This is a genomic window from Cohnella algarum (genome assembly GCF_016937515.1).
Lineage (GTDB): Bacteria > Bacillota > Bacilli > Paenibacillales > Paenibacillaceae > Cohnella > Cohnella algarum.
Window position 1 is genome coordinate 1,788,771 of record NZ_JAFHKM010000002.1, and the last position, 57,671, is coordinate 1,846,441.

Consider the following 57,671-nt stretch of genomic DNA (forward strand, 5'->3'; position numbering starts at 1 on the left):
TCGTCGGCATACTGAAACCTGAAGTTTATTCGAGCTAATGATGCGCTGATGACCGCCTTGACGAGCAGGCCCGAATTTGTTGTGATGCTCAGACAGGCTATGGTAAAATGATGTAAGCGTGTCGAGAGGAGGTCAGGGATGAATCGGATCATCCGGAACACAGGCTTTTATCTGCTTATTTTTTTGGTGACCGTCGGGATCGTTCAGTTTTTCATCAGCCGGAACGAGACGACGGAAGGACTTACGTATAACGAAATTTTGGCCGTTGTGCAGCAGGGGAACGTCAAGGACCTGCAGCTGCAAGTGGATAACGGCACTTATTTGGTAACGGGCCATTACAAAGAAAAACCGGCCGACCGGAGAAGCGACGCCTTCGCCGGGCGGGTGATGTATACCGAGGATGCCGCGCAAAATTTTGCGTCCCTGGCCGTGGAGAAAGGCGCGATCGTCGAATTCAAGGAAATGCGGGGTCAAAGCTTCTGGCTTACGTTCCTGACATCCATCATTCCGTTCGTGATCATGTTCATCCTGTTCTTCTTCCTGATCAATCAGGCGCAGGGCGGCGGCGGCAAGGTCATGAATTTCGGCAAAAGCAAGGCGCGTCTATATAATGAAGAGAAAAAACGCGTCACCTTCGAGGACGTGGCGGGCGCCGACGAAGAAAAGCAGGAGCTTGTGGAAGTCGTCGAATTCCTCAAGGACCCCCGCAAATTCGCGGCTCTCGGAGCGCGAATCCCGAAGGGCGTTCTGCTCAACGGGCCTCCGGGCACCGGTAAAACGCTTCTCGCCCGCGCGGTGGCGGGCGAAGCGGGCGTACCGTTCTTCAGCATTTCCGGTTCCGACTTCGTGGAAATGTTCGTCGGCGTCGGCGCGTCGCGGGTTCGCGACCTGTTCGAAAACGCCAAGAAGAACGCGCCCTGCATTATCTTCATCGACGAAATCGACGCCGTCGGCCGTCAGCGGGGCGCGGGCCTCGGAGGCGGACACGACGAGCGCGAACAGACGCTTAACCAATTGCTCGTCGAGATGGACGGTTTCGGCGCCAACGAAGGCATCATCATTATCGCGGCGACGAACCGTCCGGATATTTTGGACCCGGCCTTGCTGCGTCCCGGCCGTTTCGACCGCCAAATCACGGTCGACCGTCCCGACGTCAAAGGCCGCGAGGCCGTACTCAAGGTTCATGCCCGCAACAAGCCTTTGAACAAGGACGTGCGGCTGGACACGATCGCCAAGCGGACGACCGGCTTCACCGGCGCCGACCTGGAGAACCTGCTGAACGAAGCGGCGCTTCTGGCCGCGCGCAAAAACAAAAAAGACATCAATATGATCGACGTGGACGAAGCGATCGACCGCGTCATCGTCGGCACCGAGAAGAAGAGCCGCGTCATCAGCGAGCGCGAGAAACGGATCGTGGCCTACCACGAATCCGGCCATACGGTCGTCGGTTACTTCCTCGAGCACGCCGATATGGTTCACAAGGTGACGATCATCCCTCGCGGACGCGCGGGCGGCTACGTCATCATGCTGCCGAAGGAAGACCGGATGCTCGTCACGAAGCAGGAATTGCTGGATAAAGTGACCGGATTGCTTGCCGGACGCGTCGCCGAAGAAATTTTCATCGGCGAGATCGGCACCGGCGCCTACAGCGACTTCAAGCAGGCGACCAGCATCGTTCGCAGCATGATCATGGAATACGGCATGAGCGAAAAGCTCGGGCCGATGCAATTCGGCCAAAGCCAGGGCCAAGTGTTCCTCGGCCGCGATCTCGGACACGAGCCGAACTATTCGGACAAGATCGCGTACGAGATCGATCAGGAAATGCAAACGATCATTCAAAGCTGTTACGACCGGGCGAAGAAGCTTCTCACGGAGAAAAGCGAGGAAGTCCATTTGCTCGCGAAGACGCTGCTTGAGGAAGAGACCCTTGAGCTCGAACAAATCAAGAGCTTGATCGAGAAGGGCGATCTGAGCGGCGCGAACAGCGGCGGGAGCACTCCCGACGATTCCAAGGGCGAGCCGACCGTCGACGCGCTCGGAGCGAACGTCCGCGTCCGCATCCAGACGCGCGAGGGCGAAGCGACGCCTCCCGCGCCGGATCAACCCCGCGACGACGACGGTTCCGAAGAACCGAAATAACGGGAAATCGCATCCAGATTATAAAACCTCCGGCCCCCGCAATGCGCGGGTCGGAGGTTTTTTGATGCCGGTCGATCAGGCAATCGGCGTCCCGTTCGGAACGGGCTGGTCGGGCCGGAGCAAAATGACGTCCCCCTTTTCCGGCACGCCGCCAAGCACGAGCACTTCCGATTCGAAGCCGGCAATCCGGCGCGGAGGAAAGTTGACGACGGCGACGACCTGCTTGCCGATCATCGCTTCCGGCGTATAGCGCGCCGTAATTTGGGCGCTGGAGCGCTTGACGCCGATGTCCGCCCCGAAGTCGATTCGCAGCTTGATCGCCGGGACCCGGGCTTCGGGGAAAGCTTCCGCCGCGACGACGGTGCCGATGCGCATATCCAACGTCAAAAAGTCATCGATTGTAGCCAAATGAACGAAGCCTCCTTTTATAGAATCATCCTATCATACCCGTGCAGATCGCGGATTTGAAATCGGCCGCCGTCTTTTTCCGAACTTTCATTGACAGCCCTATTTCCCGAGTGTAAATTAATTGTTGAACAGTTTGTGAGGCGACCCATGAAAATGTCGCGAATTGTTCAAACTAATGAAAGATCGACAACAACTTTGTGCTTATATTCACAAATTCAAGCGAGGAGAATCCGCCATGGAAGCCTTGGCCCTGGAACACAAAGCGGAGCAAAACCGCGAGCTGCGCGAACGGCTGCTGCAACTGAAAAAAGAGCGCAACGCCATTATTCTCGCGCACTATTATCAGCGGGATGAAATACAGGAAGTCGCGGATTTTCGCGGGGATTCGTTCCTGCTCGCCCAGAAGGCGGCGGAGACGGATGCCGACGTCATCGTGTTTTGCGGCGTGCATTTTATGGGGGAGAGCGCCAAAATTCTCGCCCCGAACAAAACGGTGCTCGTGCCCGACGAACGCGCCGGCTGCCCGATGGCCGACATGGTCAACCCGATCGGCCTGCGGGAGCTGAAAGCGAAGCATCCGAACGCAAAAGTCGTCACGTACATCAATTCGTCCGCCGACGTCAAGGCCGAAACGGACATTTGCTGTACGTCCTCGAACGCGGTCAAGGTCGTCAACTCGATCGACGCCGAAGAAATCATCTGGTGTCCGGACAAAAACCTCGGCCACTGGGTGCAGCAGCAAACCGGCAAAAACATGATTATCTGGGAAGGTTACTGCAACACGCACGACATGCTCACGATCAAGGACGTCGTGGAGATGAAGGCGAAGTACCCGAACGCGCAGTTCGTCGTTCACCCCGAGTGCCGCCCGGAAGTCGTCGAGATGGCCGACTACGTCGGAAGCACGACCGGCATCCTCAAGTATTGCCGGGAATCGGACTGCAAGGAGTTCATCGTCGGCACGGAGGACGGCACAGGGTACCAGCTGCGGCTGGACAGTCCGGACAAAACGTTCCATTTCGCTTCGAAATTCCTCGTCTGTCCGAACATGAAGGTCAACAACCTCAAAAAAGTCGTCCGCTGTCTGGAGACGATGCAACCGCAAATTTACGTGCCTGAAGATGTAGCCGAAAAAGCCAGAACGTCGCTCATGCGCATGCTGCAAGTGAAGTAGCATGCGCTACTTTCTTCATGAGGAGATCTCCGATCATGATTCCACGTTATATAGTCGATTTCGATCCGCGCGAGCTGCCCGAGCATAAAACCGACGTTATCGTGATCGGCGCCGGCATTGCGGGCCTGTTCGCCGCCCTTCAGGCGAGCCGCAGCGGCAAGCGGGTGCTGATGATCACGAAAAAATCGCTGTTTGACAGCAACACGAGGTATGCCCAAGGCGGCATCGCCGCCGTCATTTCCGAGGACGATTCGCCCGAATTTCATCGGCAGGATACGCTGATCGCCGGGGTCGGCCTTTGCGATCCGGAAGCGGTCGACGTGCTTGTCCATGAAGGGCCCCGCGGGGTGGAGGACCTCATTCGCTACGGAACGCATTTCGACGAGGAGAACGGCCTGCTGGCATTGACCAAGGAAGGCGCTCACAGCCAGCGGCGCATTTTGCACGCCAACGGGGATGCAACCGGTTTCGAAATCGTGCGGGCGCTGGCGGAAAAAGTCGGGGCCGATTCCCGGATCGAAGTATGGGAAAATCATTTTGCGCTCGATCTGCTCACCGAGGACGGGGAGTGCCGGGGGCGCTCGTCCAGAAGCCGAACGGCGCGCGCGTCGTCGTGCTCGGGCTCGCGACGGTGCTGTGCACCGGAGGCACGGGGCAGCTGTATCGCTACACGACGAACCCGGAGGTGGCGACCGGCGACGGCATCGCCATGGCCTACCGGGCCGGGGCCGTCATTCGCGACATGGAATTCATCCAATTTCATCCGACTTCGTTATGCTACCCGGGAGCGCCGCGCTTCCTGATTTCCGAGGCGGTGCGGGGCGAAGGCGCCGTGCTTCGGAATATTCGGGGCGACCGCTTCATGGAAAAATATCACCCGCAGCTGGAGCTCGCGCCGCGCGACGTCGTGGCCAGGGCGATCGTCAGCGAAATGGAAGCGACGAAATCGACCTATGTCTATATCGATATTACCCATGAAACGCCGGAGCTGATCAAGCACCGGTTTCCGACCATTTTCGAATACTGCCTTAATTACGGGCTCGATATGACGACCGACTGGATACCGGTCGCGCCGGCCGCCCACTATATGATGGGCGGGGTTCGGACCGACCTGAACGGGGAAACGAGCATTCCGCGCTTGTTCGCCTGCGGCGAGGTATCGTCGACCGGCGTGCACGGCGCGAATCGGCTGGCGAGCAATTCGCTTTCGGAAGCGATCGTGTTCGGCCGCCGGATCGTGGAAAGGATCGGCACGTTGCGGCCGCTCGCCGCGGGCGTGCGGTCCGGAAGCGGCGAAAGCCGGAAAGCCGGCCCGACGGGCGCGATCGTCGAACGGAGATTGAAGCTGCAAAAAGTGATGGTCCGTTCGGTGGGGCTCAGGCGCAATCGGTCCGGTCTGCAAAAAGGAATGGACGAGCTGAACCGCCAGCTTCCCGTGTTTCAGACGGCGCTGGCCAAACCGGAGGAGCTCGAGTTCGCCAATCTGCTGACGTGCGCGCTGCTCACGACGAAAGCGGCGCTCGCCCGCGAGGAAAGCCGGGGCGCGCATTATCGCGAAGATTTCCCGGAACGGAACGACGAGGCATGGCAAAAGCACACGGTGCTGCACCGAGAAAACGGAATCGGCGAGGAGGTTGTCGGACATGTTTGAGCGGGAGAGCGATTTTCGGATCGGGGGACCGGCGGTCGACGCCATCCGCGCGCAAATTCGCGCCTGGCTTGCGGAGGATATCGGCAGCGGCGACATCACGACGATGGCGACGGTGCCGCAAGGCCATCGCTCGAGCGGCATTATCCATGCGAAAGCAAGCGGCGTAGCAGCGGGCATGCCGCTCGCCCGGATCGTCTTCGAAACGGTCGATCCGTCGTTGGCGTTCGAAGCGAAAATCGCCGACGGGACCTTTCTTGAAAAAGGGACGGTGCTGGCGGTCGTCGAAGGCTCGACGCACAGCATTTTGACAGGGGAGCGCCTTGCGTTGAATTTGCTGCAGCGGCTTTCCGGCATCGCTACCCAGACGAAAGTTTATGCCGATGCGGCGGCCGGATACTCCGTCAAAATCGCCGACACCCGGAAAACGACGCCCGGCCACCGCACGCTGGAGAAATACGCGGTGCGGATCGGCGGGGGCTACAACCATCGCTACGGCCTTTACGATGCCGTCATGATCAAGGATAACCACATTAAGGCGGCGGGCGGCATAACGGAAGCCGTGCGGGCCGCCAAGTCAAGGGCGCCGCACACGATGAAAATCGAGGTGGAGGCCGAGTCGCTCGCCCAGGCGGAGGAAGCGGCCAAGGCCGGGGCGGACATCGTCATGCTCGACAACATGCCGACCGACCGGCTGCGCGAAGCGGTCGCGCGCGTGCGCGAGCTGGATCCGCACGTGCTGCTGGAAGCGTCGGGCGGCGTTCGGCCGGAACGGGTGAAGGAGTTGGCGGCCGCCGGCGTGGACATCATTTCGGTCGGGAGCCTGACGCATTCGTTTCAAGCGCTGGACATCAGCCTTGACCTTAACGCGATCAAAGAGGGGGCAAGTTCGTGATTTTGGTCGTCGATGTCGGCAATACGAATATCGTGCTCGGTCTCTACGATAACGGTACGCTCAAGCAGCATTGGCGGCTGAGCACGAACCGTTCCGCTACCGTAGACGAGTACGGCATTCAGCTTGTCACGTTATTTCAATTCGCCGGAGTGAAGACGGAACATATCGAAGGCGTCATGCTGGCCTCCGTCGTTCCTCCCCTTATGCCGATGCTCGAACAATTGTTCCGGAAATACGTCGGGCGCGAGGCGCTCGTCGTCGGACCGGGGATCAAGACCGGCCTGAACATCCGGTACGAAAATCCGAAGGAGGTCGGCGCGGACCGGATCGTCAACGCCGTGGCCGGTATCGAGCATTACGGCGCGCCGCTCGTCGTCGTCGACTTCGGGACGGCCACGACGTTCGATTATATCGACGCCTCGGGCGCTTATTTGGGCGGGGTCATCCTGCCGGGGATCGGCATTTCCGCGGAGGCTCTGTACCAGCGCGCTTCCAAGCTGCCCCGCGTCGAGCTGATCAAGCCGAAACGCGTCGTCGGCCGCAATACGGTATCCGCGATACAGTCCGGGCTCATATACGGCTATGCGGGACAGGTGGACGGAATCGTCAACCGGATTCGCAAGGAGCAGGGGGAAAACCCGAAGGTGATCGCCACCGGCGGGCTGGCGGAACTGATCGCCGGGGAGTCGGAGACGATCGAGCACGTGGACCCGCTGTTGACGTTGGAAGGGTTAAGAATGATTTACGAACGGAACCGATAAAAACAAACGAAAAAAGGAGCGAGAGGGATGAAGGACCAACTGGTACGCGGAACGGCGTGGAATGACGGAATTCGCGTGTTCGCCGCCAGAACGACCAATCTCGTCGGCGAGCTGCAGCGCCGCCACGATACGTACCCGGTCGCCACGGCGGCGCTCGGCAGAACCGCGACGGCCGCGGCCATGATGGGCGTCATGCTGAAGGGGCAGGAGAAATTGACGGTTCAGGTGAAGGGCGACGGCCCGATCGGCCAGGTGGTGGTCGACGCCAATGCCTCGGCCGAGGTGCGGGGGTATGTCGATTTTCCGCATGTCCATTTGGCCAGCAACGCGCAAGGAAAGCTGGATGTCGCCGGGGCGGTCGGCCGCAACGGCTATTTATATGTCATTAAAGACCTGGGGCTGAGAGAGCCATACAAAGGAAGCGTCCCGATCATATCGGGAGAGCTCGGGGAAGATTTTACTTATTATTTCGCGCTGTCGGAGCAGACGCCTTCCGCGGTCGGCCTCGGCGTGCTCGTGGATACGGATCATTCGGTCCTCCATGCCGGCGGATTCATCGTGCAGGTCATGCCCGGCTTGGACGACGCGGGACTGTCCCGGCTGGAAAACGCCGTCGCGGCGATGCCGCCGGTCACGGCGCTGCTGCAGCAGGGAGAAACGCCGGAAAGCATCCTGAAATTTTTGGTCGGCGACGACCTTACGCTGCATGACGAAATGGAGCCCCGGTTCCAATGCCATTGTTCGGCCGAACGCGTCGAACGGACGCTCATCAGCATGGGCGCGAACGAGCTGCGGCAGTTGATCGACGAAGACGGGCAGGCGGAGGTACACTGTCATTTTTGCAACGAAACATATGCGTTCGACGCTTCTCAATTAGAAGCGCTGCTCCGGCGGGCAGAATCATGAGGGGTTGAACGCGATGAGACGAACGAAACGGCAGCCGTATCCGCCGGTCGTTTTGCTCGCCATCGTCTTCTTTATCCTCATCGGAGAAACGGGCTGCATGGCCGGGAATTCGGATTCCGACACGGTTGCCACCGTCGGCGGCATCGACATCACGCGGCAGGAGCTGCTTGACGAGCTGCAGGAAGACGCCGGTGCCCAAACATTAAGGACGATGATGTTGCGAATCGCCGTCGACAAGGAAGCGGAGGAAGCGGGAATCGAAGTTTCGGAAGCCGATCTGGACCGGGAGCTTCGGCGGCTGGCCGAAGGCTACGGCGGACTCGATCTCTATTACGAGGGCATGAGCAGCCAGCTCGGCATGGATCCGGAGGAAGTGCGGGAAGATGCGTTGTACCGGTTGAAGTTAGAAGAGATCGCGATTCGGCCGATCGAGGTGTCCGACGAGGAGATTCGGGCTTATATAGCCGATCATGCCGACGAATTCGGCCCCCAGGTCGAGCTGCAGCTCTCCCGGATCGTCACCGGGGAGGCCGAGGAGGCCGAGCTTGTGATGCGGAAGCTGGAAGAGGGGGAGAACTTCGCGGATCTCGCGAGGCAATTTTCCTCAGACGAATGGACGGCCTCCGAAGGCGGAAGCCTGGGCTGGGTTTCCGGCACGGATCCGTTCGTCGGCGCCGATGTGCTGAGCGAAGCCTTGCGGTTGGATGTAGGCCAAATCGTGGGACCGATCGCCACGGAAGAGGGCTATCAAATCGTGATGGTCACGGGCCGCAAGGACAAGCCGGCGGCGGAGGCCTCTTTGGCGGAAGAGACGGCCAGACGTCATTTGGCGCTCGAGCGCGCGGGGCCGCTTCCTGACCTGGAGCAGGCGCTTTTGGACAAGTACGGGGCGGTCGTGCGGGATGAGGAGTTGAAGTCGTAGCCCGGTTCGAGACGGGATCGGCTTCGTGCGAATCGGCGGCATGGAAACGGTAACAGCTATTGACATTGCGGACATTCATTGATAAGATGAATCTAACGAAATGCCTACTGAAATAGTCGGATTAAAGGGCGGGCGACATCGGTCGTCCCCATATTCGGGAGGGAATTTGTCCATGGCCAAAATTGTACAAAATGTCACCGAGCTGATCGGCGATACGCCGCTTGTGCGCCTCAACCGCATCGTGCCGGAAGGCAGCGCGGAAATTTACGTAAAGCTGGAATATCAAAACCCGGGCTCCAGCGTCAAAGACCGGATCGCCATCAGCATGATCGAAGAAGCCGAGAAGGAAGGCCGGATCAAGCCGGGCGACACGATCGTCGAGCCGACGAGCGGCAACACCGGGATCGGCCTGGCGCTCGTCGCCGCGGCGAAAGGCTACCGCGCCGTCATCGTCATGCCGGAAACGATGAGCTTGGAGCGCCGCAACCTGCTCCGCGCTTACGGAGCCGAGCTCGTGCTGACGCCGGGATCCGAAGGCATGAACGGCGCCGTCAAAAAAGCCGAGGAAATCGTAGCCGAAAATCCGAGCTATTTCCTGCCGCAGCAATTCAAGAACAAAGCAAACGTGAAAATTCACCGCGAAACGACCGGCCCGGAAATCGTCGAAGCGATCAACTCCCTGGACGGAAAGCTGGATGCGTTCGTGGCCGGCATCGGCACGGGCGGCACGATTTCCGGCGCGGGCGAGGTGCTGAAGGCCAACTTCCCGAACATCAAGATCGTCGCCGTGGAGCCGTCCGCTTCCCCGCTGCTGTCCGGCGGCAAGCCCGGCCCGCACAAAATCCAAGGCATCGGCGCGAACTTCATTCCGGAAATTTTGAATCGCGAAATTTACGACGAAGTGATCACCGTGGAAAACGAAGAAGCCTTCGAAACGGCTCGAACCGTCGCAAAGAAGGAAGGCCTGCTTGTCGGCATTTCCTCCGGCGCCGCGATCCATGCCGCGCTCAAAGTGGCGAAGGAGCTCGGCGAAGGCAAGCGCGTCATCGCAGTCGTTCCGTCCAACGGCGAACGCTACCTGAGCACGCCGCTCTTCAACTTCGAAAATTAATCTTCAGTTCGGCCATAGGAGCTCCCGCTATCGCGGGGGCTTTTTTAAAATTATAGAATTTATAAAATTCCGGGGTGAGGGAAGGCTACCACCTCGTCTTAGTTTTTGGTAAGGTTAAGAGTATGGAGACGAACGTGCTAAAACGAATTTTCTTTGATGAACATGGGCATTGGGATCGGTTTGTCGCGAAGCATAAGGGCAGGATTCGTCCCAATGTGATCAAAGAAGTGGAGAAGTTTCGCAAATGTGGAGACCCGCGAAACGGATTCAAGCTGCTAGTCTGCGAAGGTTGCCACGACTTGCGGCTTGTACCGTATCGTTGCAAAGGGAGATTCTGTACGACCTGTTCATGCGGAGAGACGGAAGAATGGGCGCGGCTCCTGGAACAAGACGTATTCCAGGTGAACCACCGCCATGTCGTCTTTACGATTGATGAACGGTTGCGGGAAGTGTTTCTGCTCCATCGGGAAAAATTGTTGAAAGAATTTATGGATGAAGCGGTTCGAATCGTCAAAGAGTATTTCGAAAAAAAGCATAAGGTGACCCCGGGGATCATCGCGGGGTTACATACGTTTGGGGCACGGCTTCAGTTTAATCCGCACGTCCATATGCTGGTGAGCATGGGGGGAATGAAGAAGAACGGGGAATGGAAAACGTATGACTTCGTTCCGTTCGAGATGTTGCGCAAACAATGGCAGACGGTGGTACTGAAGCTGATCCGCCGCAAGTTAAGTGCCGAAGAGAAGAGACAAGTGCAAAGCCGTTTACAAAAAGCCTACTCTGAAAATGGAGAAGGGTTCTATGTGCATGCACCGAAACAAAAAGGTGATGTGAAGCGGCAATTGGGATATATCGGGCGATACATGAGAAGACCGGCAATCGCGGTGAGCCGAATTGTTGCGTATGATGGGGAAACGGTGACCTTCCGTTACCGGGATAAGCATGACGGGGAAGAGAAAACGGAGACGATTACGGTAGAAGAATTGATTGGGCGACTGATTCGGCATATTCCGGATGAGAACTTTAAGACGATCCGTTACTACGGAGTGTACTCGAGGCGGATCAAGGGTCTGTGCAAGAAGATGGTCAGTGAGTGGCAAAAAGCAGCAAGGAGATGGATCGTCAAAGTCAGGAGGCTCTTGAAGAGGAGAACGTGGAGCGAACGGATCAAGGAGCAGACGGGGAAGCCGCCATGTTGTCCGAAATGCGAAAGTTATTATGAATACAAGGGAGAAGCCTGTCTTGAAGAAGGGAAGTTGAAGGTGAAGTACGCGGTGTGCTCCACCTCAAAAGCATGTCTGGAAAGGATGATACGAGATGTCACTGGTGTCCAGGAAACGAAAGGCAGCCAAGCGAAAGAAAAAGCAGCAAAGCGGATTGCATAACAAAGCGAAGGTCAAGTACATCTGTTTACAATGTGACATAACCGAAGAGATTCCATTGAGTGTTGTACGGGATTTTGATGCGATGGATGACGGAGATCCGACTGTCCCTCCGAAATTTCGATGTGAAGAATGCGGCGGAGCGATGTACCCGGAATATTACAAAGGACTTCATGGCTACGAGTATCGGATAGGTGACGTAAGAGATTAAGCTGAGTGCTGCTACACACCCAGCTTCATATCCTCCATATGAACTCGATGCTCGAACCAGAAGGACGCCGTAAGGCGTTTTTCTTAATAAGGAATGTTTAAAATCTTCAATGAGCCGTGCGCAAGCGGCCGCACAAACTTGAGGGCACAGGCGCGTTGACCAGATCGGAGACGCTTCTCCAACGAATCTCCCCATTCGATTCGGAATACGGCTCGCCCTCCGCGGTTCCTGTTGGGCTGTGGCGGCTCATTCCTGGAAATTGAGTAAAAATGACTCATCTTGCCGCTCCTAAAGGCGCACTAACGAACCATTTGAGTCGTGGCGACTCATTTCCAGCCTCCAAACGCGAGTTGCCGGAAGAAATTGTGTAAAAATGACTCATCTTACCGCTCCCGAAGGCGCACTAACGAACCATTTGAGTCGTGGCGACTCATTTCCAGTCTCCAAACGCGAGTTGCGGGAAGAAGTTGTGTAAAAATGACTCCTCTTACCGCTCCCACCCGCGCACAAACGAACCAGTCGTGACCCGACTCTCCCAACCTTCCAACTTGCAGCGCTGCAGGCGTTTTGTTTTTCGGGTTCGAAGCGCGGTACTGGTGTCGGACAAGAGAAACGCTAAATCGGATATGAAATTCCGATATGAAATTTCGTCTAATGCCGCAGCCGGTTACGCTTTGTTCCGGCGTTCGAATCCTGTATAATAATGGGCACTAACGAGCGATGGGCGGGGGATCGGGCTTGATTTTGACAACTTGGGAGACGTGGTCGGGGTGGATTGCCGAAAAGGCGTACAACCGGCTGCCTTTCATGGCGGAATACCCGCTTGAGGCGGGCGAAGACCGCCCTTCCCGATGGCGGCGGGCTTGGGAAGAAGCGGATGCGGGCGCCTTCGTGCTGGAAAGCGGCAAAACGGGGCGCTATACGTTTCTGGGCTTGCGGCCGACCGAGACGATCCGGGGCAAGGACAGGCGCGCCGAGGTCGCGACGCCCGGGAACGGGGGATCGACGACGGCCATGACGGGGCTTCCGCTGGACGTTTTGCGCTCCTGGATGGGCAGGCACCGCGCGCCCAGGCTAAAAGGGTGGCCGAAATTCGCCGGCGGATGCGTCGGGTTTTTGAGCTACGATGTCGCCCGCTCTCTGGAACGGCTGCCCGATTCGGCCGCGGACGATCTCGCGCTGCCCGATTACGCGTTTATGCTGGTGGACGAGCTGTGGATCGTCGACCATGAGCGTTCCGCGCTGATCTGCGCGGTGCATTCTCCGCTGCCGAACGGCTGCGGACCGGAGACCGGGCGCGAAGCGTACGAGCGGGCGGCCGCCCGGACGGAAGCGATGAAGCGGCTGTGGGACGATCTGTCCGCCGCGGGACGGGAGGCTTCCGCAAGGCGGGAAGCCGCCGACCGTCAAGCCGCGATCGCCTCGGACCGCCTGCAGATCGACGTGGAGGAGATCCCGGGGCTTACGACGTCTTTCGACAAAGAAGCGTTCAAAAGCGCGGTCCGGCGCATCCAGGACTATATCGCGCAAGGCGACGTTTTTCAGGTCAATCTGTCGCTCCGCCAAAGCCTGCCGATCCGCTCGCGCCCGGAAGAGCTGTACGAGTGGCTGCGGTCGTTCAATCCGTCTCCGTACATGGGTTTTTTGCGTTTTCCCGATTTTTCCCTCGTTTCGGCTTCGCCGGAGCTGCTCGTCAAGCTGGAGGACGGGCGGATGAGCGCGCGACCGATTGCCGGCACCCGCCGGAGGGGGCGGACGGACGAGGAGGATGCGCGGTTCGAACGAGAGCTGCTGGCGAGCGAAAAGGAGCGGGCCGAGCATATTATGCTCGTCGATCTGATTCGCAACGATCTCGGCCGGGCGGCCGCCTACGGTACGGTCAAGGTGCCGGAGCTGCTTACGATCGAGCGCTACTCGCATGTCATGCACCTCGTATCCCAGGTGGAGGGACAAGCGGCCGAGGGCAGGGATGCCTATGACGTGCTGGCCGCCGTTTTTCCCGGAGGCACGATTACCGGGGCGCCGAAAGTGCGCACGATGGAAATCATCGAGGAGCTGGAGCCGGTCCGCCGCGGGCCGTATACCGGGTCGATCGGATGGATTGACTATGCGGGCAATATGGAATTTAATATTATTATCCGCACGATGGTCGTGAAGGACGGGATTTGCCATATCCAGGCGGGCGCCGGCGTCGTTATCGATTCCGAGCCCGAACGGGAATTTTACGAATGCTTGAACAAGGCCAAGGCGCTTTGGAAAGCGGTGCAGTACGGGGAAGAAGCCGGCGCGGGGACGAACCGCGAACCGCCGCAAGCTCTTGAGCCCGTCTGACTCGAAGGAGGAAGCCTTCATGATTTTGGTGATCGACAACTACGATTCGTTTACGTATAATCTCGTTCAATATCTGGGCGAGCTCGGGGAAGAAATCGTCGTTCGCCGCAACGACGAGATCGACCTCGCCGGCATCGCCGCGCTTAAGCCGGATCATATTCTCATTTCCCCGGGGCCGTGCACGCCGAACGAAGCGGGGATCAGCCTCGCGCTGATCGATCGTTTCAAAGGGGAAATTCCGATTTTCGGCGTATGCCTCGGCCATCAGTCGATCGGCCAGGCGTTCGGCGGCGACGTGGTGCGGGCGGACAAGCTGATGCACGGCAAAACGTCGCCCATCCGCCACGACGGCCGAACGGTTTTCGAAGGCATCCCATCGCCGTTTACGGCGACGCGTTATCACTCTCTGATCGTGAAGAGGGAAACGCTGCCGGACTGCCTGGAAATCAGCGCGGAGACCGAAGACGGCGAGATTATGGGGCTGCGGCACAAAGAGTACGCCATCGAAGGCGTGCAATTCCATCCCGAGTCCATTATGACGGACAACGGGCTGACGATGCTGCGGAATTTCCTTGCCCTCCGCTCCGGCACGCGCGCATGAAGCTTCTGCTTAACGGACAACTGGCAAGCAGCGAAGAGGCCGTGATCTCCGTCTACGATCACGGCTTTCTGTATGGGATGGGATTGTTCGAGACGTTCCGGACGTACGGCGGAAGGCCGTGGCTGCTGGAGCGCCACGCCGGTCGCCTCGCCGAAGGCTGCCGCTTGTTGGGCATCGAATACGAAGCCGATCCGGCGCGGATGAAGCGGGAGACGGCGCGGCTTCTGGAAGCGAACGGCCTTCGGGACGCCTATGTCCGCTGGTCGGTATCGGCGGGCGCCGGTCCGGTCGGCTTGCCTTCGGAAGACTACTCTCGGCCCAACGAGATCGTCTACATGAAGCCGCTGGCCGCGGACGAGCCGTCCGCCCGCGCGGCCAAGACGCTGCGGCTTTTGCGTCTTGCGCGCAGCGGGCCGGAAAGCGACATCCGGTTAAAATCGTTCCATTATATGAATAATATAGCGGCAAAGCGCGAGCTGTCCGCCGGGGAGCGGCTCCGGGCACGGAAGGATTGTTTCTGAACGAGGCCGGGCACGTCTCCGAAGGCATCGTCAGCAACGTCTTTTGGGTGCGGGACGGCGTCCTGCATACGCCGGAGCTTGCGGCGGGACCGCTGGCCGGCGTAACCCGCGGCTACGTGCTCGAGCTGGCGCGGCATCACGGGTTGAAGGTCTCGGAGGGACTGTACGCCTGGGACCGGTTGAAGGCGGCCGAGGAGATTTTCGTGACGAATTCCATCCAGGAGATCGTTCCGGTCGACAGGCTGGAGGAAACGGACGGGAGTTCGGCCTGGGAGGCAGCACAGGCAGGGGTCCCCGGACGGTGGACTTCATTTCTTATGAACGCGTATCGGCATGCCGCGGAGACGGGGGAACAACGATGAAACGACCGCTTGTTTTTTATAAGCGTACCTATACGTTCAAGGACGGTTTGACGCTTGAATTCGGCAATCGCACGCTCATTATGGGCATCTTGAATATTACGCCCGATTCCTTCTCGGACGGCGGGCGCTATTTGGACGTCGACGCGGCGGTCGCCAGAGCGCGCGAAATGGTCGAGGAGGGCGCCGATCTAATCGATATCGGGGGCGAGTCGACGCGTCCGGGCCACGATCCGGTGTCGGCCGAGGAAGAGATCGCCCGCATCGTGCCGGTCATCCGCGCTTTGCGGGGGAGCGTCCGCGTTCCGATCAGCGTGGATACGTACAAGGCGAAGACGGCGAGGGCCGCGCTCGCGGCGGGAGCGCACATTTTGAACGACGTTTGGGGGCTGAAAGCCGACCCGGAAATGGCGGCCGTCGTCGCGGAGCACGGCTGTCCCGTTATTTTGATGCACAACCGCAAGAAAATGGATTATGCCGATTTCGTGCCGGACGTGCTGGCGGATCTGCAGGAAAGCGTTCGGCTCGCGCGCGCGGCAGGGGTCGCGGACGATCATATCTGGCTCGATCCCGGCATCGGCTTCGCCAAGGACGACGAACGAAATCTGGAGCTGCTGGGCCGTCTCGGGGAACTCGCGGCGCTCGGCTATCCCGTGCTTCTCGCCGCCTCCCGCAAAACGGTCATCCGCAATACGCTCGGATTGCCCGCGGACGACGTGGTGGAAGGAACGGCGGCGACGACGGCGCTCGGGATCGCCCAAGGCTGCCAGCTGGTGCGCGTTCACGACGTGAAGGCGAACAAGCGGGTCGCCCGCATGGCCGACGCCATCGTCTACCGCCAGGCCGGGGAAAAGAAGGGGGACTGAGCGCATATGGATCGAATGGTTATGAAGCGGATGGTTTTTTTCGGTTATCATGGGGTCTACCCGGAGGAAAATAAGCTCGGACAGCAGTTTATCGTCGATCTCGACATGAAGCTCGATCTGAGCCGGGCTGCTTTGAGCGACGATGTGAACGACACCGTCAATTACGCGGACCTGCATTCTTTTATAAAAGGAATCGTCGAAGGCCCGCCCGTGAAGCTGATCGAGGCGCTGGCCGGCAGGATTGCCATCGGCGTTCTCGAAACGTATACTAGTATCCATGAAGTTACCGTCGGGGTGACCAAACCGAATCCTCCGTTCGACATCCGTTTCGACGGGGTGACGGTGGAGCTTCGCAGGCGCCGGAACGGCGACGGGCAAATCGTTCCCGCGGAGGACTGAATGTTGCGTGTTTGAAGCTTATGCGGCGCTTGGCGCCAATCTCGGAGACCGGGAACGGTCGCTGCGGGAGGCGGTCAGACGCCTGGCGGCGACGGAAGGAATCGAGGTGCGGAGATGCTCCGCGCTGTACGAGACCGATCCGGTCGGATATACGGAGCAGCCCGCTTTTTTGAACATGGCGGCGGCTCTCGGTACGAATCTCTCCCCGCTGGAATTGCTGCGCGTCATGCTCGGCATCGAGCGGGAGATGGGCAGGGTGCGGGACATCCGCTTCGGCCCGAGGACGATCGATCTGGATTTGCTGCTTTACGAAGGAATAGAGCTGGATACGGAAGAGCTTGCGCTCCCGCATCCCCGCATGGGGGAGCGGGCGTTCGTGCTGGTGCCGCTGCGCGACGTTTGGGCGGACGGGCCGGAGGCGTTTCCGTGGAACGGCTTGCTGACGGAACCCGTTTTAAAGGAAGCGGGCATCAAGGTATGGGCGCCGTGGGGAGGCGTCCCGAAGGAGCGATGAACGATGCTTAAAATCGGCAACATCGAAATGAACAACAATGTCGTGCTGGCTCCGATGGCCGGCGTTTGTAACCCGGCGTTCCGGCTGATCGCCAAGGAATTCGGCTGCGGGCTCGTGTGCGCGGAAATGGTGAGCGACAAGGCGATTTTGCACGGGAACAAGCGGACGCTGGAAATGCTGTTCGTGGACGAGCGCGAGAAGCCGCTCAGCTTGCAGATTTTCGGCGGCGACCGGGAATCGCTCGTGGAGGCGGCCAAATTCGTCGACAAAAACACGAACGCCGACATTATCGACATCAACATGGGCTGCCCGGTGCCGAAGGTCACCAAATGCGACGCGGGGGCCCGTTGGCTGCTGGATCCGAATAAAATCTACGAAATGGTGTCGTCCGTCGTCGACGCCGTCGAAAAGCCGGTCACCGTCAAAATGCGGATCGGCTGGGACGACGAGCACGTGTACGCGGTGGAGAACGCCCAAGCGGTGGAGCGCGCGGGGGGATCCGCGGTCAGCGTTCACGGCCGGACCCGGGAACAATTGTATACCGGGAAAGCGAACTGGGACATTATCAAGGACGTCAAACAGGCGGTTTCCATTCCCGTCATCGGCAACGGCGACGTCTTCAGCCCCGAGGACGCGGAGCGGATGTTGAAGCATACGGGCGTCGACGGGGTCATGATCGGCCGCGGCGCTCTCGGCAACCCGTGGATGCTGTACCGGACCGTTCACTATTTGACGCGCGGCGAATTGCTGCCGGATCCGACCCCGGGCGAGAAAATCCGCATCGCAATGCTTCATCTCGACCGGCTGGTCAACTTGAAGGGCGAAGCCCAGGCCGTTCGGGAAATGCGCAAGCATTTGGCCTGGTATCTGAAAGGGCTGCCGGATGCGGCTCGCGTCAAAAACGAAATCATGGAGATGACGACCCGTTCTGCCGTCGCGGCCAGACTCGATCTGTACGTCCGGACGGTAGAGGAGGAAATGGCCCGCGCGGCCGAATCCGAGCCGGCGGACGGCGAGGCGCTCGTCCATTGAATATGCGGTTTTCCGCTAATTGACATTTCGATGGGGTTGAAATATAATCGTAACCAATATTCTCACGATCGGCTTTGGCAAGGGCTGTCTGAGTTTACGGCTGGCTTGCGGCAAGTGTCATGTCAGCGATAATCAGCCATATATTTGATTAGAAACGGACTGTGCCGAGCCGTCTCGCAAGAGTGGCAGCAGACCGTTCATGCGGACGCATGAAAATTATATCCAGATGACAGGAGATCGATGAGATGGCCGAGAAAGAAGTCCTTCTAACCCCGGACGGGTTGAAGAAACTCGAAGAAGAGCTTGAAAACCTCAAATCGGTCAAGCGCCGTGAAGTCGCGGAGCGGATCAAGGTCGCGATCGGTTATGGAGATATTAGCGAAAACTCCGAGTACGAAGACGCGAAGAACGAGCAGGCCTTCATTGAAGGACGGATTATCACGCTGGAGAAGATGCTGCGCAACGCCCGCATCATCAACAACGACGAAATTGACGTCGACACGGTGGGCATCGGATCGACCGTCGTCGTCGAGGATCTGGAGTTCGGCGATACGCTGGAATACACCATCGTAGGGACGGCAGAATCGGACCCGCTGCAAAATAAAATTTCGAACGAAAGCCCGGTTGGAAAGAGCATACTCGGCAAGAAAAAGGGAGCGACCGTCGAAGTCAACGTTCCAGCGGGTATCATTTCATACAAAATCGTCGAAATCAAGAAGTAACCATCGTAGCGCAAACGCACTTTGGGAATGGCGGTCGGCGCGGGCGGCATCGTGCGGCCGGGGCCGACCGCCATTTGTCGGAAATCCATATTCGATCGCGCGCGGCAACTTTTCTTTCCTTAATGATGAAGGAACATTGGATAAACGTCTCGTCCTCCCAAGGGCGAAGACGTTTAATTGCGTACGGAGGGTTGCAAGGCGTAGGCTGGAGGGAAATTGGTCATGAGTGAAGAAAATCAAATCGAAACTGCCGAACTGAGCGAAATGCTGCAAATTCGGCGCAACAAGCTGGACGAGCTGCGGGAGCTTGGCATCGACCCGTTCGGCGTCAAATTCGAGCGCACGCACCAGGCGGGAGAAGTGGTCCGCCGCTATGACGCGCTGCCCAACGAAGAGTTGGAGGCGCAGAACGTTCAAGTACGCATCGCCGGCCGCATCATGACGAAGCGGGCGATGGGCAAGGCTTCTTTTGCCCACATTCAGGATTTGAGCGGCAAAATTCAGATCTACGTTCGGGCGGACTCCGTTCCGGAGCACAAGTACAAAGCGTTTGGCCTGCTGGATATCGGCGACATCATCGGCGTCACGGGCATCGTCTTCAAAACGAAAACCGGCGAGACCAGCATTAAAGTGAGCGATTTGGAAGTGCTCACGAAGTCGCTCCTTCCGCTGCCGGACAAGTTCCACGGATTGAAGGATGTAGAGACCCGTTACCGCCAGCGCTACGTCGATCTGATCGTCAACCCCGACGTCCAGAAAACGTTCATCTCCCGTTCCCGCATCATCCAGTCGATGCGGCGTTATTTAGACGGGCTCGGCTATTTGGAAGTGGAAACGCCGACGCTTCATTCGATCGCGGGCGGCGCGGCCGCGCGTCCATTCATTACGCATCATAATGCGCTGGATATGCAGCTTTACATGCGGATCGCGATCGAGCTTCATTTAAAGCGGCTCATTGTCGGCGGCCTGGAAAAGGTGTACGAGATCGGACGCGTATACCGCAACGAAGGGATTTCGACGCGCCACAATCCGGAATTCACGATGATCGAGCTGTACGAGGCTTATGCCGACTACGAGGACATCATGAATTTGACGGAGAACCTGATCGCCCACATCGCGCAAGAAGTGCTCGGGACGACCAAAATCACGTACCAAGGCCAGGAGGTCGATCTGGCCCCGCCGTGGCGCCGGGTTACGATGGCTTCGCTCGTCAAGGAAGCGGTCGGGATCGATTTTACGCAGCAAATCGGCAACGAAGAAGCGCATCGCCTGGCCAAGGAACACAAAGTCCAGGTGGAGCCGCACATGACGACCGGGCATATTCTCAATGCTTTCTTCGAGACTTTCGTCGAGCATACGCTGATTCAGCCTACGTTCGTCATGGGCCACCCGGTGGAGATTTCTCCGCTTGCCAAGAAAAACGAAGCCGATCCCCGGTTCACCGACCGGTTCGAGCTGTTCATCGTCGCGCGCGAGCATGCCAACGCGTTCAGCGAACTGAACGATCCGATCGACCAGCGCCAGCGCTTCGAGGCGCAGTTGGCCGAGAAGGAAGCAGGCAACGACGAAGCGCATGAAATGGACGACGATTTCATTCGTTCGCTGGAATACGGAATGCCGCCGACCGGGGGACTGGGCATCGGTATCGACCGTTTGGTCATGCTGCTTACGGACGCCCCTTCGATTCGCGACGTGCTGCTGTTCCCGCATATGCGCGGAGAATAAGCTTATGCTTCAGCGCAGCCCGTTTCCGGCGACCGGAGCGGGCTGCTTCTTATTAGAAGGGTAACCGCGCGAATCGAAAATTACGCTTGATTTTTCTGTCAGATAATACCACGCATAAAATGTTTAAAAAACACTTGCAAATGGTTTGTAGGCTATGATATATTAATCAAGTCGCCGTTACGACAGCGACGCGAAAGCGAAGGCCTTCGGGCTAACGCGATTGCTCCTTGAAAACTGAACATCGAGCGTAATTGGAAACAAGTCGAATGCAGGCTTTGAGCCTGTGCGAGACAAACCAGCAATAACTTTTTGAGCCTAAGGGCTCTTCAATAAAGTAGTTGGACATTTGACTCTCAGGATTTCCTTTGGAAACCCTGCCGTCAAAAGTCCCTTTATGGAGAGTTTGATCCTGGCTCAGGACGAACGCTGGCGGCGTGCCTAATACATGCAAGTCGAGCGGATCTTTTTAGGTAGCTTGCTACTTAAGAAGGTTAGCGGCGGACGGGTGAGTAACACGTAGGCAACCTGCCCTTTAGCCTGGGATAACATTCGGAAACGAATGCTAAGACCGGATACGCAGCTTGGTCGCATGAGCGAGCTGGGAAAGACGGAGCAATCTGTCGCTAAGGGATGGGCCTGCGGCGCATTAGCTAGTTGGTGGGGTAACGGCTCACCAAGGCGACGATGCGTAGCCGACCTGAGAGGGTGAACGGCCACACTGGGACTGAGACACGGCCCAGACTCCTACGGGAGGCAGCAGTAGGGAATCTTCCACAATGGGCGAAAGCCTGATGGAGCAACGCCGCGTGAGTGAGGAAGGCCTTCGGGTCGTAAAGCTCTGTTGCCAGGGAAGAATAAGGGCTAGTTAACTGCTAGCTCGATGACGGTACCTGAGAAGAAAGCCCCGGCTAACTACGTGCCAGCAGCCGCGGTAATACGTAGGGGGCAAGCGTTGTCCGGAATTATTGGGCGTAAAGCGCGCGCAGGCGGTTCTTTAAGTCTGGTGTTTAAGTGCGGGGCTCAACCCCGTGACGCACTGGAAACTGGGGGCTTGAGTGCAGAAGAGGAGAGCGGAATTCCACGTGTAGCGGTGAAATGCGTAGAGATGTGGAGGAACACCAGTGGCGAAGGCGGCTCTCTGGACTGTAACTGACGCTGAGGCGCGAAAGCGTGGGGAGCAAACAGGATTAGATACCCTGGTAGTCCACGCCGTAAACGATGAGTGCTAGGTGTTGGGGGGTCCACCCCTCGGTGCCGAAGTTAACACATTAAGCACTCCGCCTGGGGAGTACGGTCGCAAGACTGAAACTCAAAGGAATTGACGGGGACCCGCACAAGCAGTGGAGTATGTGGTTTAATTCGAAGCAACGCGAAGAACCTTACCAGGTCTTGACATCCCTTTGACCGGTCTAGAGATAGGCCTTTCCTTCGGGACAGAGGAGACAGGTGGTGCATGGTTGTCGTCAGCTCGTGTCGTGAGATGTTGGGTTAAGTCCCGCAACGAGCGCAACCCTTGATCTTAGTTGCCAGCACTTCGGGTGGGCACTCTAAGGTGACTGCCGGTGACAAACCGGAGGAAGGCGGGGATGACGTCAAATCATCATGCCCCTTATGACCTGGGCTACACACGTACTACAATGGCCGGTACAACGGGAAGCGAAAGGGCGACCTGGAGCCAATCCTAAAAAGCCGGTCTCAGTTCGGATTGCAGGCTGCAACTCGCCTGCATGAAGTCGGAATTGCTAGTAATCGCGGATCAGCATGCCGCGGTGAATACGTTCCCGGGTCTTGTACACACCGCCCGTCACACCACGAGAGTTTACAACACCCGAAGCCGGTGGGGTAACCGCAAGGAGCCAGCCGTCGAAGGTGGGGTAGATGATTGGGGTGAAGTCGTAACAAGGTAGCCGTATCGGAAGGTGCGGCTGGATCACCTCCTTTCTAAGGAACCCTTCGGGGGATAACGTCCGATTACGCTCGAGTTCAGTTTTGAAGGAGCAAGACGCTCGCGAAGCCGGAAGCTGAAAAGCGGAGGGCTTTTACGAGAGCTTACAACTTCAAATGCAACACCTGTCTGGTGGCAATGGCGGAGGGGTTCCACGCGTACCCATCTCGAACACGACCGTTAAGCCCTCCAGCGCCGATGGTACTTGGACCGCAGGGTCCTGGGAGAGTAGGACGTTGCCAGGCAGGCTCATGAATCCGTTCATGAAGCCGCTCCATCAGCTGGTAAAGGCTGATAGCTGCTGCGGGCCTTTAGCTCAGCTGGTTAGAGCGCACCCCTGATAAGGGTGAGGTCGGTGGTTCGAGTCCACTAAGGCCCACCATACAACAATTGTATACCTTATCCCGTGGGGACATAGCTCAGCTGGGAGAGCACCTGCCTTGCACGCAGGGGGTCAGGAGTTCGATCCTCCTTGTCTCCACCATCTTTACCTTGAGACGATGGCCACGTTCGCGTTGCGAACGCGGTAGGCTGCGGAAGTTTCTTTGCTGAAGCGGCTCGAGAAGCGTCTCCACGCAAAAAACTTGCACCTTGACAACTGGATACGAAACGAAAGCGCAAATTAGATCATCTAATGACCTTATGTGTTGTTGAGCGGAGAGTACGAAGGTACTTGAAGTGAAAATGGCAAGCTAACCGAGAGGTTAAGCTAATAAGGGCGTACGGAGGATGCCTAGGCGCCAGGAGCTGACGAAGGACGCGGCGAACAGCGAAATTTCCTCGGGGAGCCGTAAGCAGGCTTTGATCCGGGGGTGTCCGAATGGGGAAACCCGGCTGTGGTAATGCACAGTCACCCATGAGTGAATTCATAGCTCATGAGGGAGCATACCAGGGGAACTGAAACATCTAAGTACCCTGAGGAGAAGAAAACAAAACAGTGATTCCGTCAGTAGCGGCGAGCGAACGCGGATTAGCCCAAACCAGGGAGCTTGCTCCCTGGGGTTGTGGGACGTCTTACACGGAGTTACAAAAGAGCAGGTTAGGCGAAGAGGTCTGGAAAGGCCCGGCAAAGAAGGTAAAAGCCCTGTAGCCGAAAGTCTGCTCTCTCCAAGACGGATCCCGAGTACCGCGGGACACGAGAAACCCCGTGGGAATCCGGCAGGACCATCTGCCAAGGCTAAATACTCCCTGGCGACCGATAGCGAAGCAGTACCGTGAGGGAAAGGTGAAAAGCACCGCGGGAGCGGAGTGAAAAAGAACCTGAAACCGTACGCTTACAAGAAGTCAGAGCCCGATTCTTAAGGGTGATGGCGTGCCTTTTGTAGAATGAACCGGCGAGTTACGTTTACGTGCGAGGTTAAGCTGGAGAAGCGGAGCCGAAGCGAAAGCGAGTCTGAATAGGGCGATTGAGTACGTAGGCGTAGACCCGAAACCGTGTGATCTACCCCTGTGCAGGGTGAAGGTGAGGTAACACTTACTGGAGGCCCGAACTCATGAACGTTGAAAAGTTCTGGGATGACGTGGGGGTAGGGGAGAAATTCCAATCGAACTCGGAGATAGCTGGTTCTCCCCGAAATAGCTTTAGGGCTAGCCTCGAGGTTGAGCATCGTGGAGGTAGAGCACTGATTGGGTGCGGGGCCCGCCAAGGGTTACCAAGTTCAGTCAAACTCCGAATGCCACAGATGTATACTCGGGAGTCAGACGGCGAGTGCTAAGATCCGTCGTCAAGAGGGAAAGAGCCCAGATCATCAGCTAAGGTCCCCAAGTGTGTGTTAAGTGGGAAAGGATGTGGAGTTGCGAAGACAACCAGGATGTTGGCTTAGAAGCAGCCACCATTTAAAGAGTGCGTAATAGCTCACTGGTCGAGTGACTCTGCGCCGAAAATGTAACGGGGCTAAACACACCACCGAAGCTATGGCAGGTCGTCGTCTTCACTTTGTTCTGGTAGAACCGGGACATTTGGTCAGAATCAACCGTAAAGGTTGTTCAAAGATTCTGACCCAAATGCCCCAGCTAAACACACCAGGGTGAAGTGAAGACGACGAACTGGGTAGGGGAGCGTTGAATGCGGGTTGAAGTCGGACCGGAAGGACCGGTGGACTGCATTCAAGTGAGAATGCCGGTATGAGTAACGAAAAGACAGGTGAGAATCCTGTCCGCCGAAAGCCTAAGGGTTCCTGAGGAAGGTTCGTCCGCTCAGGGTAAGTCGGGACCTAAGGCGAGGCCGAAAGGCGTAGTCGAAGGACAACAGGTTGAAATTCCTGTACCACCGTAAGCCGTTACGAGCGATGGGGGGACGCAGGAGGGCAAGAACGCGAGCTGATGGATATGCTCGTCCAAGCAGCGAGGCTGATGCGCAGGCAAATCCGCGCATCGAAAAGGCTGAGCTGTGATGGGGAGGGAAAATCACAGTACCGAAGGTTCCGTGCTCACGCTGCCGAGAAAAGCCTCTAGCCAGGCGAAGGTGCCCGTACCGCAAACCGACACAGGTAGGCAAGATGAGTATTCTAAGGCGCGCGGAAGAACTCTCGTTAAGGAACTCGGCAAAATGACCCCGTAACTTCGGGAGAAGGGGTGCCTCGGTAGGGTGAATAGCCCGAGGGGGCCGCAGTGAAGAGGCCCAAGCGACTGTTTAGCAAAAACACAGGTCTGTGCGAAGCCGCAAGGCGAAGTATACGGGCTGACGCCTGCCCGGTGCTGGAAGGTTAAGGGGAGCGGTTAGGAGCAATCCGAAGCTGTGAACCGAAGCCCCAGTAAACGGCGGCCGTAACTATAACGGTCCTAAGGTAGCGAAATTCCTTGTCAGGTAAATTCTGACCCGCACGAATGGCGTAACGACTTGGGCGCTGTCTCAACGAGAGATCCGGTGAAATTTTAGTACCTGTGAAGATGCAGGTTACCCGCGACGTGACGGAAAGACCCCATGGAGCTTTACTGTAGCTTGATATTGGACTTTGGTACGGTCTGTACAGGATAGGTGGGAGCCTGAGAAGTCGGTGCGCAAGCATCGATGGAGGCGCCGTTGGGATACCACCCTGATCGTATCGGAGTTCTAACCTGTCACCGTGAATCCGGTGAAGGGACCGTGTCAGGCGGACAGTTTGACTGGGGCGGTCGCCTCCCAAAATGTAACGGAGGCGCCCCAAGGTTCCCTCAGAATGGTTGGAAATCATTCGAAGAGTGCAAAGGCATAAGGGAGCTTGACTGCGAGACCTACAAGTCGAGCAGGGACGAAAGTCGGGCTTAGTGATCCGGTGGTACCGAATGGAAGGGCCATCGCTCAACGGATAAAAGCTACCCTGGGGATAACAGGCTTATCTCCCCCAAGAGTCCACATCGACGGGGAGGTTTGGCACCTCGATGTCGGCTCATCGCATCCTGGGGCTGAAGTAGGTCCCAAGGGTTGGGCTGTTCGCCCATTAAAGCGGTACGCGAGCTGGGTTCAGAACGTCGTGAGACAGTTCGGTCCCTATCTGTCGCGGGCGTAGGAAATTTGAGAGGGGCTGTCCTTAGTACGAGAGGACCGGGATGGACGCACCGCTGGTGTACCAGTTGTTCCGCCAGGAGCATGGCTGGGTAGCCAAGTGCGGGAGGGATAAGCGCTGAAAGCATCTAAGCGCGAAGCCCGCCTCAAGATGAGATTTCCCAATTCGTAAGACCCCTGGAAGAACACCAGGTTGATAGGCTCGGGGTGGAAGCGCGGCAACGCGTGGAGCTGACGAGTACTAATCGGTCGAGGGCTTATCCTAAAGCGAAGCGCCTGCGGGCACGGAGCAGACGGGAAGCAAGCCAACAAACAACAATGCGCAATCGTTTCGTATCCGGTTATCAAGGCGCAAGCCTTGAAGAACTTCGATCTGGTGGCAATGGCGGAGGGGTTCCACGCGTACCCATCTCGAACACGACCGTTAAGCCCTCCAGCGCCGATGGTACTTGGACCGCAGGGTCCTGGGAGAGTAGGACGTTGCCAGGTTGGAGAACAGGAAAGCACCTCATACGGGGTGCTTTTTTTGTGCTTCTTTTTTGGCTTTTTCGCTTGATATAAGGTTGGTTCGAGTACTTCTCCAAATTTAAGGTATGGGCTGTTATATGGATGCATATGAACTCCTGGCGTGATCACTCAGGCGCGAAAACGGCATTCTCCTCCAAAAGTCGTACACTGGCGAGCTCTGTGCGAATGGTACTTGGGCAACGGCCACCGGGGAGCTCTGCGAATGGGTACTTGGGTAACGGACAACGGTGAGCTGCTATGAGGTGACATGGGCGGCGGAAACCTGCGGGTTCCGCCTATGTTGGATTTTATCCAACCGACGGAGGGAAAATCGCGGAAAGCCGAGTCTACAGTGGATTTGATCCAACGAGAAACGGGAAAATCGGGCGAAATCCCCGAAAGGGCCGCTCCTGATTGGACAAAATCCAACCAAGCCGGCGGGTTTCGCGAAAAGGCCGGTTTTGGTTGGACAAAATCCAACGAAGCTCCGCGTACTTAATTCCATAAGGCTGCATCCATCCGGCATACCCGAAAAAATCCGCCTACATGGCTGCATCCATCCCGAAAGACGCAAATGTACCCGAAAAATTCACCGTCATGGCTGCATCCATCCCTCTTGCGCGCATCTGTCCCGCCATTCGCAAATGTTCCCGAAAATTTGCCTTGCCTCGATGCCCGCATTCCTCCCGACAAGCGCGTACGTCGCATGGGCGGGAGGCGGGAGCAGCAGAACAGCGTTGGATACGACGCGGAAAGAATCATTTTTCACGCCCGTTTAAGGGAATTTTAAAGGCCGCCTAACGAAAGCCGGCTACGCTGTTTTTTGCAGGGCATACTACACGGAAAGGCGGGAGCATCGGATGACAAAGACGATCGATGGCGTTTAGCCTCACGTCCATGCGTTTTTGGCGCATGATCGCTTGCTCATTCTGATCCATTCGTTTCCGTTTCCGGTTAGTCGCGTTGCAGCCTATAAGTTGGCGAAGCCCGTCCTTTTCCGCGGAGAGGGGCGGGTTCGCTTTCGTTTCGAGCCTTTTTCAAACGCTCCATCTACAGCGGCTTACTGGGGTATGCTGCGGGCGAAATGCCAGCGATGGTGCCGTTTCCCAGCATTTCCTGAGACGAGGGCATTTGCCTTGACAGCCTTTTATGCCTCTGCTAAGATTGCCTATAATCAATCGGAGAACAACCGGTTACCGGAACCGAATAGAGGGGGAAAATTCTCGTGTGGCAAAACAAATTCGCCAAGGAAGGCCTTACGTTCGACGACGTACTGCTCGTTCCGCGCAAGTCTTCTACTCTGCCGAGGGACGTGGACGTGTCGACAACGCTGAGCGCTTCGGTGAAGCTGAATATTCCGCTGATCAGCGCCGGAATGGATACCGTCACGGAATCGGCCTTGGCGATTGCCATTGCCCGTGAAGGCGGCATCGGCATCATTCACAAGAACATGTCCGTGGCGCAGCAAGCGGAAGAAGTCGACCGGGTGAAACGCTCCGAGAGCGGCGTTATTACGAATCCTTTTTCATTGACTCCGGACCATCATGTGTACGACGCCGAAGAGCTGATGGGCAAGTACCGCATTTCCGGCGTGCCGATCGTGGACAAGGACGGCAAGCTGGAAGGGATCATCACGAATCGCGATTTACGTTTCGTCCATGACTACTCCATCAAAGTCAGCGAAGTGATGACGAAGGAAAACCTGGTCACCGCGCCGGTCGGCACGACGCTGCAGGAAGCCGAAGTGATCCTTCAACAGCATAAAATCGAGAAACTTCCCCTCGTCGACGAAAACAACACGCTGAAAGGCCTCATCACCATTAAAGATATCGAAAAAGCGATCCAGTTCCCGAACGCGGCAAAGGATCAGCACGGACGTCTGCTCGTGGGTGCGGCCGTCGGCGTATCCAAGGATACGTTCGAACGCGCGGAAGCGCTGGTGAAGGCGGGCGTCGACATGCTCGTCGTCGATTCCGCCCACGGCCATCACATCAACATCGTCGAAATGGTCCGCCAGCTTCGCGACCGGTATCCGGATCTGACGATCGTTGCGGGCAACGTGGCGACGGGCGAAGCGACACGCGACCTGATCGAAGCCGGCGCGTCGATCGTCAAAGTCGGCATCGGCCCGGGCTCCATCTGTACGACGCGGATAATCGCCGGCATCGGGGTTCCGCAAATTACGGCCATCTACGATTGCGCTACGGTGGCACGGGAGTACAATGTGCCGATTATCGCGGACGGCGGGATCAAATATTCCGGCGAGATCACGAAAGCGATCGCCGCCGGCGCCAGCGCCGTCATGCTCGGCAGCTTGTTCGCCGGCACGGAGGAAAGCCCGGGCGAAGCCGAAATTTATCAAGGCCGCCGGTACAAGTCCTATCGCGGCATGGGTTCGATCGGCGCGATGAAGGAAGGCAGCAAGGACCGCTACTTCCAGGAAGACGATTCGAAGCTCGTTCCGGAAGGAATCGAAGGCCGAATTCCGTACAAAGGACCGCTCAAGGACACGATTCATCAGCTGATTGGCGGTTTGCGCTCCGGCATGGGCTACTGCGGAACCGAAACGATCGAGCAATTGAAGAACGACACGTATTTCGTCCGCATTACGGGGGCAGGGCTGCGCGAAAGCCATCCGCACGACGTCCAAATTACGAAAGAAGCCCCGAACTATTCGCTGTGACGTTATCCGGAGGATGAGACTTCGGTCTCAGCCGGCAATTTTGGTTTTGAGCCGCAGAAGAGGATTCCTTTCGCTGCGGCTTTTTCGTTTGGCTGCGGTATGCTACAATAGCAGACGGAACGCAGACGCTTTTTTGACACCATCGAACAAAATAAAAGGAGAGAACGCGCTTTGAATCGTCCTCACCCCTTGTCGCTACGTCCGTCTCTTTCGATTACGAGGTTTATTGCTATAATCGTTCTTCTATCATTCGTCTCAGCGACTCTATTTGCGGGCGCAGCCAAAGCGGAAACCGATGCGGCTGGACTGCAGCTGTCGGCTCATTCCGCCATTCTGATCGACGCGGACTCCGGACAAGTCCTGTACGAGAAAGACTCGGACACCGCCTACGCCCCGGCCAGCATGTCGAAAATGATGACCGAATATCTCGTATTCAAAGCCGTGGAAGAAGGCAAACTGAGCTGGGATCAAACGATCACCGTCACGGAGAATGCCGCCAGCCAGGTCGGAAGCCGTATTTTCTTGGCGGTTGGAGATAAACATACGGTAGAACAATTGTATATCGCGATGGCGGTCGGCTCCGCGAACGATGCGTCCGTCCAACTCGCGGAAGCGGTAGCGGGTTCGGAAGAAGCGTTCGCCAAGCTGATGAACGAAACGGCGGCCGAGCTCGGCATGACCAATTCGCATTTCATTAACGCGACCGGTCTCGATCGGGCCGATATGCCGGAAAAGTACCGCCCGACGTCCATCGAAGGCGAGACGATGATGTCCGCCCGTGACGCGGCGACGCTCGCGTACCACATTATTAAGGAAGATCCGAAGTTTCTGGAATACTCCAAAATTCAAACGTACCAATTCCGCGAACGGGATACGGATCCGATCGTCAACTATAACTGGATGCTCGAATCGAACAAAGACGTGCCCTCGTTCAGAAAGTTCGCCTATGAAGGCGTAGACGGCCTGAAAACGGGCCACACATCCTCGGCGGGCAATTGCTTTACCGGCACCGCCCTGCGGGACGGCACGCGCCTGATTGCCGTCGTGATGGGCGTGGAAGGCTCGAGCACCGACGGCAAGCGGTTTTTGGAAACGGCGACGCTGTTCGATTACGGCTTCAACAATTTCGAGAAAAAGACGGTCATCGACGCGAAAACGGCCGTGCCGGAGCACGAGACCCTTCCCGTCAAAAAAGGCGTAAGCAAAAAGCTTGACGTCGTCACGGCGACGGATCTGACGATTCTCGTCAAGAAGGGCGAAACGATCGAGCCGACCGTCACTGAAGTGAAAAGCACGGTCGATCCGATCACCGCGCCGGTCAAGCAAGGCGACAAAGTGGGCACCGTAACGTATACGTACAAAGACCCCGCGACGCAAGCGGACAAGTCCGCGACGATCGACCTGGTGGCCACCGAAGACGTCAAAAAAGCAAGCTGGTGGCGCTTGATGTTCCGGGCGATCGGGGAGTTTTTCGCCGGGCTGTTCAAGGGAATCGTCAATTTGTTCTGAAGACGGGATTAATTCCGACCGGGTGGGTTGTCTATTCGCGATCCATCCTGTAAAATCTATGGTTAGAATGCTCAGGAGGCGTGTAAAATGGAAACCGGTACTTCGAGAGTTAAACGCGGCATGGCCGAAATGCAAAAAGGCGGCGTCATCATGGACGTCATGAGCGCCGAGCAGGCGAAAGTGGCCGAAGCGGCGGGAGCAACGGCCGTTATGGCGCTGGAAAGAGTGCCTTCCGATATTCGCGCGGCAGGCGGCGTCGCGCGCATGGCGGACCCGACGATCGTGGAAGAAGTCATGAAAGTGGTCAGCATTCCGGTTATGGCCAAAGCCCGGATCGGCCACTACGTGGAAGCCAAGGTGCTGGAATCGCTGGGCGTCGATTATATCGACGAGAGCGAAGTGCTGACGCCGGCCGACGAAGTTTTCCACATCAGCAAGAGCGAGTTTACGGTGCCTTTCGTTTGCGGCGCCAAAGACTTGGGCGAGGCGCTTCGCCGCATCCAGGAAGGGGCTTCGATGCTCCGCACGAAGGGCGAGCCGGGAACGGGGAACATCGTCGAAGCCGTTCGCCACATGCGCCTCATCATGGGGCAAATCCGGAAAGTTCAAAACCTGTCGAAGGACGAGCTCTACCATGAAGCGAAAACGCTCGGCGTTCCTTACGAGCTGCTGCTCGGCGTGCACGAGACCGGCCGTCTTCCGGTCGTCAACTTCGCGGCCGGCGGCGTCGCGACGCCTGCGGACGCTGCGCTGATGATGCATCTGGGCGCCGACGGCGTATTTGTCGGCTCGGGCATTTTTAAGTCCGAAAACCCGGAGAAGTTCGCCCGCGCGATCGTCGAAGCGACGACGCACTATACGGATTACGAACTGATCGCCCGCGTGTCCAAAAATCTCGGCACGCCGATGAAGGGCATTGAAATTTCCAAGCTGAGCCAATTCGAACGGATGCAGGAACGCGGCATTTAATTTCCATCGCTTCGCAGGAATCCAGGTTCGATTTCGGGCGGCTTCGCAAGGCCTCGTCAGGCCGTTAGCGGAGCCGCCCCGATTGATTTTTCGTTGTTCTTAGCTTAACGATCGGGAAAGAAGGAATCGAAATGAACATCGGAGTATTGGCATTGCAGGGCGCCGTAGCCGAACATATCCGCAGCATCGAGCAAGCGGGAGGCAAGGGAATTCCCGTGAAGCGGACGGAGCAGCTCGCCGAACTGGACGGGATTATCATTCCCGGCGGCGAGAGCACGACGATCGGCAAGCTGATGCGCAAATACGATTTTGTCGATGCGCTGCGGGATTTTTCGGCTCAAGGCAAACCGATCTTCGGCACATGCGCCGGGCTGATCGTGCTTGCGGATCGGCTCGATGGCGCCGAGGAGCCTCATCTCGGGCTGATGAACATGACCGTAGCCCGCAACGCGTTCGGACGGCAGAGGGAAAGCTTCGAAACCGATCTCGACGTCAAAGGGATCGAATCTCCGCTGCGCGCGGTGTTCATCCGGGCCCCGCTCATCAAGGAAGTCGGCTCGGACGTGGAAGTGCTGTCCACGTACAAGGACGAAATCGTCGCGGCGCGCCAAGGCCATCTGCTGGCTTCTTCTTTCCATCCGGAGCTTACGGACGATTACCGGCTGCACGCCTATTTCGTCGACATGGCCAAAGAAGCCTCGGAACGGACGGCCAAGTAAAATCTAGAAACCGCCCTTGAACGGGAAAGGGGATAGCCGAACATGTTGGATGTCAAATTGCTGCGCGGCGACTTTGCGAAGGTCGAGCAGGCGCTGCGCAATCGGAACGCTTCGGTCGAGCTGATCGCTCCGTTTTCGGAGCTGGACAGCAGCCGCCGGGAACGACTGGCGGAGAGCGAAGCGCTCAAAAACCGGCGCAACGTCGTTTCGCAGGAAGTCGCCAAGCTGAAAAAAAGCGGCGGCGACGCGGAACCGTTCATCGTCGAGATGCGCGAAGTGAACGACCGGATCAAGAAGCTCGACGAGGAAGTGCGCGAGCTGGAAGAACAAATCAACAGCCTGATGCTGTCGATTCCGAACGTGCCGCACGAGAGCGTGCCGGTGGGCGCTTCGGAGGAGGACAACGTGGAAATCCGCCGCGTCGGCGAGACGCCGTCCTTCGATTTCGAGCCGCGTCCGCACTGGGAGCTGGCCGACGAGCTCGGCATTCTCGATTTCGAAGCGGCGTCCAAAGTAACCGGCTCGCGCTTCGTTTTCTATAAAGGCCTGGGCGCGCGTCTGGAACGGGCGTTGATCAACCTGATGATGAACCTGCACGCGGACGAGCACGGCTACGAAGAGATTCTCCCTCCGTATCTCGTCAACCGCGACAGCCTGGTCGGCACCGGGCAGCTGCCGAAGTTCGAAGAGGATCTGTTTAAAATCGAGGGAACGGATTATTACCTGATCCCGACGGCGGAAGTGCCGGTGACGAACTATTACCGCGACGATATTTTGACGGTCGAGCAGCTGCCGTCCAAGTTCGTCGCCTACAGCGGCTGCTTCCGCTCCGAAGCGGGCGCCGCGGGCCGCGACACGCGCGGTTTGATCCGTCAGCACCAATTCAACAAAGTCGAGCTCGTCAAGCTGGTCGATCCGGAAACGTCCTACGACGAGCTGGAATCGCTGACGCAGGAGGCGGAACGGGTGCTCTCGGTGCTGGGCCTGCCTTACCGCGTGCTGACGCTTTGCACCGGCGACATGGGCTTCGGCTCGGCCAAAACGTACGACATCGAGGTTTGGATTCCGAGCGCCGGCGTGTACCGGGAAATTTCGTCCTGCACCAACTTCGAAGATTTCCAGGCTCGCCGCGCGAACATCCGGTTCCGGCGCGAGCAAGGCGCAAAGCCGGAATTCGTGCACACGCTGAACGGCTCGGGGCTCGCCGTCGGCCGCACCGTGGCGGCCATTCTCGAAAATTACCAGCAGGCCGACGGTTCGGTCGTCATTCCGGAAGCGTTGCGCCCTTACATGGGCGGACTGGATCGCATCGGCCCTCGCTAGGGCCGAACGGGTTCCGGCCCGGCCTTTCGGGGGTTGAACATCGCTTCCCGGCTGTGATATGATTACGGGGCAGAGCGGATCATCCGATCCCGGATGCGATCTGTCCGCCATTTTTGGAGAGGTACCGAAGCGGTCATAACGGGGCGGTCTTGAAAACCGTTAGGGCGCAAGCCCACGTGGGTTCGAGTCCCACCCTCTCCGCCATTCCATACGAAACGACAAGGCCGACCCGCGACCCGGGCCGGTTTTTTTGTGCATAAGAACGCGGTGGCGGGCCAACCTAACGAGGCGGAGGTGTGAGCCCAATGGCAAGCAACGATCAACTTGACGTCCCGCAACGGGATTTGGTCCAAGCGTGGCGGGAGACGCTTCCGGAGCGGCTGCAGCCGGGCGATCAGGCCGTCGTAAAAGGCGACGCATCGAGCCCGGAAGCGCTGGTGGTCCAAATCCGGACGGCGGGGCGCCAAAAGCTGGAATTCGATTTTTCGGTCAAATACGTGGACAGCAGGGAAATCGATATTCAGTTAACCGACGTCGAAAAAGACGGCGTCTCGATCGACGAGCGCACGGAGGAAATGCAATCGCTCATCGCCGACTACCGGCGTCATTTGCACGAATGCGCGCAGGCCCTGCATCATTTTACCCATGCCTAATCTTGAAAAGAGGGAACGTTTATGACGGATAAAAATTTGCGCAACGTCGTCAGCGAGCTGAAGGATACGCCGGTCAACTCGCATCAGGCCCAGCAGGTCCAGCAGCAGCATAACGACAGACGCCATCAGGACGCGCTGAACCATGACGAACCGGGCGCCGATCTGGGCCCCAAACGGGTTCGCCAATAAAAGGGAGGACTTTACGTGAGCAAGCCGAAAACCGTTCCCGTAGCCGCAGCGGCGGAAGGCAGCGAACACGCCCGCGACCGCAAAAGCGACGGAAACCATCAACCGAACGAACCGTTATCGGGTTCCAAAAAAGTGAAAAACCGCAACCATTCGCGCCATAATAACGGCGAAGGGTAAGCGGCGAACATGCCGTATGAAACAGGCCGATTCTTTCGCGGAGCTATCCGCGGGCGAATCGGCTTTTTCAGGTCTTGTTTGTGCGTTTAAACATCGGACTGTTATAATAGATAATAAAAATTGTTTATAGGAGGTGCCTATGCAAAGCCCATTGCCTGTAAATACTGCAGCCGATCCGAAGCCGGTTCGCCATTCGAAGCTATCCATTCTGGATATCGCGCGCCGTGTCGTGTTCATTATACTGGGCGCAGCGCTGGCCGGGGTCGCCCTCGAAATTTTTCTCGTTCCGAACAATATTATCGACGGCGGCATCACCGGCATTTCGATTATGGCTGCGCACCTTAGCGACTGGCCCCTCGGCGTCTTTCTGTTCGTGCTGAACCTTCCCTTTCTCGTCTTAGGCTACAAATCCATCGGCAAAACGTTTGCCCTGTCGACGCTGCTCGGCGTCATTACGCTTTCGGTGACGACTTCTCTGCTCCATCACGTCGAACCGTTTACCGACGATACGCTCCTCGCGACGGTATTCGGCGGCATTTTGCTGGGCGTCGGGATCGGAATGGTCATCCGCAACGGCGGAGCGACGGACGGAACCGAGACTGTCGCGATCGTCGTCAGCAAAAGAACGCCCTTTTCCGTCGGACAGATGGTTATGTTTATCAACCTGTTCATTCTGGGCAGCGCGGGCCTGGTTTACGGCTGGGACAATGCGATGTTTTCCCTGATTACGTATTTTATCGCCTTCAAGGTTATGGATCTGACCATCGAAGGCTTGGACGAGTCGAAGTCGATCTGGATCATCAGCGAACATTACCGCGACATCGGCGACGCCATCGTCAGCCGCCTCGGGCGCAGCGTGACGTATTTGAACGGGGAAGGCGGATTTTCCGGCGATACGAAGCAGGTCATCTTCGCGGTTATTACCCGGATGGAGGAAGCGAAGCTGAAATCGATCGTCAGCGAGATGGATCCCGCGGCCTTTATGGCGGTCGGCAACATCCACGACGTGCAGGGCGGAAGATTCAAAAAGAAGGACATCCATTAGGGTTTATTTGGTGAATTAGTCTTATTTTTAGGTCATTTTAATTAATCTTTAAATTTTTAGGGTTCCCCCGGTATTCGATTTAAGATAGAATGTGTCCTGTGTAAGTTATTGTTTTCGAGGGGAGCAGGGTTATTTTGAAGTCTCGCAAGTTCGTAAGTTTGTTTTTGTCGCTGTTTGTCGTTTTGACGCTTGTATTGTCGGGATGCAGCAGCAGCAGCAAATCGTCGCCTAAGGATACGCTTCAGGGCGCCGTGGAGAAATCCGCCGATATGAAGTCGTACGGAATGAAGGGCAGCTTGAAAATCGAGGATCTCAATTTGCCGCCCGAGGTCATGGCGGAAGAGGGAGCGGCGGAAGCTCTGGGCCTCATTCAAAGCGCTGAAGTTTCCTGGACGGGCGCCTACCGCCTCGATCCGATGCTGCTCGAGCTGAATTTGATGCTCAGCCTCAGCGGCGATCTGGCCATGTCGTTCCAATTGCCGATCATTATGAACGAAGAGAAAATGTGGCTTAAAGTGCCGAACATTCCCATGCTCGGACTGCCGGAAGATCTCGTCGGCAAATTCGTCGAGTTCGACCTGAAGGAACTGGCCGAGGAGCAAGGCACCGAATGGACGGGAATGCCCGACGTCGGTCAATCGGTCCAGTTTTTCAACGACATTTCCGGAGTCGTTTTCGAGCATATCGACGAAGAAACGTATTTGAGCGCTCCCAAGGCCGAAGAAGCGGGCATTCCGGCGGAAGCCGACGTCAAGAACGTCGTGCAGTTCCATCTGACGCAGGAGCAAGTGGAGCCGTTCGTCAAGACGGTCATCAAGGACATCGCGCCGGCGGTCATCGAGCTTCTGTCTTCGAACGAAGAATACCGCAAGCTGACCGAATTGACTCCGGAAGATCTGGATGCGGCGAAGGCCGAGCTGGAAAGCGTCACCGACGAGGACCTGCAAGCGGGGATCGACGAGTTCAACCAAATGTTCAAATCGCTGGACATTCTCGCGAACTTCGGCATCAACGGCGACGGGTACGCCACGTACACCGACGCGACGATCAAAGCGGAAATCGAAGACGCGGGCCAAACCGGCAACGGTACGCTCAAAATCGTATCCGAGCTGACGGATGTAAACGGCGACGTGAAATTCGAATTCGACGTGCCGGCCGCGGAAAATGTCATCACGCTGGATGAACTGGCCGAGTACGGTTTCTATTAAAATGCAAAACGAAGCGGTCCCGCCGAAGCGGGGCCGTTTTTTGCGTTATAACGTCGCTTTGGCCAAGGCTTGTCCGACATGCAGCGCCTCTCCTCCTCGGACCGGAAGCTGCGGCAGACCGTCCTGCGGAACAGAGCTGGTCGTCAAGGCGCGAAGGACGAGGCCGCCGCGACCGCCGTTATTCAAGTGCCGTGCGGTGTTTGGCCTCGCTCGAACGAAATAACGGCCTCCAGAGGCTATTTGTAGAGAAAATCGTTAATGATGCCGGTCGTGTCGACCGTCTCCGTCAAAATCTTTTGCGAGACGAAGAAGTCGGCGTACTCTTTCATCGTTTCTTCCCATGCCGCGCGGTCGTCCACGAGCATTTTTTCGGAGCCTTCCGCCGTCGTCAGCTCCAGCGTCTCCACCGTGCTGACGAGCGAGGGCACGTCCATGCCGAGTTCGTCGGCTACGATTTGCTTGCCCTCGTCTCCCTCGTTGAACATGGCGAGCCCTTCATCGAACGCTTCGACCATCTTGCGGACTTGCTCCGGATAGTTGTCGATCAGGCTTTTCTTCACGACGACCGCGTCGACGATCAGGTTCGGGGCGTCCTTGGTCGAGTACAGAACGCGTCCGCCCTTGGCCGTCGCTTCCGACAGGTAGGGCTCCCACGTCACGGCCGCGTCCACCTGGCCGGCCATGAACGTCGAGCCTGCGAGGTTGTTGTTCATGTTCATGATCTGCACGTCGGATTCCTCGAGGCCGACGGTTTCCAGCCCTTGAGCAGCAGGAAGTGGGCGACGGAGCCGATGGAGACGGCGACGCTTTTGCCCTTCAATTGCTCCAGGGAGGCGATTTGTTCATTTGCGATGATGCCGTCGGCGCCGAGGGAGCGGTCCATGACGGAGATGATTTGCACCGGATCGTCCGCCTTTTCCTTCGCTTTCATCTGTACGACCGCGACGAACGATTGCACGACCGCGTCCAGCTTGCCCGACATGAAGGCATCCTTCGTATTGCCTTCCATTTCCACGAACTCCACGTTTACGCCTTTGGCCGCGAAAAGCTGCTCCGCGTTTGCGACGATCGGGCCGGCCATGCCGATCCATGGGCTGTAGCCGAAGCGAATGGTCACGGGTTCCTCGGACGACTTCGGAGGCGAGGAGGCTTCGGCCGTGCCGGCCGCGGAAGATGCGGGCGCGGACGGCTCCGGAGAGGCGGAACCGTTCGAAGCGCCGTTGCTTCCGCAGCCTGAAATGACGAGGACGACGGCGAGGATCAGGAACGCGGCAAAACGATTGGTTTTGATGGACATGCTTTTTTCCCTCCACTTTTGTTTGGGTGCAGTAACGGGAACGTCCTTGGTTATTTTTAGTCGTATTTCAGACGTTTCTGAAATGATTATAGTATGAATGCGATCACCCAACAACAGTTAGGTTAATTTTCATTACATAATAATAGATTTTTCGAGGGGAATCGACGATTTTTTTATCGAAACTTTCATAAAAACAAAATTTATGTTATAATAATTAACGTTTAAAAGACGGGGCATGCCTATTTTCGGACTTGCATATCGGTTTTAAGGATTGATATGATGAGGATAATTCAAGCCTTTTCGGAGGCGGATTTAAAGGAAGCGTTGCCATGCTGAGAATCGGATTTATCGCGGCCGCCAAGACCGTGACCCGCCTGGAGCGGCTTCGGCCTGCGCTGGACGCGATGTGCGAGCTTACGTTGATTCCTTTTCAACGTTTGGAGGAAGTGCCGTCTCTCTACGAAGCCCAAAGCCGGTTCCTGGACGCGGTCGTATTCGGAGGAGAGCTGGCGTATCTGGCGCTTCATGCCTCCCCGGACAATCGGCCTTCCCTTCCGACGGCTTTTCTGGACATAACCGAAGGTGATTTTTACAAGCTGCTCTTCTCCGTGATGATGAAGTTTCGGGAGGTGGCGCCCGCGCGGATGTCGATCGACTGCCTCGGGCGCAGCAATCAATATCTCGGTTTGAACAAGGTGCTGCAGCCGGAGGAATTCCCGCACTGTCCGGACGACGCGGCGGATCGCAGCTCCGATGAAGATATGTACCGTTTCCATCTGGACTTGTGGAAGGCGGGCAAAGTCGACCTGTGCCTTACGCGCTATACGAACGGCGATCTCGTGGACAAGCTGCGAAGCCAGGGCATCCCGGTGGTCGAGATCTATCCGCAGGACGAAACGATCCTCCGCGTGTTCGAGAAAGTGATCGCCGATACCGAGACCGACCGCCTTCAGGCCAACCGCGTCGCGATCGGCTACGTCTCCATCCATCACGACTCCATGCCGCAGCCGTTTTCGGAGGAGCTGGACTTGCAGCTGACGACGCTCCAGCAGGCGATATTGGCGTTCAGCAAGCGGATGAAGCTGTCGCTCATCGTCCAGAAGCATCCGCTTCATTTTGAAATCATCACGTCGTACAAAGACCTGAAGGGCGAGATCACCAACGAATTCGCCCGCTGCGCGCTGCTCGGCGAGCTGACCGCGAAGCTGCCGTGGCCGGTCGATGTCGGTTGGGGGATCGGCGACACCGTCCACAAGGGCCGGGCGAACGCCCAGACCGCCAACCAGCGCGCCCACCGGCAAGGCCGAAACTGCGCCTTCGTGATCACGGACGACCAGCAGGTCATCGGTCCGCTCGGGGACGAAGCCAGCCTGGATCTGTCTTTGCAGCCCGACCCGCAGATTCAAAGATGGAGCGAACGCTTCGGCATCTCGAGTTTGCAGATTCAAAAGCTGCTGGCCGTCATGACGAGAGTCGAGAGCAACGAGCTGTCGTGCCAGGAGATCGCCTTGTACCTGGGGATTACGGAACGCAGCGCGAACCGGATTTTGAACGAGCTGCAGGAGAAAGGCGCGGCCACGGTCTCTTACAAGAAGCAGGACAAGCTCCGCGGACGTCCGAAGAAGGTGTACAAAATCAACTTCAATCTGTCGTGAAGTTGACTCCGTCGGATCCGGGCTTTCAGGTTCCCGGAGCCCGTTTCAAGCGCGAGGCAGCGCCATTACTCTATCAAGCTTGAAGGCAAAACAAAAAATCGCAGCCCGAGGGCTGCGAATCGTCGATATGTATGGTCGAGACGACAGGATTTGAACCTGCGACCTCTTGCTCCCGAAGCAAGCGCTCTACCAAGCTGAGCCACGTCTCGATATGCTGATCTTTTCAGCGAACGAATTAGATTATAGCACAGGCATTGCGAAAAGAAAAGGGCTTTTTGCGAATTTGTTGTTCGTCTGTGATAATGTCACCCTGTAACTGTTCTGAGATAATGTCACTATGGGACAGGAGACATTAACATTGACCAGAGCAGAACTGAAAAAGGTACTTGTCGTGGAGAAGATTTTAGACGGACACATGACTAATGTGGAAGGAGCAGCGACACTCGGACTAACAGTGCGACAAATGATTCGGCTGAAGAAAAAGTATGTGGAAGAGGGAGGAGCGCAGGCACTGGTGCACCGCAATCGCGGAAAAAAGCCGAAGCACGCCTTGTCCGAGGAAGTTAAACAGCAGGTCGTTGAGTTGTACAACACAAAATACTATGGTAGCAACAACTGCCATTTTGCGGAGCTTTTGGAGGAACATGAAGCATTGAAATTGAGTCCTTCCAGTGTAAGACGTATTTTGCTTTCTGAAGGAATCAAACAAGCCAAGCAGCGCAGACGTAGCAAAGCTCATCAACCACGTCAGCGCAAGCCGCAAGCCGGAATGCTGTGGCAGATCGACGCGACGCCATTTGCTTGGCTGGAGGACCGGGGTCCTGCCTTTGCCCTCCATGCAGCCATCGACGATGCCACAGGCACGGTTGTCGGCGCCATATTCCGGCTCAACGAATGCCGCGAAGGATACTCGCTCGTCATGCAGCAAGGCATTCAGAAATACGGCGTACCGCTCGGCCTGTACAGCGACCGACACACCATCTTTCGCTCTCCTAATGAAAAGCTGACCGTAGAGCAGGAACTGGCTGGTGAAACGAAGCCGCTCTCTCACTTTGGCAAGGCGATGGCCGAACTTCACATTGAGCATATCAAGGCCATTACGCCGCAGGCTAAGGGCCGTGTAGAAAGGCTTTGGCAGACGTTCCAAGATCGCCTGGTCATCGAACTCAGGCTGCTCGGCGCAAAGACGATTGAGGAGGCCAATGCGGCGTTGCCCATGCTGTTGGAGAAGCACAATCGCAAATTTGCTGTTCAGCCCAAAAAAGTAGAATCGGCGTATATGAAGCTGGATCCATCCGTCAATTTGAATCATGTGTTCACGATTCGCGAGTACCGAAAGTTAGGACACGGAAACACACTCTCTTATTACGGGAAAGTGTATACCTTCGCCAAGCCCTGTGATTTCCGTTTCGAAGCCAGAACAACGGTAGAGGTGCGTAAAACGCTCTCTGGAGAAGTGCTCGTTTGGCACAATGGCCAGGCGATTCCGCTGAAAGAGACGGAAAAGCCGGTACGCAAACCGATGTCCAAAACAAAAAAGGCGGAGCCTGCGCAGTCACGCAAACCCGCCGCCAACCACCCTTGGAGGTTGGCATGGAACTGTAGACAACAACAGGATAACACAAAAACGACAGCCGTCCAAGTCACTTGAACGGGCGGCTGCCCAAATTAGCAAAGTGACATTTTTACAGACGAGTTATGGTGACATTTTTACAGCATATTGACAGGGCTTTTTGCGAATTACAAAATGTCCCGGGAATAGAAAGAGCAAATGTCCCTACCCGATCCGGGGAAGGCGAATTTGTACGCTTCGTCTGCCGGTTCCCGGGCGAAAGTCCTGAAAAAATGCATCCCTTTTGGTGCGGCAACCGGCCAAAGGGGGTCTATGTTGGATTTTGTCCAATCGAGGGAGCGGAAAACGGGGTAATCATGATCTAGAGTGGATTTTATCCAACGAGCAACTTGGAATTTGAGCGAAAACGCCGAAAAGGACCTGGCAGATTGGACAAAATCCAACGAAGGCGAAAAGTTTTGCGAAAACGCCGTTTTTGATTGGAGGAAATCCAACCAAGCCTCGCCGAGCCCCGCGCCATCCTGCGCATCCCCGCCCGATCCGCGCTATCCTGCCTACCCTGCTCCATCCCGCGTCGTCCTACGATCCTCGCTCCATCCGCACTAATCCTGCGCATCCCCGCTCGATCCGCGCCGTCCTGCCTATCCCCGCTCCATCCCGCCCCATCAAGTGCATTGCCCGGTTGTATGGTAACCGTCACTAAATAACCACGGTCGCAAACGCCCGCCGTACTTCCTCGTACGCCTTGTCCGCCGAATGGCGCCACTCGCGGCGGTTGCCGAGGCAGTTGCAAATGAGCTCGGTATCGCCCAGCGACTCTTGCTTCCGGAAATGCGCATGGCCGAAGACCGCGCACCGGATCGAACCCTCATATTCGCGAATGAGGTCCCCGTAGCTGCGGCTTCCGAGAAACGCATTGAAGTAGGACCAGTCTTTGTAAGCCGCCGGGACGGTGAAGCGGTCGTCCGGAACGACGTGGGTGACCAGGATAATGTTCCGGTCCTTGTATTGTTCCAACTGCTTCTTGATTTTATCGCGAAAAATACGGCTAACCTCCGGGGGCGACTGATTCCACTTCACATAGGTTTTATCCTTCCACAGCCGTTTGCCGCGCCGCATATCGAGAAACTCCTCCTCCTGAAACTCCGCATCCCCGAAGGAGAAGTCGTACCAGCCCGCATCCCCGATCACGACCCACTCGTCGTCGATGACGTACGGCGCCGCCGACAAATTATGCTCGTACCGCTGCAAAGCCTCGTAAATGGTCCAGGCGTCCATATCCGGATGCCGGATGTTCCACAAATCGTGGTTCCCGGGCACGAACAGGCAGGGGACGCCGGCCTTATCCTCGATTTCGCGCAAAACGTCCAGCGTCTGCCCGTAATCGCTCGAGATGTCGCCCGCAACGATGAGGAGGTCCGATTCCCGCTCGCGGGCCACTTGAACGAGAGCGTCCTGCACCGTCGTTTGCAGACCGGCGTTGTTCTGATCCACATGCAAATCCGACAAAATCCCGATTCTCACGGCGCTCTCCCCATTCCTCGTTAACCTCTCGATGACAGCTTACCTTATGCGCCTGCGGATTTCAAACGCCAAGGCTTCCTTTTGCGTACGGCGCGTCGGATTTCCGCCGCTGGCAATGGAGCTGATTGGAAATGGAGTTCATGTTTTAGTACACTGGAAGAGGGGAGGGATGCATCGTGAAACCTAAAATCTTTACCTTGAACGAAGCCAACGCTCTGCTGCCTCGGTTGAAGGAGGATTTGGCGAGCTTGCAAGCTCTGACGCGCGAGTACGAAGAGCAGGTTCTGCTGCTGCAGAAGCTGAAGGGCGAGTTCCAGCTGTCCTCGGGACGGCGGGCGAGCGGGGACGGCCGGTTTTTTGAGGCGGAGGGCCGACTTGATTTTATGCGGATGGAAATCCAGCTGCAGGTCGATAACTTCGCGCGCAAAGGCGTTCTGCTTAAAATGATCAACCCCGGCCTGATCGACTTTCCGGCGGTTCTGGACGGGGAGGATGTCCTCATCTGCTGGAAAGAAGGGGAGGACCGCGCCGCGCATTACCACGGCTGGCACGACGGGTTCAAAGGACGCAAGCCGATTCCCGGCGCGGACGCAGAATAGGGAACGGCTTAAAATTCAATGCTATATAAATAGGTTAATATCCCCCGATTCCGCGCATTGGAAAACGGTTTCTCCAACGTCATGCCCAGCTTCGCGGCGACGCGCTCGGAACCCGAATGGTTCCAGGGCATATTCGCGCATACGCGCGTCATCCGCAGCGGACCGGCGGCGAATTCCAGACAGCCTTTGGCCGCTTCGTATCCGTAGCCCTTTCCCCAATGGGAGGCATGGATAATGTAGCCGAGGTCGTTTTCCGGCGTGCCGTCGATTTCGGATCGCATCAATCCGCAGTCTCCGATCATCGTTCCGTCTTTTTTCAAATATACGCCGCATCTTCCGAAGCCCCGCTCGCCGTAGCTTGCCATATTCCGCTCCAGCCAATTCGACGCCTGCTCCTCGGTAAAAGGGGCCGGCCAGAACGCCATCGTCTCCGGATCCGACAAAATGCCGAACAAAGCCGCAAGCTCCGTCCCGACATATGGTTTGATGAGCAACCGAGGCGTTTCGATCAAAGGTACGTTTTTCATCTTCTCGGACCCGTAAAGGGCCCTCGTTCAACTCCTCCACAAGAATAAAATCCTTCCATCGGTCTCTAGAATTTACCATGAAGATCCGCTCCGGATCAATCCGGCTTAATCTGTATGACCAGATTTTTTTCGAACGCAAAAAAACCAAAAACCATGCTCTCGCACGGTTTTCGGTCTGAATAAGGCTATGCCGGCGAAACGCCCATGCTTCATTTGATCCCGAACCGGACGAACGAATCGACGATCTGGCGCTGCAGGATCAGGTAGATGATCAGAATCGGCAAGCAGGACACGGTCGTCGCGGCCATGAGCGAGCCCCACATGTTCGTGTCGGAGTTGACGAACAGCTTGAGCCCGATTTGAAGCGGGGCGTTTTCCATCTTTTTCGTGACGAGCATCGGCCACAAATATTCGTTCCAGCCGTTGATGAACAGGATGATGCCCAAAGAGGCGACGGACGATTTGATGTTCGGCAAAATAAGCTTGACGAGGATGTTGAAATCGCTCAGCCCGTCGATGCTCGCCGCTTCGATCAGCACCTTCGGAAACGACTGAAAGCTTTGGTAAAGCGACAAAATCGCGAACGTGGACACGGTGAACGGCAGCACGATGCCCAGCAGGCTTTCGTTCATCCCCATCTGGTTGACGAGCACGTAGTTGGGGATCATTACCGCTTGAAACGGAATGAGCCACGTCAGGCTGAGCACGGAGAAAATGAGCAGCTGCCCGCGGAATCTCCAGCGCACGAGCGCGTAAGCGGCCAGCAGCCCGGTGATGAGCTGCAGAGCCGTCATCAGGATGGCGACGCCGAACGAGTTGAACATCATCCGGAAAATCGGCATCTGTTCGAACGCGTAGGTGTAGTTGCTCAGCACCGGACTTGAAGGAACGAGCGACGACGTAAAAATTTCCGACTCGTTCTTAAACGAGGAATTCACCATCCAATAAAGCGGGAACACGGCGATCAGGCACATGAGGATCAGCAGGCCGTGCTGCACGGATGCGGCGATCGGCGATTTTTTTTCACGGGCGTCTCCTCCTGTTCTAGTTGTCGTAGAAGGAATATTTGCGGGATAGAGCGTTAAGTCCGAGCGAGATCAATCCGAATACGACGAAGAACAGCAGGGCGGCCGCGGAGCTGAAGCCGGCGTTGAGATTCGAGAACGCGTACTTGTACATTTCGTAATAAATGTTGGTCGAGGTGCCGTAAGGCCCGCCGGTCGTCAGGATGTCGATATAAGCGAACGTCCATTGGCTGGAAAACAAAATGCTCATCGTCAGCATGAAAATGATCATCGGCGACATCAGCGGTATCGTAATGTGAAAAAATTGCTTCAGGCTTCCCGCGCCGTCCTGCGACGCCGCTTCGTAATATTCGCGATTGATCCCGGTCAGGGCGGCCGCGAACATAATCGTGCTGAAGCCGACCATTTTCCAGCCGGTAATGAGCAGAATGATCCACTTGGCCCAGCCCGGATCCGAGAAAAAGGCGATCGGCGCGTCGATTGCGCCCAGCTTCATCAGAACGATGTTCACCAGGCCGTTGGACGGGTGAAACAGCCAGCGCCAGATGGCGCTGACCGATACCGGAGCCAGGATCATCGGGATGAAAAAGAGCGCGCGGTAGACGTTTTTCATCCGCCCTTCCATATGGTGCGTCACGGTCGCCAGCACGAGCGGAATGACGATCGAGAAAGGCAGCAAACCGATCGTGTACAAGACGGTGTTGCCGATCGAATCGAGGAAGCCCTTGTTTTGCAGCAGCCGGGCGAAATTGTCCAGGCCGACGAAGAGGGGCTCGGTACCCGGCACCATGCTCCACTTGTGAAAGGCCAGATAGAACGTGTACAGAAGAGGCCTGTACATCCAGACGGCGAGCAGCGCCAGCGCGGGCAGCAAGTAGAGGAACGGCTTTGCCCGGCGCATGGCCTTCGCTTTGTTCCAGGTCCGGTCGCGCGCGATCGACGGCTTCCCCGCTGCGGGGGAGCGTATTCCTTCCTTATCAATTGGCTCATGACGAGTCCCTTCTTTATTGAATCATGGCGTTAATGTCTTGCTGCGCCTGCGTCAGGATCGCCGATACGTCGCCGTCCGGCGTCATGACGGACTTGGCGATCGCATCGTTGAACGCCGTAACGATTTCCGTCGCGTATTCGCCCGGCCAGATCGCGACCGGTTTAATCCGGGACAATTGCTCCAGGTTGATGCGGTACAGCGGATTTTGGTCGATGAAATCCTTCAGGCCGTTCGGATCGTCCGCCAGGCCGGTGCGCAGCGGCAGGTAGCCGATTTGGGACGTAATAATCGTGTAGCCCCGGTCGCCGGTTACGAACTTAATGAACTCCCAGATCGCAGCGTTTTTCGACGGGCTGTCGGGACGAACGGCCAGCATGCTTCCCGAGTTGACCGGGATGGACGGCTTGTCGCCGAACTGCGGCAGGCCGGTTCCGTACACTTCCCAGCCGCCGGCTTCGGAAGCTTTCTTGAATCCGCTGTAGAGCGCGGTGGAGGTGACGACCATTCCCAGATTTCCGGCCATGAACTGTTCGGAAACCTCGGAATCCGTGCCGGGAGCCGATGCTCCTTTCAAATAGAGATCCTTCCACATCTCGATCGCCTCGATGCCTTCAGGGCTGGCGAACTTGACCGATTTCCGGTCTTCGGCCAGCACTTCGGCACCGTTGCTCAGGATCAGGCTCCGTCGTCCAGCCGTTGTTCGGGGCGAGGCCGAAGCCGTCCTTGCCGGTCGCTTCTTTGATCTTCAAGGAAGCGGCCTTGATTTCTTCCCATGTTTTCGGCGGGTTTGCGGGGTCGAGCCCGGCTTCCTCGAACAGCTTGCCGTTCAGAAAGACGATCGGCGTGCTGAAGGTGAACGCCAGCCCGTACATTTTGCCGTCGATTTTCCCGAGCTCGAGCGCGTTCGGCGAGATGCCCTCGAAGTGAGCCTCCAGCTCTTCGGCGGGGAAGACGTCCTCGTACGCTTCGAATCCGAGGCTGAGGCGGGAGCTGTCCAGCGTGGAGAACGGATGCTGAACGATGTCGACTTGCTTGCCGGCGGAAATGTCCGCCTTGTATTGCTGCATGGTCGCGTCCGCGACGGCTTCGACGACGACGCCTTTTTCCTTGCCGACCGTATCGTTGAACTCTTTGATCAGCATTTCCATTCCGGGCTTCATCGTGGGAGCCGCCAGGCTGTACGTGTAGAAGGTGATCTTGGTCGGGTTCGCCGGGTCCAGCTGGCCCTGCTCCGGCCCGTTCGAAGAATCTGCCGAAACGCCGCAGCCGGTCAGTCCGATGGCGGCGGTCAGCGCGAGCAGCAGCGGCGCTCTTTTTTTCGTGCGGTTCATGTAGGTTCTCCTCCTCTTTGTATCCGTTCCTTCCTTTGGAAGGCGGCGGCCCTATTCCAAACAATAAGCCTGGATGCGTTCCCGGATCCGGCCGTCGATGCCGAATTCGGCTTCCAGGTAGCGGTCGAACGTTTCGTATGCGGTCACGATGCTGTTCATCGAGGCATCCAGGTAACGCTCCCGCAGCTCCATGGCGCTTTGCAGCGCCAGCAAATCGGCTTCGGAGACGAAGGGAGCGATTTTTTCGTACATTTCCCGATTAAAATCCGCCAGCGTTACGTTCGATAACAAATAATCTTCCATGACGGTCTCGTAAGGGACGCCCAGCGTAAGCAGAATGAGCATGCTGCCGACTCCCGTGCGGTCCCGGCCGCCGGCGCAGTGGTGGACGAGCGGCAGGCTCGTCTCCGGCGTTTTCAGCAGCTCCATCAACCGCCGATAGGAAGCGTTGTTGATCGGCAGCCCGGCGTAAAGCCGGAGCAGCATATCTTCCGTGAACGTCTTGTGCAGGCCGCTCGCGAACATTTGCTCGATGGTCACATGCGGCGCATCCTCGGCGGCCTCGTTCGCCGGAATTCTCGTGTTGACCGCCTGTCCGATGACCGGATCGGGCTTCAGCTCGGCTTCGCCGCGATTGCGGTAATCGAACACGTTGCGGAAGCCGATCGCTTCCAGGCGCCGCATATCTTCGGGCGTCAGCCCGGTCAGCTCGGCGGCGCGGAACAAAAGGCCTTTCTTGACGGTGCGGCCGTCCGCCGCGCGGAGTCCGCCCATGTCCCGAAAGTTGTGGGCGCCCTCCAGGAGCAGAAGGCAAGGTGGCATAGGCATTAGCGTATTCGACATTGGCAAGGACTCCTTAAGGGAAAATAGTTCGTTCAGTGCTGCGCGGCAAGAGCGGCAATCGGAAAGCGGAAGTACTCGGCGTTGGAGGTCGGGAGCACGACCGTTTGCACGGCCAGTCCTTCTTCGTTTACGGTGACGACGTTATAGCCGGAGAAGTCGACCATCCGGTAATGCTCCTTGTCCGCCATTTCGCCGCTGAACGCGGTGCCCGTGGCGGCAACGTTCAGGATGCCTTGTTGAACGCCGACATTGTTCGAATGCACGTGCCCGGCCAACACGCCGACGACGTCCGTCCCCGAAATGGCCTTCAGGATTTCATCGCGATTTTCCATCAGATGATCGCCCGGCATGCCGATTACGCCCATCAGCGGATGGTGCAGGGCGATGATCGTGCCTTTCGGAGCCGGCGTTTCAAGCTGAGCTTTCAGCCACGCCAGCTGCTCCTCGTCGATCCTGCCGTTGTGCTTGCCGGGGATCTGGGAGTTCAAGCCGATCAGGCGCAGCCCCTGGATGTCGTGTGCGTAGTAGTAAGGCTCTTCGGTCGGCAGTTCGCCCAGAAAGCCCGAGCGGAACGCGGGGCGGTGATCGTGATTGCCGAGAACGACGTAGACCGGGGCGCCGATCAGAGCGGAGCCTTCGTCCAGGAGCGTGCGAATGTAGGCGTAATCCTCGGCATCGCCTTCATGCGCGAGGTCCCCGGTAATGACGACGAACTCAGGGGCGACGCCCGTCTCCTGCAGGTGCCGGAACGTCATCTTTACCTTGTCGGCCAGGTTGAATTTGGCGAGCAGCCCGTCTTTGCCGGGAGCGTTCATATGCGTGTCGGTCAGGTGAACGAATTTCATGGTTTCCATCAGCAGGTTCCCTCCGAAAATGATTTTGGCAATCTTGTATACAACCATTATTTATCTTGTATGTAAATGGGGTATAAACGAATATTCGAGGTTTTGTAAAAAAAGAGCGCAAAAAAAGCCCTCGAAGCGTCCGCTTCGAGGGCTCGAACAAGATGGGAAAGGAGGCGAATCGGCAATTCCGCGATGTCGGGCTTTGCGTAAGGGGGGGCGATTTGTCGCGGTTATGCGGTAGGAATCCGGCTGCTCAGTACTTCTTCCCGCGATTTTCGTTTGGACTCCAGGATGGCGGCTTTCGCCGCTTGGAAGTTTCCTTCTGTCAAGTGAAGGTAAATTTCCGAGTATAGTTTTTTTCCGGTGTACGGCCGGTTGGATCCTTTCGTCGACCGGTGCGCCACGACGAAGAACAGAATTTTATCCTTATAGCGGTTAAACGTCTCTTGAATCACCCGATTTTCGATCGTCCCCAGCAGGCTGCCCATGAACATCAGGCCGGACTCGTAGTATTCCCTGTATTTCTGTTTTTCGCTCGCTTCGATAATTTTGTCCAGGTACATCCGCAACGCGTTCAGATCCACCTTGTAATGATACTCTTCCATGTAGTCGAGCGCATAAATATATAATGCGGTAAGGAGTTCGAAAATATCGAAAACTTCCATGATGTCGATCTGCTTGACGAGGATGCCGCGCTTGAACAGCGTTTCGACGAAGCCATCCTTCTCCAGTTGCATGACGGCGTCCCGCAGCGGCGTCCGGCTCATGCCGAGACCGTTTGCAAGCTCGTTTTCCGACAGCAGGGTGCCGGGCAAATATTCTCCGTTCAACAGCTTTTGTCGAATTTCCTGGTAGGCGAACTCGGCAAGGGACAAGGCGGGCATAACGATGTTCTCCTTCGGTTGGATGCAGAAAAGTCGTTCATACTAGTATATCGCGTCCTTCGCGCGGGTGGCAAATGGGAGGGGATATTCCGGGTTCCTAAAAAAAACAAAACCGTGCGCACAGTTGAGTAAAAATTACCCATCTCACCGCCTCCGCACGTATACTGCCGATTCAGTTGAGTCGTGGCGACTCATCTTAGCCCGTCATAGGCACATAGCCGCGCTCAGATGAGTAAAAATTACCCATTTCACCGCCTCCGCACGCATGCTGCCGACTCGGTTGAGTCGTGGCGACTCATCTTAGCCCGCCATAGGCACATAGCCGCGCTCAATTGAGTAACAACTACTCATCTTACCGCCTCCGCACGCATGCTGCCGACTCGGTTGAGTCGTGGTGACTCATCTTGACCCGTCATAAGCCATGCTTGCGCTGTCGCCTTCGTGACGTTCCGCCTTAACTCTCGAGGCTCAACGATCCCCGGGAATTTTGTCTTCCGAGGAGATCAGCAGGCTTTTTTATACACAACAAAAAGAACCGCGTTACAACGCGGTTCTGTACATTTTAAGTATGGCGCGCCACGCCGGGATTCGAACCCGGGACGCACAGTTTAGGAAACTGTCGCTCTATCCTGCTGAGCTACGGGCGCGCGACCGAAATCCATTATAACAAAAAAACGGCCAAACGAAAAGGCGCGTTCTTCCCAATCCGATTGCAAGCCCCGCATAAACGCGTTATCTTTAACGTAGCAGAACGGCCGCGGGCCATAACGGTTGGGCGGGGCGGAGCCAACATTGGCGGGGGAACGACAGAGGTCCGGTTTTCGGCTTCCGGCTTGAGCCCGCTGCGTCGGGGAAAAAGCGTTCGATCGAAGTTAACGGTCCCAAACGACCGTTATTCAGGCCGCGGACCTGGGTTTGGCGAAATAGCGGTCTGATGAGACCGTTAATCGCGAGGAGTGCCGCAGGTTTGACGAAATAGCGGTCTGATGAGGCCGTTATCGGGGGGCAATCGTGCCCAAATCGAAGAACGCAAACGAATTAACGGCGCAAAATGACCGTTATTCCCGGAGACAGCTGAAAAAAGCGGTTAACGGCCGGAAACGGCCGCTAATTCCCGCCAGGGAGCCGCAAACGGCAATTCGCGGTCGAACCGGGCCGTTATTTTACTTAAAGGTGGGCCATACATGTCGGTTAACATTCGCGATGTGGCAAGGGCGGCGGGCGTGTCGGTGGCGACGGTGTCCAAGGTGATGAACGGCTATACGACGGTCAACGCCAACACGAGAGAGAAAGTGCTGCGCATCATCGAAGAAACGCAATACCAGCCGAACGCGGCGGCGCGCTCGCTCGTCGGGCAGAGGTCGATGACGCTCGGCGTTTTTTTGACGACCGGGCTTTCGCATCCCTTTTTCGCCAGCGTGCTTAGCGGCATCGACGAGGCCCTGAAAGAGAAGGGGTACGATCTGATCTACCTCGCGCAAGCGTCCAGCCATCGGGACTACAGCATCGTCCGCCACTGCCGGACCCGCCACGTCGAGGGCGTGATCGTGTTCGGCTTTCAGCGCGACGAACGGGACTTCGAGGAACTGATCGGCTCGGGCATCCCGGCCGTGTTCCTCGACATGGACATCGCCGGCCCGCGCCTTGCGGTCATCACTTCCGACAATGTCGAAGCGATGCGGGCGGCGGTCCGCCACCTTCGCGAGCTCGGCCACGAGCGAATCGCCTTCATCGGCGGCCTGCCGGAATCGCTGGTCGGCATGCAGCGCCACGAAGGCTACCGGCTCGGCCTTCGCGACGGCGGCTTGCCGTACCGCCCGGAATACGCGGCGGACGGCGACTTCGGCCGCGCAAGCGGCGCCCGGGCGATGCGCGGCCTGCTCGCCCTGCCGGAGCCGCCGACGGCGGTCGTCTGCGGCTCCGACATGAGCGCGTTCGGCGCGCTCGACGCCGCCGCGGAGGCCGGGCTATCGGTGCCCGTCGATCTGTCCGTCGTCGGCTTCGACGACATCGAGGCGGCGAGCGTCGTCCGCCCCGCGCTCACGACGGTGCGGCAGGACATGCCGTCGATGGGCCGCCGGGCGGTCGAGCTGCTGGACGGCATGATCCGCGACGCGGACTTCCGCCCGCCGGCCCGGGAGGTGCTGCCGACCGAGCTGATCGTGCGCGGCACGACCGGTCGTCCGGCCAAGCCGGGCTCTTAAGCCGCAAGGGAGCCCCACCGCCATGTCACGCCTCCTCTCTCAGCTCGTCGACCAGGTTGGCTTTGGCCATGCGGCGAAGCGGTCCCTGGACGGCGAACAGCCCGACTCCGAACGCGAAGACGCAGGCGACCGCGGCGCCCGCCCACGGAAATTGAAACGTGATGCCTTGAATCCCCCCGTCCAGCTGGACATACAGGAAATAGCTAAGCGCCGTCCCCAGCAGCAGCCCCCAAAACCCGCCGAGCAGCCCGATCCAGACCCCCTCGAGCGAAGCCATCCGCCGAAGCTGCCCGCCGGTCATCCCGACCGCCTGCAGCAAGCCGAACTCCCGGCGCCGCAGCAGCAGATTCGTCTGCACCGTGTTGATGATGTTGAGGCTGCCGATCAATCCGATAACCGCCAAAAATCCGTAAACAAAGACGTTCATTTGCACGGTAAACTGCCGGTTTGCTTTCTGGGTGGCGGCGACATCGACGTATGAAGCGTTCGGGATCGACCGCACGAGACTTTCCAGATACAGGCGAATCGGTTCCGCGTCGGCTCCGTCCTCCAGCGCCACGTCAAACCCGGTTCGTCCGGAACCGTACGCCGAATCGAACGCGATAATGTCGGCCGGTACGAGAGCGGACAGCTTCTCGTGCATCTCTTCCGTTGCCAGAACCGACAAGCCGCTGTTATTGTAGCGGGAGCCAAACGGATTTTCCGACAAAATGCCGCCGACCGTCACTTCGGCGACAACGCGCTCTTGCCGGTTCAGGCCTTCTTCGCCGTAACCGGCGGGTATCGCCAGCGTCAGCTTGTCGCCTACCCAGAGCCGGGCCGCGTCGAGAACGGATACCGGCCCGTCCCGGACCGGGGTTTGGACCGTCTGGACGAGGACGACCGCGTTGTCCGCCGCGAGCCGCTGCGGATCGGTCGTGCCGGAGACGAGATAGCGCCCGGCCTCCTTCATCCGGCTTTCGTCGTACACCCGAAGCAGCGATGGCGCAGACAGATAGCTTTCCCCATTGTAGCTGACGGGTTCATATTTTATTCCCGTAAGCTCCGAATATTCCGGGTTGATCCGGCCGCTCGGCAGCCAGGACTGAAACGCCAGCGACGGATAGGTGCCGTAAACGCCGCGAACCCCGGGGAGAGCCGCCGTATTCTCCAGCATCTCGTCCGTGATCGGCGATGTCCCGGGCTTGCCGGAATCGCCGTATTCATAAACCGAAAAAGCGATCCGGTCCTCTTCGTTGGAGGCGACGGTCATGTTGAACGATTCCTGGGCAAAATAATGAAACACAATAAACAAGGTCACGCTAACGACGACGGAAAACGTCGTGATCCGGAATTTGGTCCGGTTGCGCCGGATGTTTTTGGCCGCCATTTTGCCCCCGACTCCGAAACCGTTCAAAGGGGAAGGCAGCCGGGCGCGGCGCACGGACTCTTGCGCGATGCTGCCGGCGCCTTTGACGGCTTCGACGGGAGAGACGCGGGAAGCCTTGCGCGCGGGAAGCCAGGCGGCGACGTATACCGCGATGAGGCCGACGACGACGCTCAGGCCCATGATCCGGTTGTCCCAGGCAAGCTCGAAGCCTTCGATCGCCAAGATTTGATACCCGTTCGAGACCATGATGGAGATGACGAGCCACAGCGCGCCCCAACCGCACAGCAAACCGACGGGGATGCCGATCGCCGCAAGCGTCGTCGCTTCGCGAAGCACGATATGGCGAATCTGTCTGGGCGTAGCCCCGAGCGTTCGAAGCAGGCCGAACTGGCGAATGCGTTCCAGCACCGATATATGAAAAGCGTTGTAAATGACCGCGCCGGTCGACACGACGACCAGGCCGATCAGCGTTCCGAAAATAATGAGCATCGACTGGTTCGTGCTGTTGTCCGGGCTCTCTCCCAAGTACGTAAGGAGCCGGCCGTTCGTGTTGAAGTTTTCCCATTTGGCCTGGAATTCCGGGAGCGAGCCGCTAATGTCGACGCCCGGCTTGAAGGCCATCATCAGAAGGAGGCCGGATTGCTCGGCGGCCTTCTTGTCGTCCATCCGCGTGTACGCGAAGGAGGCGCCGCCGCTTTGGCCCGCCCGGGAATTGACGAGCGTGCCCGTTATCCGATAGCGGCGATCTTCGCCGTCCGGTCCGGTCAGCTCGACCTCGCCGCCGATTCCGGGCGATCCCGGGAGATGCTGGAGCAGCCATTGCTCGACGACGATTTCGCCCGTCGTCCGAGGCATTTCTCCTTCCTGGAGATGGAGCGGCGCGAGGGCGAATCCGTCCTCGTTCATTTCATTGACTTGAATCCTGTAAACCTCGCCAAGCGACGTTTCCGGACCGTACCGGAGGGCCCCCACCCGATCGAGCAGCGCGTTGTTTTTCATCTCTTCCAGCAAGCCGCCGTCCGCTTCGCCATAGGAGAAGTGGTACGATCCGTATTCGCGGATCGTCTGCTTTACCATGCTGCTCCAGATGCTTTGGCCCATCGTGCCGAGGGCGCCGATCAGGGCGACCGACAGAACGATGCCGAAGATCGTCAGCGCCGACCGCTTGCGCTGTTCCCGAAGATATCGTCCGGCCAATGCGGCGTAGCTTTTCATGGCCGGCTCACCCCGCGGCTGTCGTCGACGAGCCGGCCGTCCTGGATGCGCAGAACGCGGTCGGCTTCCGCTGCGACGTTCATGTCGTGGGAGATGACGATGACAGTTTGGTGATATTGGCGAACGGCGAGCTTGAGCAGCTCCAGCACTTCGCGTCCGTTGGCCGAGTCCAGGTTGCCGGTCGGCTCGTCGGCGAGGACGATCGCGGGCTTGTAGGCGAGCGCCCGGCCGATAGCGACCCGCTGCTGCTGGCCGCCCGACAGCTCGGACGGGAGGTGCTTGCGCCGGTTCTCGAGTCCGAGCGTGGCGATGAGGTCGCGGACGTACGCCCGGTCCGGCTGGCGATGGTCAAGCAGCAGGGGAAGCTGGATGTTTTCCTCCACGTTGAGCACCGGGACCAAATTGTACGATTGAAAAATAAAGCCGATTTTCCGGCGACGGAAAACGGCGCGTTCTTTTTCCTTCAGCGCGTACAAATTTTCCCCGTCGATATAAACCTCGCCGGACGTCGGACGATCCAGGCCTCCGATCAGGTGCAGCAGCGTGCTTTTGCCCGAACCGCTCGCGCCGACGATCGCGACGAACTCCCCTTGGCCGACGCCGAAGCTGACGTCGCGCAGCGCTTCGACGAGCGTCGAGCCTTTGCCGTAGCTTTTGCTTAAACCGGCCGTTTCGATTACGTTCATTCGAATCTTCCTTTCCTCGTTTGAGCTTTACGAGGCAAGTATACGAAGCCCTCCTTACAAAAAGGGGCAGGCCAATCTTACAACCTTGTAAGCCTTCGCGGCTGCGCCCTACGCTCCCGGAGGCTTTCCGCCGCCACCCGGCTCCGTTCCCGAAAGGCCGATCTGCGGCCGGCGTACGGGGAGCGTCAGCGTAAACGCGGCGCCGCCTTCCGGACGATTGCGGGCGGAAAGCAGGCCCTCGTGCCGTTCCGCGATCGATTTGGCGAGCGGAAGGCCGAGGCCGACGCCGCTTCCGCCGGACGAAGTCCGGTAGAACTTTTTGAAAAGATGGGGCAGGTGCTTCTCCTCGATTCCCGGCCCCTCGTCCAGCACCTCCAGCCGGACGAGCGCCGGCGTCCGCTGCCAGCGTACCGTGACGTCGCAGCCGGCCGGACTGTGCTCGACGGCGTTTCGGACCACGTTGGCGATCGCTTCCGCGAGCCACCGGCTGTCGTGCGGCACGACCGCTTGTTCCGCCGGCGCCTCCAGCTTCAGGTTCACCTGCCGCCGCCGCGCCCATTCCCGAAGCGGCTCGACCGCGTCCTCCACCGTGCCCGCGAGATCCTTCGCCTCCGGGCGCAGCTCCAGCGCGTCGGCTTCGAGGCGCGCGATTTTAAGCATCGTCAGCGTAAGCCACTCCATCCGGTCAAGCTCCTGCCGGCAGGTGCTCAGGAACGTCTCGGCTTCGTCCGGCCGGGTCCGCTCCTGCCGCAGCAAATCGACGTAGATGCTCAAGGAAGCGAGCGGCGTCTTGAGCTGGTGGGAAATGTCGGCGATCGTCTCTTTCAAGAAAGCTTTTTCCCCCTTGAGCTGCCCGATCGTCATCTGCAACCGGAGCGCCAGCTCCTGTACCGAATGGGCAAGCAGCCCGAGCTCGCCTTCGCCGTAAAGGCGAAAGCGCATCGGACGGTTCTGCTTGACCGCGCTTTCGAGCGAAAGGGCGAGCGCGCGCAGGCTGCCAAGCTGCAGCCGCTGCTCGCGGAGCAGCGCGAACCCGAGCGCGGCGAGCAGCAGCAGGGCGCCGAAGGCAAGCTCCGTCGCGGTCCGGCTCCGGAACGCGGACACGGCGGGCGGGAGCTCGCCGGCGAGCCGCTCGCCCGCGCCGTGCCTGTCCGCCAGCTCCCGCCCGAGCGCGACCGCCTCCGGGTCGGCGCCGCTCTCGGCGATCAGCTTCGGCAGCTCGTCCGCCAGCTCCGGATGCGCGGAAGCGAGCGTGCCGATCACGGCCGCTTGCCGGTCGTACCAGTCGCGCTCCAGCCGCTCGGACGCGTAGTTCGAGAACAGCCCGATCAAAACCGCGGCCGCGACCAGCGCGGCAAGCAAAATGGCGGCAAGCCGGCGGACGGGCGGATTGCGCCATAGCCGGGAGGCGGTCAGGGGACTTTCGTCTATCCGTTCCATCGGTATCCGGCTCCCCTTACCGTTACGATCCGCTGCGGATCGTTGGGCGTTTCTTCGATTTTTTCGCGGAGTCTCCGAATGTTTACCGCGACCGTATTATCGTCGAGAAAGTCCCCGTCGTTTTGCCATAAGCGCTGAACGATTTGCTCCTTCGACAGCACGGCGCGGGGATGCTTCATCAGCAGGGAAAGCAGGCGAAATTCCGTCATGCTGAGCGAAACGGGCGCGCCTTGCTTTTCGACGCGCATTTCATCGGGGAACAGGACCAGGTCGCCCGATTGCAGCGCCGCATCGCCGGCGGACGAAGGCGGGACGGAGCGTCGTCGCAGCACCGCCTGAATTCTCGACAGAAACTCCCGCAGTCGAAACGGCTTCGTAATGTAATCGTCTCCCCCGATGTCGAGCCCTCGGACGACGTCGATTTCCGTATCGCTCGCCGTCAGGAAGACGACGGGAACGTCGGTCCGTTCGCGCAGCCAAACGCAAAAGTCGAAGCCGCTGCCGTCCGGCAACTGCACGTCCAGAACGATCAGATCAAAGTCTTGTTGAACGACGGCTGCTTGCGCGTCGGCAATCGACCTCGCGCCGGATACCGCATACCCTTCCTGACGAAGCGTAAACTCGA

Annotated in this window: 45 protein-coding genes, 5 tRNA genes, 4 rRNA genes and 3 pseudogenes (2 of these 57 cut by a window edge); 40 read left to right on the forward strand and 17 right to left on the reverse strand. The window is 57.8% G+C overall.

The features are described 5' to 3' along the window. Window positions 1-38, forward strand: partial view of a hypoxanthine phosphoribosyltransferase gene (gene hpt / locus JW799_RS08075; RefSeq protein WP_080831619.1) — the end only. 502 nt of this gene lie to the left of the window's left edge; only the last 38 of its 540 coding nucleotides appear in the window; the start codon falls outside the window, past its left edge; it ends in the stop codon at window positions 36-38. Window positions 39-138: 100 nt separating this feature from the next. After that, the gene (gene ftsH / locus JW799_RS08080; RefSeq protein WP_080831618.1) at window positions 139-2,139 is read left to right on the forward strand and encodes an ATP-dependent zinc metalloprotease FtsH; all 2,001 of its coding nucleotides are present in this window, start codon (window positions 139-141) and stop codon (window positions 2,137-2,139) included. A 75-nt stretch (window positions 2,140-2,214) separates the two neighbouring features. On the opposite strand, the gene csaA is transcribed toward ftsH, so the two are convergent. Next, entirely contained in the window at window positions 2,215-2,547 is a 333-nt protein-coding gene (gene csaA / locus JW799_RS08085) for a chaperone CsaA (protein ID WP_205429364.1), read from the reverse strand. A 235-nt stretch (window positions 2,548-2,782) separates the two neighbouring features. Between csaA and nadA the strand changes: the two genes are divergently transcribed. From nadA to JW799_RS08255, 34 genes and pseudogenes are all read left to right on the forward strand, one after another. Further along, window positions 2,783-3,721: a quinolinate synthase NadA gene (gene nadA, locus JW799_RS08090; RefSeq protein WP_205429366.1), complete on the forward strand. Its 939-nt coding sequence runs from the start codon at window positions 2,783-2,785 to the stop codon at window positions 3,719-3,721. A 35-nt stretch (window positions 3,722-3,756) separates the two neighbouring features. Next, window positions 3,757-5,372, forward strand: a pseudogene (gene nadB, locus JW799_RS08095) (L-aspartate oxidase). Then, on the forward strand, window positions 5,365-6,264 hold the full coding sequence (gene nadC, locus JW799_RS08100) for a carboxylating nicotinate-nucleotide diphosphorylase (protein ID WP_080831614.1): 900 nt from the start codon (window positions 5,365-5,367) through the stop codon (window positions 6,262-6,264). The pseudogene nadB and the gene nadC overlap by 8 nt, the downstream one beginning before the upstream one ends. Further along, window positions 6,261-7,025, forward strand: a complete 765-nt coding sequence (locus JW799_RS08105) for a type III pantothenate kinase (protein ID WP_205429368.1) — start codon at window positions 6,261-6,263, stop codon at window positions 7,023-7,025. The genes nadC and JW799_RS08105 overlap by 4 nt, the downstream gene beginning before the upstream one ends. Window positions 7,026-7,052: 27 nt before the next feature. Next, the gene (gene hslO, locus JW799_RS08110; protein WP_205429370.1) at window positions 7,053-7,931 is read left to right on the forward strand and encodes an Hsp33 family molecular chaperone HslO; all 879 of its coding nucleotides are present in this window, start codon (window positions 7,053-7,055) and stop codon (window positions 7,929-7,931) included. A 13-nt stretch (window positions 7,932-7,944) separates the two neighbouring features. Continuing rightward, window positions 7,945-8,853 carry a peptidylprolyl isomerase gene (locus JW799_RS08115; protein WP_205429372.1) on the forward strand — a complete coding sequence of 303 codons (909 nt, stop codon included), beginning with the start codon at window positions 7,945-7,947 and terminating at the stop codon, window positions 8,851-8,853. A 172-nt stretch (window positions 8,854-9,025) separates the two neighbouring features. Beyond that, the gene (gene cysK / locus JW799_RS08120) at window positions 9,026-9,964 is read left to right on the forward strand and encodes a cysteine synthase A (protein ID WP_080831610.1); all 939 of its coding nucleotides are present in this window, start codon (window positions 9,026-9,028) and stop codon (window positions 9,962-9,964) included. A 122-nt stretch (window positions 9,965-10,086) separates the two neighbouring features. Next, entirely contained in the window at window positions 10,087-11,349 is a 1,263-nt protein-coding gene (locus tag JW799_RS08125) for an IS91 family transposase (protein ID WP_043111181.1), read from the forward strand. Between the two features lie 946 nt (window positions 11,350-12,295). Further along, complete coding sequence (locus JW799_RS08130; RefSeq protein WP_240353201.1) at window positions 12,296-13,888, forward strand: anthranilate synthase component I family protein; 1,593 nt, start codon at window positions 12,296-12,298, stop codon at window positions 13,886-13,888. A gap of 19 nt (window positions 13,889-13,907) precedes the next feature. Further along, window positions 13,908-14,489, forward strand: a complete 582-nt coding sequence (pabA, locus tag JW799_RS08135; RefSeq protein WP_205429374.1) for an aminodeoxychorismate/anthranilate synthase component II — start codon at window positions 13,908-13,910, stop codon at window positions 14,487-14,489. 77 nt (window positions 14,490-14,566) lie between these two features. Further along, a pseudogene (locus tag JW799_RS08140) lies at window positions 14,567-15,372 on the forward strand (aminotransferase class IV). Next, window positions 15,369-16,235 carry a dihydropteroate synthase gene (gene folP, locus JW799_RS08145; RefSeq protein WP_205429375.1) on the forward strand — a complete coding sequence of 289 codons (867 nt, stop codon included), beginning with the start codon at window positions 15,369-15,371 and terminating at the stop codon, window positions 16,233-16,235. Before JW799_RS08140 ends, folP begins: the two are co-directional and overlap by 4 nt. 6 nt (window positions 16,236-16,241) lie before the next feature. Then, the gene (gene folB, locus JW799_RS08150; RefSeq protein ID WP_080831605.1) at window positions 16,242-16,634 is read left to right on the forward strand and encodes a dihydroneopterin aldolase; all 393 of its coding nucleotides are present in this window, start codon (window positions 16,242-16,244) and stop codon (window positions 16,632-16,634) included. Window positions 16,635-16,641: 7 nt separating this feature from the next. Then, window positions 16,642-17,148 (forward strand): 2-amino-4-hydroxy-6-hydroxymethyldihydropteridine diphosphokinase, encoded by a 507-nt coding sequence (folK, locus tag JW799_RS08155; protein ID WP_205429376.1) that lies wholly within the window; start codon window positions 16,642-16,644, stop codon window positions 17,146-17,148. A 3-nt stretch (window positions 17,149-17,151) separates the two neighbouring features. Then, window positions 17,152-18,180, forward strand: coding sequence for a tRNA dihydrouridine synthase DusB (gene dusB, locus JW799_RS08160; RefSeq protein ID WP_080831603.1), 1,029 nt, complete (start codon window positions 17,152-17,154; stop codon window positions 18,178-18,180). Window positions 18,181-18,425: 245 nt separating this feature from the next. Beyond that, window positions 18,426-18,902: a transcription elongation factor GreA gene (greA, locus tag JW799_RS08165; protein WP_080831602.1), complete on the forward strand. Its 477-nt coding sequence runs from the start codon at window positions 18,426-18,428 to the stop codon at window positions 18,900-18,902. Window positions 18,903-19,124: 222 nt separating this feature from the next. Then, window positions 19,125-20,627 carry a lysine--tRNA ligase gene (gene lysS, locus JW799_RS08170; protein WP_205429377.1) on the forward strand — a complete coding sequence of 501 codons (1,503 nt, stop codon included), beginning with the start codon at window positions 19,125-19,127 and terminating at the stop codon, window positions 20,625-20,627. A 391-nt stretch (window positions 20,628-21,018) separates the two neighbouring features. After that, window positions 21,019-22,568: ribosomal RNA gene (locus JW799_RS08175) — 16S ribosomal RNA — on the forward strand. Between the two features lie 132 nt (window positions 22,569-22,700). After that, a 5S ribosomal RNA gene (gene rrf / locus JW799_RS08180) occupies window positions 22,701-22,817 on the forward strand. A gap of 60 nt (window positions 22,818-22,877) precedes the next feature. Further along, a tRNA-Ile gene (locus JW799_RS08185) sits at window positions 22,878-22,954 on the forward strand. Window positions 22,955-22,980: 26 nt separating this feature from the next. Further along, window positions 22,981-23,056 (forward strand) — tRNA-Ala (locus tag JW799_RS08190). Between the two features lie 218 nt (window positions 23,057-23,274). Continuing rightward, a 23S ribosomal RNA gene (locus tag JW799_RS08195) occupies window positions 23,275-26,321 on the forward strand. Between the two features lie 107 nt (window positions 26,322-26,428). Then, window positions 26,429-26,545: ribosomal RNA gene (rrf, locus tag JW799_RS08200) — 5S ribosomal RNA — on the forward strand. The 16S, 23S and 5S rRNA genes sit together here with 2 tRNA genes alongside, the layout of an rRNA operon. 1,243 nt (window positions 26,546-27,788) lie before the next feature. Further along, a complete protein-coding gene (gene guaB / locus JW799_RS08205) occupies window positions 27,789-29,246 on the forward strand; it encodes an IMP dehydrogenase (protein ID WP_080832195.1) in 1,458 nt (485 codons plus the stop codon). A gap of 171 nt (window positions 29,247-29,417) precedes the next feature. Beyond that, window positions 29,418-30,755: a D-alanyl-D-alanine carboxypeptidase family protein gene (locus JW799_RS08210; protein WP_205429378.1), complete on the forward strand. Its 1,338-nt coding sequence runs from the start codon at window positions 29,418-29,420 to the stop codon at window positions 30,753-30,755. Window positions 30,756-30,842: 87 nt separating this feature from the next. Further along, a complete protein-coding gene (pdxS, locus tag JW799_RS08215) occupies window positions 30,843-31,724 on the forward strand; it encodes a pyridoxal 5'-phosphate synthase lyase subunit PdxS (RefSeq protein WP_080832193.1) in 882 nt (293 codons plus the stop codon). Between the two features lie 131 nt (window positions 31,725-31,855). Then, a complete protein-coding gene (gene pdxT / locus JW799_RS08220) occupies window positions 31,856-32,443 on the forward strand; it encodes a pyridoxal 5'-phosphate synthase glutaminase subunit PdxT (protein WP_205429379.1) in 588 nt (195 codons plus the stop codon). A 42-nt stretch (window positions 32,444-32,485) separates the two neighbouring features. Beyond that, on the forward strand, window positions 32,486-33,766 hold the full coding sequence (serS, locus tag JW799_RS08225; protein WP_205429381.1) for a serine--tRNA ligase: 1,281 nt from the start codon (window positions 32,486-32,488) through the stop codon (window positions 33,764-33,766). Between the two features lie 115 nt (window positions 33,767-33,881). Then, window positions 33,882-33,970 (forward strand) — tRNA-Ser (locus tag JW799_RS08230). Between the two features lie 101 nt (window positions 33,971-34,071). After that, a complete protein-coding gene (locus JW799_RS08235) occupies window positions 34,072-34,419 on the forward strand; it encodes a hypothetical protein (RefSeq protein ID WP_080832190.1) in 348 nt (115 codons plus the stop codon). A gap of 21 nt (window positions 34,420-34,440) precedes the next feature. Further along, window positions 34,441-34,608, forward strand: a complete 168-nt coding sequence (locus JW799_RS08240; RefSeq protein WP_176220585.1) for a hypothetical protein — start codon at window positions 34,441-34,443, stop codon at window positions 34,606-34,608. A gap of 15 nt (window positions 34,609-34,623) precedes the next feature. Continuing rightward, window positions 34,624-34,785: a small acid-soluble spore protein P gene (locus tag JW799_RS08245; RefSeq protein WP_080832189.1), complete on the forward strand. Its 162-nt coding sequence runs from the start codon at window positions 34,624-34,626 to the stop codon at window positions 34,783-34,785. Between the two features lie 139 nt (window positions 34,786-34,924). Next, window positions 34,925-35,830 (forward strand): YitT family protein, encoded by a 906-nt coding sequence (locus JW799_RS08250; protein ID WP_080832188.1) that lies wholly within the window; start codon window positions 34,925-34,927, stop codon window positions 35,828-35,830. A 134-nt stretch (window positions 35,831-35,964) separates the two neighbouring features. Next, entirely contained in the window at window positions 35,965-37,038 is a 1,074-nt protein-coding gene (locus JW799_RS08255) for a hypothetical protein (protein ID WP_205429382.1), read from the forward strand. Window positions 37,039-37,274: 236 nt separating this feature from the next. Here JW799_RS08255 and JW799_RS29270 read toward each other — a convergent pair whose 3' ends face one another. Further along, window positions 37,275-37,757 carry an ABC transporter substrate-binding protein gene (locus tag JW799_RS29270; RefSeq protein ID WP_275901512.1) on the reverse strand — a complete coding sequence of 161 codons (483 nt, stop codon included), beginning with the start codon at window positions 37,755-37,757 and terminating at the stop codon, window positions 37,275-37,277. Further along, window positions 37,754-38,335, reverse strand: a complete 582-nt coding sequence (locus JW799_RS29275; RefSeq protein WP_080832185.1) for an ABC transporter substrate-binding protein — start codon at window positions 38,333-38,335, stop codon at window positions 37,754-37,756. Before JW799_RS29275 ends, JW799_RS29270 begins: the two co-directional genes overlap by 4 nt. A 329-nt stretch (window positions 38,336-38,664) precedes the next feature. Here JW799_RS29275 and JW799_RS08270 point away from each other — a divergent pair, with 329 nt between their 5' ends. Further along, complete coding sequence (locus tag JW799_RS08270) at window positions 38,665-39,990, forward strand: hypothetical protein (RefSeq protein ID WP_205429383.1); 1,326 nt, start codon at window positions 38,665-38,667, stop codon at window positions 39,988-39,990. A gap of 132 nt (window positions 39,991-40,122) precedes the next feature. Here the strand turns inward: JW799_RS08270 and JW799_RS08275 are convergent. After that, window positions 40,123-40,199, reverse strand: a tRNA-Pro gene (locus JW799_RS08275). Between the two features lie 149 nt (window positions 40,200-40,348). On the opposite strand from JW799_RS08275, the gene JW799_RS08280 reads away from it, so the two are divergent. Continuing rightward, a complete protein-coding gene (locus tag JW799_RS08280) occupies window positions 40,349-41,641 on the forward strand; it encodes an ISNCY family transposase (protein ID WP_205428370.1) in 1,293 nt (430 codons plus the stop codon). Window positions 41,642-42,262: 621 nt separating this feature from the next. Here the strand turns inward: JW799_RS08280 and JW799_RS08285 are convergent. Then, a complete protein-coding gene (locus JW799_RS08285) occupies window positions 42,263-43,087 on the reverse strand; it encodes a metallophosphoesterase (protein WP_176220584.1) in 825 nt (274 codons plus the stop codon). 176 nt (window positions 43,088-43,263) lie between these two features. Between JW799_RS08285 and JW799_RS08290 the strand changes: the two genes are divergently transcribed. After that, window positions 43,264-43,686: a DUF2203 domain-containing protein gene (locus tag JW799_RS08290; RefSeq protein ID WP_080832182.1), complete on the forward strand. Its 423-nt coding sequence runs from the start codon at window positions 43,264-43,266 to the stop codon at window positions 43,684-43,686. Between the two features lie 8 nt (window positions 43,687-43,694). On the opposite strand, the gene JW799_RS08295 is transcribed toward JW799_RS08290, so the two are convergent. The 8 genes and pseudogenes from JW799_RS08295 to JW799_RS08335 form a co-directional block, all read right to left on the reverse strand. Then, a complete protein-coding gene (locus JW799_RS08295) occupies window positions 43,695-44,213 on the reverse strand; it encodes a GNAT family N-acetyltransferase (protein ID WP_080832181.1) in 519 nt (172 codons plus the stop codon). A gap of 209 nt (window positions 44,214-44,422) precedes the next feature. Continuing rightward, window positions 44,423-45,211, reverse strand: coding sequence for a carbohydrate ABC transporter permease (locus JW799_RS08300; RefSeq protein ID WP_338026240.1), 789 nt, complete (start codon window positions 45,209-45,211; stop codon window positions 44,423-44,425). Between the two features lie 46 nt (window positions 45,212-45,257). After that, the gene (locus JW799_RS08305) at window positions 45,258-46,139 is read right to left on the reverse strand and encodes a carbohydrate ABC transporter permease (protein WP_205429384.1); all 882 of its coding nucleotides are present in this window, start codon (window positions 46,137-46,139) and stop codon (window positions 45,258-45,260) included. 103 nt (window positions 46,140-46,242) lie between these two features. Continuing rightward, window positions 46,243-47,560, reverse strand: a pseudogene (locus JW799_RS29995) (ABC transporter substrate-binding protein). Window positions 47,561-47,611: 51 nt separating this feature from the next. Further along, the gene (locus JW799_RS08320; protein ID WP_205429387.1) at window positions 47,612-48,403 is read right to left on the reverse strand and encodes a tyrosine-protein phosphatase; all 792 of its coding nucleotides are present in this window, start codon (window positions 48,401-48,403) and stop codon (window positions 47,612-47,614) included. A gap of 32 nt (window positions 48,404-48,435) precedes the next feature. Continuing rightward, window positions 48,436-49,257, reverse strand: coding sequence for a metallophosphoesterase family protein (locus JW799_RS08325; protein ID WP_205429388.1), 822 nt, complete (start codon window positions 49,255-49,257; stop codon window positions 48,436-48,438). Window positions 49,258-49,478: 221 nt separating this feature from the next. Next, window positions 49,479-50,132: a GntR family transcriptional regulator gene (locus tag JW799_RS08330; RefSeq protein ID WP_080832175.1), complete on the reverse strand. Its 654-nt coding sequence runs from the start codon at window positions 50,130-50,132 to the stop codon at window positions 49,479-49,481. Window positions 50,133-50,701: 569 nt separating this feature from the next. Then, window positions 50,702-50,779: transfer RNA gene (locus tag JW799_RS08335), tRNA-Arg, on the reverse strand. Window positions 50,780-51,316: 537 nt separating this feature from the next. On the opposite strand from JW799_RS08335, the gene JW799_RS08340 reads away from it, so the two are divergent. Next, window positions 51,317-52,336, forward strand: coding sequence for a LacI family DNA-binding transcriptional regulator (locus JW799_RS08340; protein WP_080832174.1), 1,020 nt, complete (start codon window positions 51,317-51,319; stop codon window positions 52,334-52,336). A gap of 25 nt (window positions 52,337-52,361) precedes the next feature. On the opposite strand, the gene JW799_RS08345 is transcribed toward JW799_RS08340, so the two are convergent. The 4 genes from JW799_RS08345 to JW799_RS08360 all read right to left on the reverse strand — a co-directional run. Next, a complete protein-coding gene (locus JW799_RS08345; protein WP_205429390.1) occupies window positions 52,362-54,920 on the reverse strand; it encodes an ABC transporter permease in 2,559 nt (852 codons plus the stop codon). Then, entirely contained in the window at window positions 54,917-55,606 is a 690-nt protein-coding gene (locus JW799_RS08350; protein WP_205429391.1) for an ABC transporter ATP-binding protein, read from the reverse strand. Before JW799_RS08350 ends, JW799_RS08345 begins: the two co-directional genes overlap by 4 nt. Window positions 55,607-55,714: 108 nt before the next feature. Further along, window positions 55,715-57,046 carry a sensor histidine kinase gene (locus tag JW799_RS08355; protein ID WP_080832171.1) on the reverse strand — a complete coding sequence of 444 codons (1,332 nt, stop codon included), beginning with the start codon at window positions 57,044-57,046 and terminating at the stop codon, window positions 55,715-55,717. Then, on the reverse strand, window positions 57,034-57,671 hold the 3' portion of the coding sequence (locus JW799_RS08360; protein ID WP_080832170.1) for a response regulator transcription factor. Its footprint extends 52 nt past the window's final position; only the last 638 of its 690 coding nucleotides appear in the window; the start codon falls outside the window, past its right edge — the gene reads right to left on this strand; its stop codon occupies window positions 57,034-57,036. The genes JW799_RS08355 and JW799_RS08360 overlap by 13 nt, the downstream gene beginning before the upstream one ends.

Bases quoted from the DNA above. Each gene is read 5' to 3' on its own strand.
- cysK (WP_080831610.1), top strand. From the start codon at position 9,026: ATGGCCAAAATTGTACAAAATGTCACCGAGCTGATCGGCGATACGCCG.
- folP (WP_205429375.1), top strand. From the start codon at position 15,369: ATGAAACGACCGCTTGTTTTTTATAAGCGTACCTATACGTTCAAGGAC.
- lysS (WP_205429377.1), top strand. From the start codon at position 19,125: ATGAGTGAAGAAAATCAAATCGAAACTGCCGAACTGAGCGAAATGCTG.
- JW799_RS08325 (WP_205429388.1), bottom strand. From the start codon at position 49,257: ATGGAAACCATGAAATTCGTTCACCTGACCGACACGCATATGAACGCT.
- JW799_RS08125 (WP_043111181.1), top strand. From the start codon at position 10,087: ATGGAGACGAACGTGCTAAAACGAATTTTCTTTGATGAACATGGGCAT.
- JW799_RS08270 (WP_205429383.1), top strand. From the start codon at position 38,665: ATGCTGAGAATCGGATTTATCGCGGCCGCCAAGACCGTGACCCGCCTG.
- pabA (WP_205429374.1), top strand. From the start codon at position 13,908: ATGATTTTGGTGATCGACAACTACGATTCGTTTACGTATAATCTCGTT.
- ftsH (WP_080831618.1), top strand. From the start codon at position 139: ATGAATCGGATCATCCGGAACACAGGCTTTTATCTGCTTATTTTTTTG.
- JW799_RS08305 (WP_205429384.1), bottom strand. From the start codon at position 46,139: ATGCGCCGGGCAAAGCCGTTCCTCTACTTGCTGCCCGCGCTGGCGCTG.
- nadA (WP_205429366.1), top strand. From the start codon at position 2,783: ATGGAAGCCTTGGCCCTGGAACACAAAGCGGAGCAAAACCGCGAGCTG.
- JW799_RS08235 (WP_080832190.1), top strand. From the start codon at position 34,072: ATGGCAAGCAACGATCAACTTGACGTCCCGCAACGGGATTTGGTCCAA.
- nadC (WP_080831614.1), top strand. From the start codon at position 5,365: ATGTTTGAGCGGGAGAGCGATTTTCGGATCGGGGGACCGGCGGTCGAC.
- greA (WP_080831602.1), top strand. From the start codon at position 18,426: ATGGCCGAGAAAGAAGTCCTTCTAACCCCGGACGGGTTGAAGAAACTC.
- dusB (WP_080831603.1), top strand. From the start codon at position 17,152: ATGCTTAAAATCGGCAACATCGAAATGAACAACAATGTCGTGCTGGCT.
- serS (WP_205429381.1), top strand. From the start codon at position 32,486: ATGTTGGATGTCAAATTGCTGCGCGGCGACTTTGCGAAGGTCGAGCAG.
- JW799_RS08115 (WP_205429372.1), top strand. From the start codon at position 7,945: ATGAGACGAACGAAACGGCAGCCGTATCCGCCGGTCGTTTTGCTCGCC.
- JW799_RS29270 (WP_275901512.1), bottom strand. From the start codon at position 37,757: ATGAACATGAACAACAACCTCGCAGGCTCGACGTTCATGGCCGGCCAG.
- folB (WP_080831605.1), top strand. From the start codon at position 16,242: ATGGATCGAATGGTTATGAAGCGGATGGTTTTTTTCGGTTATCATGGG.
- JW799_RS08240 (WP_176220585.1), top strand. From the start codon at position 34,441: ATGACGGATAAAAATTTGCGCAACGTCGTCAGCGAGCTGAAGGATACG.
- JW799_RS08250 (WP_080832188.1), top strand. From the start codon at position 34,925: ATGCAAAGCCCATTGCCTGTAAATACTGCAGCCGATCCGAAGCCGGTT.
- JW799_RS08355 (WP_080832171.1), bottom strand. From the start codon at position 57,046: ATGGAACGGATAGACGAAAGTCCCCTGACCGCCTCCCGGCTATGGCGC.
- JW799_RS08295 (WP_080832181.1), bottom strand. From the start codon at position 44,213: ATGAAAAACGTACCTTTGATCGAAACGCCTCGGTTGCTCATCAAACCA.
- pdxS (WP_080832193.1), top strand. From the start codon at position 30,843: ATGGAAACCGGTACTTCGAGAGTTAAACGCGGCATGGCCGAAATGCAA.
- hslO (WP_205429370.1), top strand. From the start codon at position 7,053: ATGAAGGACCAACTGGTACGCGGAACGGCGTGGAATGACGGAATTCGC.
- JW799_RS08340 (WP_080832174.1), top strand. From the start codon at position 51,317: ATGTCGGTTAACATTCGCGATGTGGCAAGGGCGGCGGGCGTGTCGGTG.
- JW799_RS08350 (WP_205429391.1), bottom strand. From the start codon at position 55,606: ATGAACGTAATCGAAACGGCCGGTTTAAGCAAAAGCTACGGCAAAGGC.
- JW799_RS29275 (WP_080832185.1), bottom strand. From the start codon at position 38,335: ATGTCCATCAAAACCAATCGTTTTGCCGCGTTCCTGATCCTCGCCGTC.
- JW799_RS08345 (WP_205429390.1), bottom strand. From the start codon at position 54,920: ATGAAAAGCTACGCCGCATTGGCCGGACGATATCTTCGGGAACAGCGC.
- JW799_RS08320 (WP_205429387.1), bottom strand. From the start codon at position 48,403: ATGTCGAATACGCTAATGCCTATGCCACCTTGCCTTCTGCTCCTGGAG.
- JW799_RS08330 (WP_080832175.1), bottom strand. From the start codon at position 50,132: ATGCCCGCCTTGTCCCTTGCCGAGTTCGCCTACCAGGAAATTCGACAA.
- pdxT (WP_205429379.1), top strand. From the start codon at position 31,856: ATGAACATCGGAGTATTGGCATTGCAGGGCGCCGTAGCCGAACATATC.